Origin of the sequence: Chitinibacter sp. GC72, assembly GCF_009760905.1 — a bacterium.
GTDB lineage: Bacteria > Pseudomonadota > Gammaproteobacteria > Burkholderiales > Chitinibacteraceae > Chitinibacter.
Genome location: NZ_VIRW01000012.1, coordinates 1 through 57671 on the forward strand (window position 1 = coordinate 1; position 57671 = coordinate 57671).

Here is a 57671-nt window from a genome sequence, read left to right on the forward strand (position 1 = left end):
CTGATTTTCCATTTGCCGCCTTCTTGCACCAGCTCCAGCGTTTTCTGTACGGTGTCGCTGTAGTCTTTCGAGCTGTAGTGCTGCGTGAAGGTCACTTCGCCGCGATCCTTGCCGCTCATCTTGCAGCTTGGGTTGTCCAGTTTGAGCGTGATGCTGCCTTCCTTGCCGACGCGGGCGCGGCGTTTGGTTTCCCAGTCGGCGCGGGTGCGCCCGCCACTGGCTTCAAAGCTGGCGGCGTAGAGGGCCAGGTAGGTGTCAAGCTGCTTGCCTGACCAGGCGGCGGACCAGTTGCCGACCAGATCGCTGATGGCTTTGTCGCAGTTACTGCCCGGCGCTGCTGGTGCTGGCTGCGGTGTGGGTGTCACTTCGGCGACGACAGCGGTCCGTGGTGGGCGTGCGGCCATGGCGGCGTCGCGGTCGAGCTTGACGCTGTCGATCATGCCGCCTGCGCAGGCGACTTTTTCGTCGTCGCTGACATTGTCGCCCAGATTGTCGTCCGGGCCGCTGCTTTCCAGGGGTGCCAGTTGCAAGGTGGCGAGCAGCTGGTGTGTTTGCGCCAGCACGCGGGCGTGCGAGAGCTGGTAGTCGTAGTCGGCTTTGACCAGCGCGATTTTGGCTTCGAACAATTCGTTTTCAGTATCGAGCACGTCGAGCAATGAGCGCTGGCCGATGTCGAACTGGCGGCGGAAGGCGTCGCGCGATTTTTCGGTGGCGAGCACATGCTGGTCGAGGTAGCTGAGCTGCTCTTTCAGGCGGAAGGTGTCGTTCCAGGCGATCTGCGTGGTCTGGCGAATGTCGCGGCAGGTTTTGTCGCGCATTTCGTAAGCGATATTCAGTTGTTCGGCGTACTGGCTGGCGCGCGCTTTGCTGGCGCCGCCACGGAACAGGTTGTAGTTCATCACCAGCTGAACGACGCCGTCTTTGTAGCTGCCATCAACATTGTCGCGATTCCAGTCCAGGCCCTGGCTGGCGCGCAGCTCGAAGGTGGGGTAGTTATCGCTTTGCTTGTTTTCGGCCTCCGCACGGGCGGCGCGGATATTGTAAACGGCGGCTTTAAATTGCGGATTGTGCACCAGCTGCGCACGCAAGGCGGCGGCATCCGCAGGCAGCGCGGCGGCCAAGCTGCCGGGCTTGCTCATCTCGGCGGCGGGCAGCGAGCCGGTCAGGCGCTCGTAGCGGGCCGAAACATCGTGCAGGTTAGAGGCTTGGGTGAGCCAGTTCGATTCGGCCAGCGCCAAGCGGCCAGTGGCGGTTTCCAGATCGACACGACGACCAACCCCGGCGCTCACGCGCTCGGTAATCTGATCGTAGGTTTCTTTGTGGATGGCGTAATTGTCTTTGGCCAGCTCAACCAGCTCGCGGTAACGCAACACATCTAGGTAGGCATTAATGGTTTCCAGCGCGGCCATATCGCTGGCGGCGAGCAATTCGTAGTAGCGGGTCAGTTTGCCATAGCCCAGACGGCGCACTTCGCTTTGGGTGGCAAAGCCGTCAAACAGCATCTGGCGCAATTCAAGGTTCACACCGCTGTGGCCAAAAGCGCCGCCTTTATTGCCGGTCGGGCGCTGCTGTTTTTCCATGCCGGTGTAGGCATTCAGATCAACGCGTGGGTAGTAATTGGCCTTGGCAACGTCCTGCTCATCGCTGGAGGCTTTGTAGCCCAGCCATTTGGCGCGCACTTCGGGGTTTTTAAGGACGGTTTGTTCGACTGCTTCTTTGAGGTTGCTGGCGGCAAATCCGCTTTGAGCGCACAGCAGCATGCAAAGTAGTGCAAGTGGTTTCAGTGTCATTGCTTTATCCATGTCGAGTGATTTTGAGTTATCTGTCCATAAGGTCAAGTGTGAAATACATCACTTGCATTGTGGTTTTAGGTATTTGTCCCGATCTTAAACACTAAGTCAGCTTGCTTCAATCGAGTTAACAATCGTTAACAGATTGTCAGTGTGCGATATCGTCAGGCATCTACAGGGCTGGCAGGGTCAGGGCAAAGCAGGCACCAGCACCCGGCTGGGCATCGATGCTGAGCTGGCCGTGGTGGCGCTCGGCCACGGTGTGAACCAGCGCCAGGCCAAGACCAACGCCATTTTGTGCTTTGCCTAGCTGACCAAAGCGTGCCAGCAGCGTGTCGCGCCGGGCAGGATCAAGCCCGGCACCGTAGTCCTGCACGGCCAGCACGATTTCTCCGCTGTGCTGGCGGCTGATCGAGCAATCGATTCCCCGCTGGCTGTGGCCGTATTTGAGCGCGTTCTCGATCAGATTGCCCAGTGCGCGACCCAGCATCTGGCGATCCGCCGGGTAAATGGCCTGCCCGGCATTATCCAGCTGGCAGATGGCATTAATATTTAGCCCCGCCAGCTGGGCTTTTTCCCAGAATTGATCGACGGTTTCGCACAACAGGTCATACAGATCAATCTGCTCGATGTTCAGTGGTGCAGCACTAGCACGGGCCAGTTGCACAAAATCATCGGCCAGCTGCAAAGTGCGCTGCGCATGATTGCGGATACGCGCAAACAGCGTGGCTTGCGCCGCATCCGGCTCGGGGTGCGCGCTCTGGTGCAGAGTCAGTAGCGCCAGAATCGCCGATTGCGGCGAGCGCATATCGTGCGACAGAAAGTCCAGTGCTTCATCGCGCTGGCGTTGGGCGGCCTGAATCAGTGACAAATCAATCAGGCTGACAATCCAGCCTATCGGCTTGCCCGCCTGATCGTGCCGAGGCACCGATTTGAGCAGCAGCTCGCGTCCGCGCTGATCGTAAACTCTGGCCGAGGCTGCCTGCGCGGCAAAAAGATGCGCCAGCATATTCTGCTGGCCGTTCTGTGCACTGCTTTGGCTTGAGAATTGACTGGCGAGCAGCTCGCGTAGCGGCTGGCCGCTGCCGTCGCCAAAATCATCCTCCAGAGCGGCATTAAAACCAAGATTCAAATCATCTCCCAGCTCATGCCGTGCAGCCAGATTGGCCAGGATAATCCGGCCCTGTGCGTCGCAGACCAGGACGCAATCGGCCAACTGATCCAGGCTATCGCGGACAAAGCGGCGCAAATGCGCCAGTTGCTCAACCGCGTGGCTTAAGGCGGCCATTTTTTTGTCGAGCATATCGAGCCCGGCGCCTTCCTGTGGCAAGCTGGCCAGCAGAGGATCTTCGCGGCGGATGTGATCGAGTTGCTGGGCAAAATAGCGCAAGGCCGCTTCCATGCGCAGCCAGCTCCAGAGCGGATAGAGCAGCATCACCATCAGCAAGGCAGACATCGGAGCAAACTGGATATGCCAGCGGCTGAGCATCAGCTCGCACGCGGCCAGCACCAGCGCCAACAATAACACCATCGCCAGCAGCGCCTGCCTTGGGCGCAAATACTGCAAAGCCAGCAGCGCCAGTGCAGTGGCGACAACGCTGAGTGCAGCATTCTCCCAGGCATGTGCGCGGCGCAACGGGTGCCGATTACGCAGCGTATCGAGCGTATTGGCAATCAGCTCAACGCCAGGCATCAGCGATTGCGGGCCGGTCATGGCCGTCGGGTAAGCATCGCCCAGCCCGGCTGCTGTGGCGCCAATCAGTACGTATTTGTCTTGCCAGATCGTCGGGGCAATCTTGCCGGCCAATACATCGGCGTAACTGTAACGCGGGTAAGTGCCTGCAGGGCCAGCCAGTGGCAGCTGCAAGGCATGATTGCGCAGCCACTGCTTTGAGTTGCCGCGCTGAGCGCTGCTCAGGGCTTGACCCGGCAGGGGCGAGGGGGCTTCGCCCGCGACATCCAGCAAGGAGAGCGCCAGATGCGGCCACGGTGTGGCGGCGTGGCCTTCCTGCAAATACACGCGGCGCACCAGTCCATCCTGATCAAGCTCGGTATTGATGTGCGCCAGCTGGGCAGCGCTGCCAGCCAGGCTGGGCAGCGGCAGGGTAAGCTGGCCAAGGCCACCCTGATTGGCCAGAAAAACCGGCATCACCACGCGGCCATGCTGGCGCATGGCCTCTGCCAGCGCCTGATCATTGGCCGGGTGGTGCGTATCGGCTTCGGACAGAATCAGGTCAAGCCCGACTGCGCGTGCCTGCTGCAGCCGGGCAAGCAGATCGGCATGGTAGTGCCGTGGCCATGGCCAGCGCCCCAGCTTGGCAATGCTGGCGTCGTCAATCGCGATAATCACAATATCCGGGTCAATCGCGCGCTGCTGGCGACTGGCACTGGAATCCATTAGCGACTGATCCAGCCGCCCCAGCCCGTTGATCCAGCCCAGCGCCAGCGCCAGCAGCAGGCTGACTGCAATCAGCAGCCAGCGCGCCGCGTGTGGCGAGGCGGGGGCTGGTCGGTTTACTGTCCGGTTAAAGGCTGTTAAGCGACCTGGCATTTAATCGGCAAGGCGGATGATTTGCCCCTGACTGTCGCGCAAGCCCAGCCCGTTGCTGCTGCACAGAACGGCAGGGGTATTGAGCCGCCGTACTTTGGAAAATGCCGAACTCATGCCGTACTGATTGGTCGATTTGATACGGATAAAATAATCGTGGCAGCCCAGTGGAATGTCGAGTGCGGTGTGCGGCTCGCTGAGTTGCAGGTCAAGTATCGGCGCGGCAAAATCGCGTTCGTGGGCAATTTGCAGCTGATAGCTGCTGCCTGGCTCACCAGCCCATTGCACGCGTAATTGATCGGTATAGCTTTCGCTGGCTTCAGGCGCACTCGGTGCTTTGACCACGGTAAAAGCGGTGGGTGCGCTAAACGGGCCGCGCTGGGCGGTGGCGAGATCCTCCAGCGTGGCAACGCGCCAGAAATAGGGCTGCGGCTGATCGAGCTGGCTATCCCAGCGGCATAGCGATCCTTCCGTGATTTTCTCCTGGGTATTGCCCGCAAAGTCAATCTGCTCGCTGATCTGGAATAGATACCCCTTGGCATCGTCGTCACCTGCGCACAGTAGCGTCACTTTGCCACTCGGTACGTGCGCGCCTTGCGCTGGAATCTGGATCAGCGGTGCGGCTGGCGTGGTTTTGATGTGCACCGGGGTGAGTAATTCCTTGCCCGCCAGGCCATCGCTGCTGATGGCGCGAACACGTAGCAGATAGTTGCCGTCGGCAATGTCGGCGCTGAGCGTCGGCTTGGCCTCGTTGGCTAGCCAGATAATTTGCGCGGGCTGGCTGATGGTTTCCAGCTGCGCCAGAAATGTACCGGCTGTGTCTGCGCCCTTTGAGTCGCTGAGTTGTAAAGGGAGCAAAAATGGCAGCGATTCGATCCGGCTGAGCGCTTGCGTGAGCTGCGGCGCGTCGGGCAGGGCTTTTAGCGTCGGCGCGCGGCCCTGATCGAGCACAATGCCATGCCCGGCTGCAAGCTCGGTGTGCGCTCCGGTTTTCACGGCGCCGGCCTTAAAGACCACAGACCCGCTCAGCAGATCGGTGAGCGTGCGCGTGCCCTGTGCATTGAGTGCCACGCCAAAGCGCGTACCGCGCACGCCGGTGACGGCCAGCGGGGTTGTCACTTCAAATCGCGAACCGGCGGGCTGTTTTTCCACCGCAAAATCGGCACGGCCCTGCTTGAGCTTGACTTCGGTCTGGCGCGCGCCCAACTGCGGCACATCGCGCAAGCGTTGCAAGGTGAACTGGCTATTGGGCGACACATAAATCTGGCTGCCGTCCTGCAAACCCAGCCCCAGCCAGCCATTGGTGCTGGCGGCAATCACATTGCCTTCGCGCAGCGTTTGCCCGGCAGACAGCGCCTTGCCCTTGTCGGGACCGGCAATCACTTTAACCTCGCCTCGTAGATACAGCACTTGCGCGCTTTGCGCCACGCCGCGCATCAGCCGCAGCGGGATTTTTACCGTGCTGCCCGGCTGTAGAAAATCGGGGTTTTTAATGGCATTGAGTTTGGCGACGGCCTGCCAGTCGGTCGGGCGATTAAGCAGTTGCTCTGCAATGCGGTACAGATTGTCGCCCGGTTTGACCGGATAATGGTGTAGGTCGGAAGCCAAAAATTCTCCAGCATCGTTACCTCGCCGTGCCGTACTCCTTGTACTGCCTGCGGCTTCGCTGCCTTGCTGGGAAACTTTGGTACGGTTACTTAGCGCTTCACTGGCCAGCGCGGCGGGCGTTGCCGCTACCAGTAGCAGCGCACCCAGCAGGGCTGCGGCATCGTGCCAAATCGTTGCACTGGCTTGAGAAGGGGAAAGGTTGATCACGATGATGAATCCGAAAAAGAGTCGCCGACTTCGTCCAGCCGATAGCCGTGGCCGTAGACTGCACTGAGCCGAAAGCCGCGCTCGGGGCGCAAATGCAGCTTGCTGCGCAGGGTGGAAATATGCGTATCGAGTGTGCGGGTGGGAATATCACTATTCATTCCCCACAAGGTTTCCATCAGATACTGGCGAGTGAGTACGCGGCCAGTATTGCTCAGCAGGCACAGCGCCAGATCAAATTCGCGCTCTTTGAGGATGATCTCTTCATCCAAGTAGCGAATGGTTTTCAGCGCCGGATTGAGCGCAAAACCGCCAAACTGCGTTTGCCGCTGCGCCGGTTTGGGCTGGGTGCGGCGGCATATGGCCTTGATGCGGGCCTTGAGCTCCTCAACGCGCAGCGGCTTTTGCATATAGTCATCCGCCCCGGCCGACAGCCCGGTCACCACATCGCGCTCACTATTGCGATGCGTGAGCATAATGATCGGAATGGCGCTGTCCAGCTCTTCGCGCACCCATTTGATCACGTCAATGCCGCTGTGCTCGGGCAGCTCCCAGTCGATCAGCAGCAAATCGAATTGTTGCAGCCGCAGCTGGCGTTGCAGCTCGTGTGCCGTGCTATACAGGCTGACCGAATGCCCCATCGCCGCCACGGTGCTACTGAGCAAATCCAACTGATGGGGATCATCGTCCAGTGCTGCAATCTGCATCATGCTGCTCACAAGCCCGCCGCTTACATAGTGGTTAATGTGCGCATTGTACCGTCAAGGCGCGGCAATGTTATTTCAAATTGTGAGCAAGACAGGGATTCAGTTGGCTTAGCTCTTGATCCCGATTTGATTAAAACGGTCTGGGATAGAATATCTGTCGGGGTGAGTTGAACAGGTTTTGTTAGGGTATAGCCTTGTATATGATATGTGGATTGATTTATAAGGCTATACCCTACATTTGTTTGAACTGAGCCGCGTGGCTGCGGCTGAGCGGCAGGATTTCGGCGCTGCCTTTCAGGTGGATGCGCTGGCGGCCCAGCAGATCGCGGTCGATCCGGGCGATGGCGGAGAGGCACACGATGTAGCCACGGTGGATTTGGGCAAAGCGCTGCGGGTTAAGCTGCGGCAGCAGCTCCTTGAGCGAGGTGCGGATCAGATGGCGCTCGGTGGCGGTGACAATTTCGGTGTATTTCTCATTGGCCTGGAAATACAGCACTTCATCGCAGGCCACTAGCCGCGTGGTGTCGCCCAAGCCGGTGGTCAGCCAGCTCAGATAGCTGGGCGCGGCGGGCTGGCCTTGCGCTTGCCCCTGTTTTTCCAGCAATTGCTGCAGCAACTGCGGCAGATCCAGTGTTGCCGAATTGGCCGCAGCCTGGCTGCGTTGCAGCTTGGCAATGCATTGCGCCAGCCGCGCATCGCTCACCGGCTTGAGCAGATAATCAATCGCATTGTTTTCAAACGCTGCCACGGCATATTCATCAAACGCGGTGACAAACACCACGCGGGTGTGCCGCAGCGTGCCAGCCACCTGCAAGCCATTGAGCCCCGGCATGCGGATATCGAGAAAAGCCAGATCGGGCTGCAGGCGATTGAGTTCGGCGCTGGCTTCATGACCGTTTTTCACGACGGCCACAATCTGCAATTCGGGCCAGAGCGCAGCCAGGCGCTCGGCCAGATTTTGTGCTAGCAGGGGTTCGTCATCGGCAATCAGGGCGGTACTCATGCGGGGTTTCTCTGTTCAAATCGTGGATGATATTGATTGTATGTTCTGCTGATGGTATGTCCTTGCATCACATGCGGTGAGCGCAGTTTTACGATGAAGCCTTCCCCAGCAGATTAAGCGGCAAGCGCAATTCGGCGATTACGCCATGGCCAGACTGGCTCGCGGTTCTGGCGCTGGACATCGTCTGGCTGCTGAGCAGTAGCTGGCCGCGCTCGCCGTACAGTGATTGCAGCCGGGCACGCACATTGGCCAGACCCACGCCATGACCGCCACTGCCCGCGTTGTTGAGCCCCAGGCCGGTATCGCTGACGCGCAATAGCAGCGTGTCGGTGCCGCTCGCTTCGAGCTGCAGCGCCTCAATCAGAATGTGCCCGCCTTCAATTGCTGGCTCAATGCCGTGTTCCAGCGCGTTTTCTACCAGCGGCTGCAGTAGTAGCGGCGGCAGCTGGGCGTGCAGCAGCGCCGGTGGAATATTGATTTCATAGGTCAGCCGGGCACCCAGCCGGATCTGGCTGATGGCCAGTAGCGCGCGCACCAGCTCGATTTCATCGGCCAGGCTGGTTTGCGCCTGCCGGGTGCGCGACAGGCTGGCGCGCAGGTAATCATTCAGATGTTCGAGCATGGTTTGCGCCAGCGGCGCATCGCGCGTAATCAGGCTGTGCACATTGGCCAGTGTATTAAACAGAAAATGCGGCTCGATCTGCGCTTGCAGCATGGCCAGCTGCGCGCTGATTTCGGCTTGTCTGGCTTCGGCGTGCTGGCGCTTGGCTTTTTCCAGCTCGTGCTTGTAGGTGAGCGAACGGTAAAAAACGATAAAAAACGCGCAGGCGACAAACGAGACAATCATCGCAAAGGCAAACCCGCGCCATTGATGATCCGGGTTTTGCTGCATCATGGTAAAAACATTGGGCGCGCCCAGCCAGTGCGCCACCGTAAAGCCAAGCGGCACGCCCATAATCACCGACATGATCGAGCGCCAGTTCCAGCCTATGCTAGGCACGCCCAAGTGAAGCAGGCAGTTGGTGCTGCCAATGCTAAAACCGATGCAGTGCGAAATCAGCAGGTTCTGGCCAAAGCTGGTCGCGCCTTCAATTACGCTAAGTGCAACGGCAATAATCGTATTAACCAGCAACAAGAGGCCGATTTCGCGTTGCCAGTTGAAATTGGGAAACTGCTTGGTGGAGAAAAAAAGTGCCATGGTGCAGCCCTAAAAATAGTATTTGATCAGCGCCTGCAGGCTGTTGCGCTCGGCAGCCGCGCCGTACTGGCTGGTGGCGCTGCCCTGTTGCGATTGCCATTGCAGCGCCAGGTCGGCGCGTTTGAAATGGTAGCGCGCTTCCAGCCAGTGCAGTGTGCTGTGATCAACCAGATCCCGGCGCAGCATCAGGCTTAAATCCAGATTGCGCATCAGCGCATTATTCCAGCTCGCCAGCATAAACAGATTGTGCCGCGTGGGATTATCCTGCTCGCGCGTTGCTAGCGAGCGATAGCGCCCGTAAGCTGCGCCTTGCTGGCCCAGCGCCTGCCAGCCCGCTTTATCCAGCGCGGCCTGATTGTACTGGTATTCCAGCGTCAGGCTCAGATTGACCGGAAAAGTGTAGGTTGCGCCGCTGGAGAGGCGAGAGTAAAAGCGTTCCTCGCCATCAATCTGCCGGGCTCTTTGCGCGAGGCTGCGGCTGCGTGCGCCGCTGTATTCGGCATGCAGGCTCAGCGCATCGCTGGCCAGCCAGCTGGCATTGAGCCCCAGCCGGGGTGCGCTGCCCGCTTCTTTAAACAGAATCAATTGCGGTGAAAAACCGTCAAACCAGCGCTGGCTCCACGCCAGTTGCCAGCGGTCTGCCGGGTTACTGGAGGCAAAATCAAGGGCGAAGCTGCCGGTGTCTGCGCCTTGGGCATCATTGCTAGTGCCATTGCCGACACGCGGCGCGTACAGGGCGCTGAGCGAGCCGCCTTCCCACAGATACTGGGTACGCAGCATGGCGCTGCCCAGGCGATTTTCCCGCAGGCTGGCCGGGGCAATCGACACCACCGAGCGCAGCGCGCCAGCTTTGAAAAAATCGCTGGGGTTGTAGGCGTAAGCCATGCCATTGCGCTGATTAATGCGCCCGGCGTCCAGCAGCCAGTCGGGCTGGATTTGCCAGCTGAGATAGGCTTCTTTCAGTGTATTGATCTGCTCGTGCTGGCTGCCTTGCCCATCTTTCAGATCAACCCGGTTCAGATCAAACCGGTTGGCCAGCACGCCGCGCCATTGTGCATTGAAACGATAATCAACGCTTAGATCAAGCGAGATACGGCTTGGGTGTATATCGCTCTGGCCTTCTTTGCGATTGACGTAGCCGAGCATACCCTCGGTAAAAAACTGCCATGACTGCTGCTCGACTTCGGTCTGCGGCGTCTGATCGGCCAGCGACAAGGCGTCCAGATCATCGGCCTGCGCGGCGGCCGGGCTCAGCAGCGCGGCGAGCATGGCTAGACCCGTTCCCAGCCGAGTTCCCAGCTGGGTGACACCAGGCGAGCGGGGCATCATCTTCGGCGAGCGGCGCGCGGCGGCTGTCATTTGGCCTGTTCCGGGTTAAAGCGGGGCAGATAGTCGCGCTGCAGCCAGCTCTCGGGCACATCGCGATAAGCCAGATCGCTGGTGCGCATGACGGTAATCCATTTCGGATCCAGCCCGTCGATAATCACCGTTTCGGTCGGGCGCTCGACGCCCAGCTGCGATTTGAATTGCCGATAGTAGGCGGTTTTGAGCAGGCGATCGCTGCTGGAATAAAACTTGGCCTTGATCGGGCGGCTATTGCTACGGTCTATCCAGTATTCGATGCGCTCGTAAGTGACTTCACCATGTTTGGCTTTCAGATTGAGCAGATAGCTGGCGCGCTTCTGGCGCTCGCCGTCCTGAACCTCTTCTTCGGCCAGCAGGCTGGCGTGATAGTCCAGCGCCAGATTCACCGTCATCACGTCGCCGTTGGCGGCTTGCCCGAGCAGGCGCTGCTGCGGCGAGATGCGCACGCTGGCCTTGCTGCTGGGGTCAAAAAACCACAAATCATTGCCATTTTTCAGCAGCAATTTGCCTGCGTCGCGCTGCGGCGAGACAAAGCGGATCAGATTGCGAAACTGGCCGGTTTTGCTATCGGCGCGCGCATAGATGGCCAGCGTCGAGCTATCGATCTGCTTGCCGTCGCGGTATTCGATCAGCGTATTGTTCAGGCCAAAAGAGCGATCAGGATTGCGGATGGCATCGCTGGCGGCGAGCAAATCCTGCGCGGTAGTTGCGGGCGCAGCCAGACTGTTTTGCATGACAGCCGCCAGCAGCAAGGCCAGCGCCTGACGTTTCATGGTGAACGAGCGGGTAGTCATTGCTGCTCTCCTTGATGGTGAGGATGGCGGCAGGTGCGGTTTTCTTTATGGCGGATCAGGCCAGAGATGCCCACGGCAATCAGAATTAGCGGCCACCAGGTGGCCAGCAGATTCATCACACCGGGCCACCAGCCCAGATTCACGCCCAGAAAGAGCGCACCGATCAGCAAGAGGATGATGGAGTGACGCATGATAAATTCTCCTTGAGTGGCATATTGAAATGCCAGTAAGTCATTCTTGTGGGTATTGCCATCTAGTTGTTTTCTGTATTAGCTTGTAGAGCAATACCCTTAGCTTTAATCGTTAAACATGGCGCAAGGCATCGACGATATTGAGTTGTGCCGCGCGGCGGGCTGGCCACCAGGCCGAGATTGCGGCCACCAAGAGTAGGCCGATGGCCGTGCCCAGAATCATATTGGGCTCGCCCCAGACCCGGACGGTGAGTGCAACCGGATCGGTATTGCCCGGTGGCATCCAGCTTAGCCCGCTGTGATTGATGATGTAGGCAAACAGCAGCGCCATCAGCACGCCCAGACCCGCACCCACCAGTCCGAGCAGCACGCCTTCGCAGACAAACAGTCGGCGAATTCCGCCCCGGCGCAGGCCAATGGCCCGCAGGGTGCCGATTTCAACCGTGCGCTCGACCACCGCCATGCTCATCGTATTGCCGACGGTAAACAGCACAATTGCGCCGATCAGCAGCGTGATAAAGCTGAAAATGGCGGCAAACATGCCGGTAATCTGGCCGTAGCTCGGGTTGAGGGTGGCGTAGTCGTGAACTTCAAGCGAGAGCGATTTGAATTCGGTCTGCAATAGCTGACTCAGCCGTGCCTGCGCGGCGGCCATCTGCTCGGTGTGTTTGAGCTGCAGCACGATCGCCGTGACCTGCGGTGCGTCATTGCCGTAGATCAGCTGCTGCGCCTGTTTCAGATGCAGCGTGATCGACATATCGTCCAGCTCCTTGACACCCAGCATCTCGGCTTTGACCACTTGCAGCGCGGCCACATTGGGCGCGCCGTGGGTATTGGCGGCGAGCAATTCGATGCGGGCACCCGCTTCGGCAGGGCTCGATGACTTGGGCGCAGCTTCCAGCTCGGACAGGGCGCTGATGTCATCCGGCGCCGATGCGGCATCAGCGGCGGCATTGGTCGTGCTCAGCGGCGCTTTGGCCTGCGGGCAATCGTTGACCTGCAAGGCTGCGCACAGCTGCAAGACGCGAGCCACGCCAACGCCAATGCTGGCCGCGTTTTGCGCGGTATTGCTCAGCGGCGAAGGGCGCGCCTCATCGGGAAACTGGTAGTCATTCCATAAGCGCAGCTGGTTTTGCTCGTCGACCACAATGCCGTTGCCCACTACGGTGCGCGATACCCCGGCCGAGAAATTCCCGGCGATGCCGCCCAAGCTGAGCGTTGGTGTGACCACAGTGAGCATCGGTGCGAGCACAGGGTCGGCCTTGATCACCTCAATCACACGCTGGTAATCACGAATGCCATACGCCGCCGGGTTGCCAGTGCCGTAGAGGAAGTAATCCTGGCGCTGAATCTGCAAGTGGCCGCTGTCGCGAACAAAGCCGGTTTGCAGCCCCAGATTGATATTGCCGCTGTAGCCGCCAAACAGCAGGATGGCGACAACGCCGATCACCATGGCCAGCAGGGTGGTCATTGAGCGACGTCGATTGCGCAGCAGATTGCGCCAGGCCAGAGAGAGTGTGTTCATGCTGCCACCTGTTGCTGATTGTTATTTGAATCGACGCTGCCTAGCGCGGTTTTGGCCGGCATCGGCTGCAGTTGCCCGTCGCGGATAAACACCGCATCGTCGGCGGCGGCCAGCACTTGCGGGTCGTGCGATGAAAAGACAAAAGACACTTTCAGCTCGCGCTGCATCCGGCGCATCAGCTGGATAATCGCCGCGCCAGTCTGGCTGTCGAGATTGGCGGTTGGCTCGTCAGCCAGCACCCATTGCGGCTCGGTGGCCAGTGCGCGGGCAATGGCGACCCGCTGGCGTTGTCCACCAGAAAGCTGCCCCGGTAGGTTGCGCGCTTTATCGCTCAGGCCGACTGCGTCAAGCAATTGCGCAACGCGCGCTTTGCGCTTGGCAGCGGGCATTTTGGTCAGAATCAGTGGGTATTCGATATTTTCAAATGCAGTGAGCACCGGCAGCAGATTGAAATTCTGGAAAATAAAGCCGATATGGCGCGAGCGAAAATCAGCCAGCGCGTTGTCGCCCAGCTTGCCCACTTGCTGGCCGGCAATGATGATTTCGCCCGAGTCGGGTTTATCGATGCAGCCGATCAGATTCAGAAGCGTCGTTTTGCCGCTGCCCGACGGGCCTGACAGCACAGTAAAGCGCTGCGGCTGGATGTCCAGATTGATGTCGATCAGCGCCGGTACGCGCACCGCATCGAGCTGGTAATGCTTGTAAAGCTGTGAAATATGTAGCGCAGACATGATGCCTAGCCTCCTTGTTGGTCAGGCTTACTTTAAATCGCTCGCCGCAACAGTGCTGGGCACTGCGATGAAATGCATCTGGCATGGATAAGCTGCAATCAGCTGGATTTAGCGGGGACGGATTCGATGGCGAGGAGCTGCAGGGAAGGGCGGTACTCAGGATGGGCAGGATAAACTGTGCAGCAGGACAAGCGATGCAGAATCTGCGGTGGGAAGGGCGTCATGCTGGTGGCAGCATAACGCCGGTGAAGCTTAGAATTCGCCCGAGAATGAAACGGCAACAAATGGCATGGCGTCGTGTTTTTCCTTGCGTACTTCATGGCCGTGTTCATCACGAATCCGCATTTCGCCGCCGATGGCGCTACCAATATAGGAATCAAGGCGTAATGCCGGGCTAAAGCGGTATCCGGCTCGAACAAAGAGCGGCATTGACGTCTGCTCCAATACCCCCCCTGCTGCTACCTTGTTGTTCTTGGCCAGACGGCTGCTGTAGCTGCGGATCGTTGTGCCGGTGCCCAGCTCCAGCTGTGGGGTGGCCGCCCAGCTCAGCTCGACACCCGCTGGCCCCACTGCGCCCGCGCTAAACGGATTGCTCAGGCGCACTGTGGGCGTAATCTGCCAGTTGACCACGACAAATGGAAAGACGCTGGTTTCGTCAAAAGTGCGGTACGCGCCCAGCCCCAGCCCGATCAGCAAGTCCGGTGCAATCGACTTGGCGACAAAGCCGCTGGCACCATAGTGATAGCTGTCGCTGCGCTTGGCGTCTTTTTCGCCAGATAGACCCACACTGGGCGCAAATGAGTAAATCCAGCCGTCCTGTGTCGCATGCGTATAGCTCAGGCCAATCGACGCCTGCTCGATGGTTTGCCACGGTGTTTTGCCGCCCCAGGCGCGCGGGTTTTCAAAATCCCAGTGCTGGCGGGCGGCTGAAAAATCAATGCCGATGCTGTTCTGGCGATCCAGCTGCGTTTTAATGCCGACGCTGCCCATTAGCCAGCGGGTTTTGGCTTGCCCGCCTGAATCGAGATCAAATTCGCCGCTGCGAATGCTGCTCAGCGAGTAATTGAATTCCAGGCCGGCAGGTTGATCACCGGCCAGTGCGCTGCCAGCACTATGCGCCAGCAGCAAGCCGATTAAGCCGTATTTGAACATGGTATGACTCCGGGTTGGGGGTTGAAAAAAACGGGCAGCTCGTCCAACAACAGCACTGAAACCAGATTTGCGCAGCTGTGGCCTATCTACCGTGCTGGCACTTTAAATGGCCGTGATGACTGCGGTGTGCGCTGTGCGATGAGATGCAAATGGCATGGATAAGTTGCAGCCAAAGCCGATCAGCGTTTTTGTCAGGGTTGACGCTGGCAAGGCCAGGTTGCAGACTGACCAGCTTGCTTATTTACATGAGTGGAAAACAAAACCATGACCACGGTTGTTGTCGTGCAAAAAGACGGCCAGATTGCCATTGCGGCCGATAGCCAATCGACCTTTGGCGATATGCGCCTGGGGGCGATTGATGATGCGCGCTGGAACAAGATTTTCCAGCACGAGGGCAGCTATTTCGCCATTTGCGGCAGCGCCGCGCATGATCTGGTGCTGCAATCGGCGCTCAAAAAAATCAAAAACCTTGATTTTTCCAGCCGCGCCGCCATCTTTGAGTCGTTCCGCAAATTGCACGTCAAACTCAAAGAGGATTTCTACCTTAAGCCCGACGAGGAAGAAGACGATCCGTACGAATCGAGCCAGATGACGGTGCTGATTGCCAATGTCCACGGTATTTTTGGCGTTTACAGCCTGCGCGAAGTCTATGAATTCCAGCGCTTCTGGGCGATGGGCAGCGGGCGTGATTTTGCCATTGGTGCCATGAATGCGCTGTACGATCAGCTCGACGCAGCGGGTTTGGCCAAGGCCGGTATCGAGGCGGGGTGTGCATTTGACATCAGCTCCAGCATGCCGATGACCTCGTATCAACTGGCCAGACAGACGCAGGAGCAGTAGGGTGGGTTAGGCGGAGCCGTAACCCACCGTCACCATGCAGTATAATTTGCAGCAATTAGGAAGTTTTCCAAGGGTTAAATGAATGAAAGATGTTTTAGAGCGGTTTCTGTTTGAAAAAGCGCCGGTACGCGGCGAGCTGGTCAAGCTCGACGCTACATATAAAGAAGTGCTCGCGCGTCACAATTACCCGCAGGTACTGCAATCGCGCCTGGGCGAGCTGATGGCCGCAGGCGCACTGCTATCGGCCATGCTCAAATTTGACGGCACGCTGGTGATGCAGATGCACGGCACCGGCGCATTGCAATTACTGGTGGTTGAAGTCACCAGCCAGAACACGCTGCGCGCCACCGCCCGCTGGGACGCTGACAAAATCGGCAGCTTTGACGCACAGAGTTCGATCGCTGAATTGCTCGGCCGTGGCCGCTTTATGATTACGATTGATCCAACGGTAGGCGAGGCGTATCAGGGCGTGGTCGGCATGGAAGTCGGCCAATCGGTCGCGCAGATTATCGAGCACTATATGACGCATTCCGAGCAGCTGGACACGCGCCTGTGGCTGGCGTGCGAAGACGGCATCGCGGCGGGCATGATGCTGCAAAAAATGCCGGCGCAGGATGATCTGGAAAACACCTGGGATCATCTGGTGACGCTGGCTGACACGGTCAAAAACGAAGAATTGCTCGAACTTGAGCCACGCGAAACGCTATACCGCCTGTTCCACGAAGACAGCGCCCGCGTATTCGACCCCGCCACCCCGCGCTTTGCCTGCACCTGCTCGCGCGAACGCGTCGGCGGCATGATTAAGCTGATGGAGCGGCACGAAGTGGACGAAGTCATCGCCGAGCGCGGCCATGTGCATGTGGTGTGTGATTTCTGCGGCAAGGAATACACGTTTGACCCGGTGGATATTGGTGTGCTGTATAGCGGCACCGATAGTGCAGGTAGTGAAACTCTGCAGTAATTACCCATCTGTATTTAATCTGCTGGTGCTGTATTGGCGGTGCCACGGGCGTGTTTCTCTCGCCAGTTGTGCAGATCTTCCATCAGGCCAGACCAGCACGTTTAAAGTCTGGCCTTTTTTATGCGACCGGTTGCATTAGTACTAAACCCGAAAATTAAACGCTTCTCAGTCCCGATGAACTGGATTCATTGCCAATGGAATTATTAATTGAAACGCGCGGGCGTGGCCCGGATGTGGTGTTGCTGCACGGTTGGGCGATGAATGGCACTGTATGGAATGCCGTGGTGCGCGAGCTGGAGCAGGATTTCTGCGTGCACGTTGTTGATCTGCCTGGCCACGGTGGCAGCAAATTAGGCGACGAGCAAACGCTGACTTTGCAGGCGATGGTTGATGCGGTTGATGCGCAATTTCCATTTCCGGTGCAAGTCGTTGGCTGGTCGCTCGGTGGCGCGGTGGCGACTAGCTGGGCTTTGCAGCAACGCGATAAAGTGCGCTCACTGACCTTGGTTGCCTCCAGCCCGTGTTTTATGCAACGTAGCGATTGGCAAGCTGCGATGGCACAGAAGGTGCTGGAGCAATTTGCTGCAGCGCTGCAAACCGATTGGCAAGGTACACTCAAGCGCTTTATCAGCCTGCAAGCGATGGGCGACGCCAGCGCACGCGAAGTGACGCGCGAATTACTGGCCGATTTATTCAAACATGGTGAGCCCAAGCTGGCTCATCTGGCCGATGGCCTTAATATCCTGCGCGATACCGATTTGCGCGGCGAAATCGGCAAGGTTGATTGCCCGGTGCTGCTGCAGTATGGCGACCGCGACACGTTGACGCCGCTGGAAGCCGGAATGTGGCTGGCCAAAACGCTGCCGCAGGCGCAATTCAAACTGCATTACAAAGCCGCACACGCGCCGTTTTTGTCGCACCTGGCTGATTTTGTCGCGACCCAAAAACAATTCTTGCTCGATAATCAATAAGGGTATTGCTCTGAAGCTAATTTCTAATATGGCTTGCAGGGCTATACCCGTCTGGATAAAACATGCCCACATTGATGATTCAAGGCTGCACGTCCGATGCAGGTAAATCGACTTTAACTGCGGCGCTGTGCCGTTTGCTGCTGCGGCGTGGCATCAAGGTAGCGCCATTTAAGCCGCAAAATATGGCGCTGAACTCGGCGGTAACCGAGGACGGTGGCGAGATTGGCCGGGCGCAGGCGGTGCAGGCGGTGGCGTGTGGTTTGGCTGCGCACACCGATATGAATCCGGTGCTGCTCAAACCATCAAGCGATTGCCGCGCGCAGGTGATTATTCAAGGCAAATCAATCGGCAATCTGGATGCGGTTGATTATCACGACTACAAAACGACAGCCAAACGCGCGGTGTTTGAGTCATGGGGCCGCTTGGCGGCGCAGTATGATTGGGTGATTGTCGAAGGTGCGGGCAGCCCAGCAGAAGTCAATTTACGCCAAGGCGATATTGCCAATATGGGCTTTGCCGAAGAGGCTGATTGCCCGGTGTGGTTGGTGGCCGATATTGATCGCGGCGGTGTGTTTGCCCATTTTGTCGGTACATTGGCCTGCTTGAGCGAATCTGAACAGGCGCGGATTCAGGGTTTTATCATCAATCGCTTTCGCGGCGATATTAGCCTGCTGCAGCCGGGCTGCGATTGGCTGGAAGAAAAAACCGGCAAGCCGGTGCTGGCGGTGGTGCCGTATTTGCATGGTCTGGAAATCGCTGCTGAAGATGCGCTGCCTAAAACGGTGGCGAATGCCGATGGCGAATTTCGCATCGTGATTGCGACGCTGCCGCATATTTCCAACCACACCGATTTCGACCCGCTGCGCCGCCTACCTAATGTGCGTTGCGAATTTGCCAACCCAAATCAGCCGCTGCCCGAATGCGATTTGCTGATTATTCCTGGCAGCAAGAACACGCTCGGCGATTTGGCGCATTTGCGCGCGCTGGGCTGGGACGTGCAAATCGCGCGGCATTTGCGTTTTGGCGGCAAAGTGATTGGCGTGTGCGGTGGGCTGCAAATTTTGGGCGAGACGATTGCCGACCCGCTAGGTATTGAGTCAGGAGCAATATCCGCAAAGGGGCTGGGGCATATACCCATTGCTACGGTGTTGGAAGCCGAAAAGCAGCTAATTAATGTGGCGGGGCAGATTATCGCCGATCAGGCGGCAATCAAAGGTTACGAAATCCACGTTGGTCGCTCGACTTGGTGTGATGCAGCGCAGCCCGAATGGCCGCGTTTTGTTGTGCTGGACGATGGCCGTTGTGACGGCTGGGTGTCTCCCGACGGGCAAGTGATTGCAACGTATTTGCACGGTTTGTTGGATGAACCAGCCGCTTTGCGCAGCATCTTGGCTTGGGCTGGTTGCGATTTGGCGGCGAACGAGTTGCCCGATGCCAGCGCTTTGCTGGAGAGCGAGATTGATCGCTTAGCTGACGCACTGGATGCCGCGCTGGATTGGGGAAAAGTGGCTCAGGCGGGCTTGGTTCAGATGTGATTCTATGGGTATAAGGCTGGGGTCTTTGTTGAAATTGATCCAGATCGGTATACTCTGCATAAATTACATTTCAAATTTGCATCAAACGCTGCTGTCCCCCTGTGTGCTTAACAGCGCTACGCAACGCTGGCTAAGGTAAGCTTGCAGCGCTTGCACCAGCGGGCTGATCTGGCGGCGATCGGCGCACAGCAGATTAAGCGGGGCGGCTTCTCCCTCCAAGTCGGGGCATAGGCGAATCAGGCGACCAGCCTGTAGATCTTCTGCGATATCCAATTGCGATTTGTAGGCAATCCCAAAACCAGCTACTGCCCAACGCCGCACCGCATCGCCATCGAGCGCAACCCGATCGCCGCTGACTTGAATCGAGACTTCCTGCCCCTGCGCGCTAAAGCGCCAACGGTCATATACATAGTCGCCTAGCATAAAACACAAGCAATTGTGCTGGGCCAGATCGCTCAATTGCTGCGGTGTGCCATGCCGTGCTAGGTAGGCGGGTGCGGCGCACAGAACTCGTCGATTGTCGCTGCAGATGGGCAACGCAATCATCGCCGAATCCGGCAGGCTGCCGTAGCGCAAGGCCAAATCGACCGATTCACGGAAAATATCAACCAGCCGGTCCGAAATCGCCACACGCAATTTGATTTTCGGGTATTGGCGTTGAAACTCATCCAGCCACGGCAGGATGACATTGCGCCCCAGATCGGACGGCAGCGAAATCTGCAATAAACCACTGAGCTGATTGCCAGCCTGCACGGCGCGACAGCCGTCTTGCAACATTTGTACGGCGGGCAGGCAATGCTGCAAAAACACTTCGCCGGCCTGGGTGAGCCGCAGGCTGCGGGTCGAGCGAATAAATAGCGCGGTATTGAGCTGAGCTTCTAGGCGCTTGATGGCAATGCTGGTGGCGGCAGGGCTTAAGTCGAGCAAGCGGGCGGCATCCGACAGGCTGCCGGTTTGGGCAGTATGGATAAAGATCTCGAATTCGCGCAGTAATTTCACAGCAGAGCCCTTGGTATTTTCAATAAATTGTTGAATATCTTTATCTAAATGGCAAGTTTATTAAATTTTTGTCGGCTGTAATAATGGCTTCACTGCAAAATTGATCTATCTCCAAGGGGTTTGACCATGTTTAACCAGCTATTTAGTGCCGCCAAATTAGTAGATTTGCCGCTCAAAAACCGGATGGTGATGGCGCCGATGACGCGTTGCCGCACCACTCAGCCGGGCGATATTCCCAACGCCTTGATGGCGGAGTATTACGCACAGCGTGCCAGCGCCGGCTTGATCATTAGTGAAGCAACGCAAATTTCGCGCCAAGGGCAGGGTTACAGCTTTACGCCGGGTATTTACAGCACGGCGCAAATCAATGGCTGGCGCTTGGTCACCGACGCCGTGCATGCGGCAGGGGGCAAGATCTTTTTGCAGCTGTGGCATGTGGGCCGGATGTCGCACGCTTCGTTTCATGCTGGTGAAGCGCCAGTGGCGCCATCGGCCATTTTGCCGCAAGCACAGGTGTGGGTCGCTGATGAGAATGGACAAGGCTCGATGCTCGATTGCCCGCTGCCGCGTGCGCTGGAAACCGCTGAAATTGCCGAAATCGTCGATGATTTTCGCCGTGGTGCGGCCAATGCGCTGGCTGCAGGATTCGATGGGGTGGAGATTCATGGTGCCAATGGCTATCTGATTGATCAATTTTTACGTACGACTTCCAATCAGCGCCAAGATCAATACGGTGGCAGTCGCGAAAACCGCGTGCGCTTCCTGCAGGAAATCACCGCCGCCGTGGTGGCAGAAGTCGGTGCCGAGCGTGTTGGTGTACGACTAGCGCCGTTTATTTCCGCCCGTGGCATGGATTGCCCCGACATTATTCCAACCATATTGCTGGCGGCTGAGCAGTTCAATCGCCTAGGGGTTGCCTATCTGCATTTATCCGAAGCCGATTGGGATGATGCACCAGTGGTACCGCTGTCATTTCGCCAGCAATTGCGTAATACCTTCAGTGGCGCATTGATTGTGGCGGGTGGCTACACGCCGGAAAAAGCTGAGTTGATTTTGAGCCAAAGTCTGGCTGATTTGGTGGCCTTTGGCCGCCCCTTTATTGCCAACCCCGATTATCCGCGCCGCGTCGCCACTGGGCTGCCTTTGGCGCAACTGGATGGTGCAACGTTATTTGGCGGCAATGCCAAAGGCTACACCGATTACGCCGCCGCGCTTTAATTTCATTTAACCCATTCATCGCACTGACCCACGGCCGCATGGCCGTGCGGTATGCGTATTGCCCAAAATTGAGGAGATCACGATGAAAACCGTTGCTTATCAAACTGCCCACGCACTGACTGCCGAGGTGGGTTTGCAAGATATCGATTTACCAGTACCGCGCCCAGAAGGCCGAGAACTATTGATCGAGGTACAAGCCGTATCGGTTAATCCGGTTGACACCAAAATCCGCAAAGGGGTCAACGCGCCAGACGGCGCATGGAAAGTGCTGGGCTGGGATGCTACCGGCGTGGTGACTGCTGTCGGGCCGCAGGCAAGCTTGTTTAAAGTGGGCGATCGGGTCTGGTACGCCGGTGACATTTCGCGCCAAGGCAGTAATGCGCAATACCAAACGGTGGATGAGCGGATTGTGGGCCGGATGCCGAGTAGTCTGGATTTCGCTGCCGCCGCCGCTTTGCCATTGACCGCGATTACCGCGTGGGAAATGCTGTTTGATCGCCTGCAAATTGCCCGCTCGACAACACCGAGCCAGCAGCAATTGCTAATTATTGGTGCGGCAGGCGGCGTTGGGTCGGTGATGATTCAATTGGCCCGCCAATTAACGGGCCTGACAATTATCGCCACCGCTTCACGGCCAGAAACGCAGCAATGGGTGCGAGATTTGGGGGCGCATCATGTGATTGATCACCGCCTGCCGCTTAGCGAAGAACTGCAGCGCATTGGCATCCAGCAGGTCACGCACATTGTTAGCCTCAACCAGACCGAACAGCATTTGCCGCAAATTCTGGAGAGCATCGCGCCGCAAGGTCATTTTGGTCTGATCGACGACCCACGGGTACTCGATGTGATGCCGTTCAAGCGTAAAAGCGTGGCGATCCACTGGGAGCTGATGTTCACCCGTGCGCTGTATCAAACTGCCGATATGATTGAGCAGCATCATTTGCTCAATGCTGTGGCCGATTTAATTGATCAGGGCGTGCTGCGCACCACGGTGAATGAGCAATTTGGCGTGATTAATGCAGAAAATCTTCGCCGCGCCCACGCACTACTCGAAAGTGGTCGCGCGCAAGGCAAGATAGTGCTGGCTGGGTTTTGAGTGCGAGTCGTAAGGATATTGACTTAGCTCCGCTGCTGCAGCAGCGGAGAAAACAAAACCCCATGATTTGCATAGGGTTTTTGTTCGAATGGCGTGAATTTAAACCGCCTGATCGTTTGTCTCGCCTGTACGAATCCGCACCACATGCTCAACCGGGCTGACGAAAATTTTGCCATCGCCAATCTTGCCAGTGTGCGCAGCCTTGATAATGCCTTCGATGGCTGCATCCACCTGCTCATCTGAGAGAACAACTTCGATTTTTACTTTGGGCAGGAAATCGACCACATATTCAGCGCCACGGTACAGCTCGGTATGACCTTTCTGGCGACCAAAACCTTTTACTTCAGTAACGGTCAGGCCAGAGATCCCCAGTTCGGACAAAGCCTCGCGAACTTCATCGAGTTTGAACGGTTTGATAATGGCTTCGATTTTTTTCATTGCATCTTCCTTGGCGTCGATAGGGGAAACATTAGGCCGCAGTATAGCGACGTCACGCCAGCCATGCCACGCCCGGCGTAATAATCCCTGCACAATGAAGCCGCTACGCAAATCACGGGAGAAAATCAGCTGTCCGCTATTGTGTTTTCGTCCGCTCTTGCGCATAATGCGCACCTACAAGATTTTCACGGCGCAACACAGGCAGTGAAATGATTGGAGTGCGAGCGTGGCGGAATTGGTAGACGCACTGGATTTAGGTTCCAGCGCCGTAAGGTGTGAGAGTTCGAGTCTCTCCGCTCGCACCAGCTAGAAAATAGTTGAGCTTAGAGAAAAGCCCCGAAAGTCCCGGTAATGCTGGATTTTCGGGGCTTTTTTCATGTCTGGATGCAATTGCTTGCTTTGGCTTTGACGCAAAATAAACCCAGCCGCTCGGCGCGGACTGGGTTTTGTCTATCGTGCGCAGAGCGCAGTGGCAACTGACTTACTTGGCTGCCATGGCGTCTTTCTGGCATTTATTTACAAAGCTGTTTTTGGCCGCGCCTGCGAGCTTTTTCTCTTTGGCTTTGGCTTCGCACTGATTGCTCACGCTGCTGGCTGCGGCGTCTTTCTCGCATTTTTTGATAAAGCTGTTTTTGGCGGCACCAGCGAGTTTTTTCTCTTTGGCCTGTCCTTCACACTGACTAGGCATGCTGGTCATGTCTTTTTCACATTTGGTCAAAAAGCTGTTCTTGGCCGCGCCAGAGAGTTTTTTCTCGGCCGCTTGTGATGCGCATACTTCGGTGGGTGAAGGGGCGGCAAGGGCGGAACCAATAGACAGGACGGTGAAGACGAGCAGTGCGAGCGATTTTTTCATGAGCAATTTCCACCTGGCTGGGATGTAAAGCGCCACTATAGCACCCGCTGCGAGCAAGCTTGGCAGATTTGACCGTGATTGTAGGCTGGATGCGACTGCTGGTTTCGGCCTGACAAACTGTGATGTTTGAAGCGATTCAATTGATGTGCTTGGCCGCTGATTTTTGCCGCATCGTTTGGGCTTGAAAGTGGGCTTTTTGCTGCCGGATTATCTGACTTGTTGCCAACAAAAACCTTCCGGTTTGGTCTTGGTGTCGCGATTCTTTTGTGTTAAATTCGCCATCTTTGGTTTGTATGGCTGTTGAGGCTGGATTGATGCGCGCTGCCACTGGCGTTTGCGCATAGCGCTGCTTAAGTGCACCGATTTGTGTGCCTGATTTGCAGTCAATCTGCAGCCCTTGCTGTCGAACGTTTTCAAATATAAGAAATATCCAAGTCTATTGCCGGGTGATCCCATCCGGAACACCTGTGAGGAATATCTGGTCATGCAAGCACAATTGGAAACTTTGAGCGCCCTTGAACGTCGCCTGTCAATTGCCGTTCCACGTGAAGAAATCAGCAAGCAAGTTGATGCACGTCTGAAACGTGTGGCTAAAACAGCCAAAATCGACGGTTTCCGTCCAGGTAAAGCGCCTTTGAAAGTGGTTTTCCAGAGCTACGGCTTCCGCATCCAGGAAGAAGTATTGGGTGAAACGGTAGAGCGCAGTTTCGGTGAAGCTGTAGTAGCGCAAAACCTGCAAGTAGCGGGCTACCCACGTTTCGAGCCAAAAGAAACTGCCGAAGGCGGTGACTTTGAATTTGCGGCCACGTTTGAAGTGTATCCAGAAGTGGTATTGGGCGATTTGACCGGCGTTGAGCTGCAAAAACCAACGCTGACTGTAGGCGACGCTGAAGTTGATCAAACCGTCAACATCCTGCGCAGCCAGCGTACCCGTTACGAGCGCGTAGAGCGCGCAGCCGCTGATGGCGATCGCGTGATTATCGATTTCAAAGGCTCGATTGACGGCGAAGTATTCGCTGGTGGTTCTTCAGAAAACTACGCTTTCCTGATCGGTAAAGGCCAGATGCTGCCAGACTTCGAAGCGGGTGTGGTTGGTATGAAAGAAGGTGAAACCAAAGACGTTACCGTTAACTTCCCAGCTGAATATCACGGTAAAGACGTTGCTGGTAAAACGGCCGTTTTCTCCATTACGGTGAAAAACGTAGCAGCTGCAATCTTGCCAGAAGTGGACGCAGAATTTGCGAAGAGCCTGGGCATTGCTGATGGCGATGTAGCAAAAATGCGCGCTGAAGTAAAAGCCAACTTGGAGCGTGAAGTGCGCTTCCGTTTGAAATCTCGCGTTAAAGAATCTGCTTTGACTGCCGTGATCGATGCGACGCCAATCGAGCTGCCAAAATCACTGGTTTCTATGGAAATTGGTCGTCTGGTTGAAGGCGCGCAAGGCGACTTGAAAGCACGTGGTATCGATCCAGCGACTGTACCGTTTAATCCGGCGTTGTTTGAAGCGCAAGCCAAGCGCCGCGTTCACTTGGGCCTGACTTTGTCTGAGCTGGTTAAAGCTGAAAAACTAGAAGCAACACCAGAGCAAGTGAAAGCCATCGTTGAAGATCTGGCACAAAACTACGAAGATCCGGCTGAAGTTGTGGCTTGGTACTACGCTAGTCCAGAGCGTCTGGCTGCACCAACCAATATGGCTTTGGAAGACAACGTGGTCGAGTTTGTGCTGTCAAAAGCAAAAGTAACAGAACAAGCTGTTGCCTTTGACGAATTGATGGGCCAGCAATAAGCTTAAGCTTTTAGTAATTCATTAAGGGGTGGAAATGTCTCGTATGGAATTTGATCCGCAAAATATTGGTTTGGTGCCGATGGTCGTTGAGCAAAGCGGCCGTGGCGAGCGTGCGTATGATATTTATTCACGCTTGCTCAAAGAGCGGGTGATTTTCCTGGTCGGACCAGTGAATGACCAAATGGCTAATTTGATCGTGGCGCAGTTGCTGTTCCTCGAGTCAGAAAATCCAGACAAGGACATTTCCCTCTATATCAATTCGCCAGGTGGTTCGGTCACGGCGGGGATGGCCATTTACGACACGATGAAATTCATCAAGCCGGATGTCTCAACGCTGTGCGTGGGGATGGCGGCGTCGATGGGGGCCTTCCTGTTGTCGGGTGGTACCAAGGGCAAGCGTTTTTCTCTGCCTAATTCGCGCATCATGATCCATCAGCCGCTAATTGGCGGTCTGCAAGGTCAGGCGTCGGACATTGAAATCCACGCACGTGAATTGCTGAAAACCAAGCGTACCCTCAATGAGTTGCTGGCCAATCACACAGGCCAAAGCCTGGAAACGATTGAACGTGATACCGACCGCGATAACTTCATGAATGCCGACGAAGCTCAAGCTTACGGCCTCGTGGATCAGGTTCTGGTATCGCGAGCTGCACTGGCCGGTTAAGCCCTCAGCCAGAATTAATCAGGCCGCCAGCTCCACTGGCGGCTTTTCTTTCTCTGCTTGTTTTGAAATTCGGAATGGCTGTTTATGTCTGATAAACCTAGCGATAAACTCCTGTATTGTTCATTTTGCGGCAAGAGCCAGCACGAGGTGCAAAAACTCATTGCCGGTCCGCAAGTATTTATTTGCAATGAATGTATTGAGTTGTGCACCGATGTAATTCGTGAAGAATCCGAACAAGTCGGCGAAATTAGCCCGCAAACCCCGGATGGCAAGCGTTTGCCCTTGCCGACGGAGATCCGCGATGTCCTCAATCAATACGTAGTTGGTCAGGAAAGAGCCAAAAAGATTCTGGCGGTGGCGGTGTATAACCACTACAAACGGCTGTCGACCAAAGGCCGTGGTGCTGATGGTGAAGTTGAGCTGGCCAAATCCAATATTTTGCTGATCGGCCCCACTGGCTCGGGTAAAACCTTGCTGGCGCAAACCATGGCCAAAACCCTGGATGTGCCATTTGTGATTGCCGATGCCACCACGCTGACTGAAGCGGGTTACGTGGGTGAAGACGTTGAGCACATCATCGCCAAGCTGTTGGCGCAGTGTGATTACGACGTTGAGAAAGCCCAGCGCGGCATCGTGTATCTTGATGAAGTCGATAAAATTGCCCGTAAATCGGAAAACCCGTCGATTACCCGCGATGTATCAGGCGAAGGCGTGCAGCAAGCCTTGCTCAAATTGATCGAAGGCACAGTCGCTTCGGTACCCCCGCACGGTGGCCGCAAACACCCGAATCAGGATATGCCCAAGGTTGATACGACCAATATTCTGTTTATCTGCGGTGGCGCATTTGAAGGTCTGGACAAGATTATCCGCAATCGCTCTGTTAAGGGTGGGATTGGTTTTGGCGCTGAGGTGAGCAGCAAGGACGAAAGCAAAACCATCGGTGCTTTATTGCATCAAGTTGAGCCTGATGATTTGATCCGCTTTGGTTTGATTCCCGAGTTTGTCGGTCGTTTACCGGTGGTGGCCACTTTGGCAGAGCTGGATGAAGCGGCGCTGATCTCGATTCTAACCGAGCCGAAAAACGCCTTGATCAAGCAGTACCAGAAACTGTTCGAGATGGAAGACGTCGAGCTGGAAATTGGTGCTGAAGCCTTGCTGGCGATTGCCAAGAAAGCCATGGAGCGCAAAACCGGTGCCCGTGGCTTGCGCTCTATCGTTGAGCAAACGCTGCTCGACACGATGTTTGAATTGCCTGCGATGGAAGGCATTGCCAAAGTCGTAGTGACGCCTGAAGTGATTGCCGGCAAGTCTCAGCCAGAGTATGTGCCTGTAGCCATTGAAAAGACTGCCGAGTAAGGCTATATCCCACGCCCAGCCATAATCGTTGATCGATTGTGGCTGGGCGTATGTTTTTTTGTGCAGCGATTGAATTAATCGCTGCTTGACCGCATATTGTCTCTATATCCTCGATCAGGTCATAACACAATGTCCGAACACTCATTACTACCCGCAGAATCAACCTCATTCCCCGTCCTGCCATTGCGCGATGTGGTTGTATTCCCGCATATGGTGATTCCATTGTTCGTGGGACGCCCCAAATCAATTAAAGCGCTGGAAGCGGCGATGGAATCGGGCAAGCACATCCTGCTGGTGGCGCAGAAAAATGCGGCCAAGGATGAGCCCAGCTTTGCCGATATTTACCCGATTGGCACGGTCGCGACAGTGCTGCAATTGCTGAAACTGCCCGATGGCACCGTCAAAGTGCTGGTTGAAGGCTTGCAACGCGCGGTGGTTGAAGAGTTGCTGGACGACGACGGTTTTTACCGTGTCACGGCAACACCGCAAGCGCCAGCGCCGGAAGACAGCAATGAAACCGAAGCCATGCGCCGCACGTTGCTGGCACAGTTTGATCAGTATGTGAAACTGAATAAAAAAATCCCGCCAGAAATTTTGTCCTCACTGGCCGGAATTGAAACTGCAGGCCGCCTGGCTGATACCGTGGCAGCCCACTTGCCGCTCAAACTCGAGCAAAAGCAGTCCGTACTGGAAATGGAAGATGTTGCTGCGCGGATGGATCATCTGCTCAAGCAGCTCGAATCCGAGCTCGATATCTTGCAAGTGGAAAAACGCATCCGTGGCCGTGTGAAACGCCAGATGGAAAAAAGCCAGCGCGAGTATTATCTGAACGAGCAGGTGAAAGCCATCCAGAAAGAGCTGGGCGAACTCGATGAAAACGCCGATCTGGACGAGCTGGAAAAACGCATCAAAACTGCCGGCATGAGCAAAGAGGCGCGCGAAAAAACCGAAGGCGAATTGAAAAAGCTGCGCATGATGTCACCGATGTCGGCCGAAGCGACGGTGGTGCGTAACTATATCGACACCATTCTGGCGCTGCCATGGAAGAAGAAAACCAAGATCAGCAAAGATCTGGCCGAAGCCGATACGGTGCTCGATGCCGATCACTACGGCTTGGAAAAGGTCAAAGAGCGCATTGTTGAGTACCTTGCAGTACAAACTCGCGTTGAAAAACTCAAAGGCCCGATTTTGTGCCTGGTAGGCCCACCAGGGGTGGGCAAAACCTCATTGGGCGAGTCGATCGCTCGTGCGACAAACCGCAAATTCGTTCGTATGGCCTTGGGTGGCGTGCGTGATGAAGCGGAGATTCGTGGTCACCGCCGCACTTATATCGGCTCGATGCCGGGCAAAATTTTGCAAAGCATGACCAAGGTCGGTGTGAAAAATCCGCTGTTCCTGCTCGATGAAGTTGATAAATTGGGTAGCGATTTCCGTGGCGATCCGTCATCGGCTTTGCTCGAAGTGCTCGATCCAGAGCAAAATCATTCGTTTAGCGACCATTACCTCGAAGTTGATTACGATTTGTCAGATGTGATGTTTGTCGCGACGGCCAACTCACTGAATATCCCCGCACCATTATTGGACCGGATGGAGATCATTCGTCTGTCGGGTTACACCGAAGACGAAAAAGTCAATATTGCGCTCAAATACTTGGTTCCCAAGCAGATGAAGAACAATGGTGTGGCTGAGGGCGAATTGCAGATTGCCGATACCGCCGTACGAGACATTATCCGCTACTACACCCGAGAAGCGGGTGTGCGTAGCCTTGATCGCGAAATCGCCAAGCTGTGCCGCAAAGTGGTCAAAGCTTTGCTGCTGAAGCCATCGGATAAGAAAGTGGTGATCAATGCGAAGAATCTGGATAAATATCTGGGAGTTCATCGCTATGACTTTGGTGTTGCCGAGCAGAAAAACCAAATAGGTCAGGTGACTGGCTTGGCGTGGACCGAAGTGGGCGGCGAGTTGCTGACGATCGAGACGGTTAAATTGCCGGGCAAAGGCAAAATGATCCAAACCGGTAAGCTCGGAGATGTGATGCAAGAGTCGATCCAGGCTGCTCTGTCGGTGGTGCGCTCGCGTGCGGTGAGCCTAGGGATCGATCCCGAGTTCTACCAGAAAAACGATATGCATATCCACTTGCCTGAAGGTGCGACGCCAAAAGACGGTCCATCGGCGGGTATTGGCATAGCCACGGCGCTAACATCGGTGTTGACGGGTATACCCGTCCGCTGCGATGTGGCAATGACCGGTGAAATTACCCTGCGTGGAGAAGTCTTACCGATTGGTGGCTTGAAAGAAAAACTACTGGCTGCGCATCGTGGTGGTATCAAGCAAGTACTGATACCGGAAGGAAACGTCAAAGACTTGATCGAAATACCGGAAAATGTGAAGCGAGGCCTTGCTATTCATCCGGTCAAGTGGTTTGATGAGGTGTTGGCCTACGCGCTTGAACGCATGCCAGTTGCAACACCTGCCGACACCCCGGCAGATGAAGCCATTGCCGGGACAAACGTTGATACAAACCAACACAGTCTCAAGCATTAATTGACACTTATTTTGCGGTCTTGATATAAACATCAAGCAATGCACCAACCAGATTCATCTAATCAAAATAGAAAGGGGATGTAAGTGAATAAATCGGAACTCATCGATGCAATCGCTGAATCAGCAGGTCTGTCTAAAGCTGCTGCTGGCAAAGCGCTGGATGCAACCGTAGAAGCGATCTCCAACGCGCTTAAAAGCGGTCAGGAAGTGACGCTGGTTGGTTTTGGTTCTTTCTACGTTTCAGAACGTGAAGAGCGCACTGGCCGTAACCCACGCACTGGCGAGTCAATCAAGATCGCTGCTGCTAAACAGCCAAAATTCCGCGCTGGTAAATCGTTGAAAGACGCAGTTCAATAATTGAATTGTCGAGTTAGGTCAGCGCAGAATCGCTGCTGATCTGCTCTTTGGAGTGGTAGTTCAGTTGGTTAGAATACCGGCCTGTCACGCCGGGGGTCGCGGGTTCGAGTCCCGTCCACTCCGCCAAAACCTTAAGGGCAAACGTCATTGTTTGCCCTTTTGTTTTATGCGCAGAATATTGCTTCTCTTACAGACATAAGTCATGCAATCTGGCATGATAACGCGCACACAAAGCAGGAGTTCGTCGTTCATGTTTGATTTTGTACACAATAATAAAACCGCTGTTCAGGTAATTCTGGGTCTGATTTCTGTCGGTCTCGTTGTCGGTATTGGCTTTAGTGGCTATGAAGCGATGGGTCAGGGCGACGACTATCTGGCTAAAGTGGGCAAGTCGCGGATCACAGAGCGTGAGCTGGCGCAGGCAATTGGCAATCAGGCTGTGCCAGATGAAATGAAGCCGATGGTAATCGAACAACTGGTTCGTCAACAGCTGCTGCAGGAAAAAGCCCGCGAGCTGCGCCTTGCAGTACCTGATGCTGTATTGCGCGACGCTATTGCGGCCATCCCTGCATTTCAGGTTGATGGCAAATTTGATGCCAAGCGGTATCAGGAAATGCTGGCTTCACAGCAAATGTCTCCTACTCAGTTTGAAGAGAAAGTTAAGCAAGACCTGATTTTGCGCCAGCTGATGGATGGTGTGATGCAGACTGGTTTTGTGTCAAATTCACAGATGCAGCGTCTTAATACCCTGATGGGTGAGAAACGCGAAGTTTCTTCTGCGGTGCTGTCTCCAGAACTGTATCTCTCCCAAGTGACTGTGAGCGATGCTGAAATCAAGCAATACTACAATGCTAATCAGGCACAGTTTAAATCGCCTGACCGGGCAAAGCTTGAATATGTCACTTTCTCGCAGGCAGATCTGGCTGCCCAGCAAGTGGTGAGCGATGCGGAAATCCAGAAATACTTTGACGAGCATAAAGCTGATATTGCCAAAGAAGAGCGCAAAGTCAGCCACATCTTGCTCAATGCAGCCAAAGATCTGAAAGCCGAAGAAAAAGCCAAAGTGCGTGCGCAGGCTGAACAGATTCTGGCCGAAGTGAAGAAAAATCCGGCGCAATTTGCCGCGCTGGCCAAGGCTAAGTCACAAGACCCAGGCTCTGCAGCCAATGGTGGTGATCTGGGCTTTTTCGCCAAGGGCGCTATGGTCAAGCCTTTTGAAGATGCTGCTTTTAAAATGAGCAAAGGCCAGATTAGTGAGATTGTTGAAACCGATTTTGGTTTTCACATCCTGAAACTTGATGATATCAAGGGTGCCAATTTTGACGATCTGAAGCCTCAAATCGAACAGCAATTGAAACTCGAAAAAGCCCAGGCAGCATTTCAGTCGCAATCAGAAAAATTCAGCGAAATCGTCTACCAGCAGGCTGATAGTTTAAAGCCGGTGGCAGATGCGCTGAAATTGAAGATCGAACAAAGTGGCTGGGTGACCCGCACTGCTGCTCAGGAGCCTCAGCTTAATAATCCTAAATTGCTTGAAGCAGCGTTTACTGATGATGTGCTAAAGAAAAAACACAATTCAGAGGCCATTGAAGTAGGTCGTGGCCAACTGGTTTCTGTGCGTGTGCTGGCCTTCCAGCCTACCCAGACACAGCCATTGGCCGATGTCTCGGCAGGTATTGTGAGCAAACTCAAGCAGGAAAAAGCCCTCAAGCTGGCCGCTACTGATGGTGAGGCCAAGCTTAAAGCACTTAACTCGGGTGCTCAAGTGGCGCTAGCATGGGGTGAGACACAGGCCTTGAGCCGTATTGCTGCTCCTGAAGTGGCCGAGAGTGATCTGAAAGCCATTTTCAAGGCTGATACCAGCAAACAGCAGGCCTATGTGGGCGCTAATGTAGCTGGCAAGGGTTATGTGATTTACAAAGTAGGCAAAACCATTCCGGCGCCTACGCTGAGTGCCGAGAATAAATTCAAGATGGATGAAAATTTGTCCAGAATGTATGGTCAGGTTGAATTGTCGGCTTATCTGGATGCCATCAAGAAAGACATCAAAGTGCAGTACAGCAAGCAATTGGCCAAAAAGGCTGAGTGATCGCTTCCCAAATAATAAAACCGGCTTTGAGCCGGTTTTATTATTTGGGTGCCCAGTCCGGGCTGGCCTGCCTTAAATAGGCATCCAGACCTGCTTGGGCTTCTTCGTGTGATCGTATGTGGGCCATGCGGTGCGCGGTGTCCGATAGCATGGCGTCATCAATTGGGCGGTGCTCAACCGAGGTGATAAAGCGTTTGGCTGCGGTTAGCGCGTGCGGGCTATTGTGCAAAATCGTACGAACCCAGTGTGCAACCTGTTCGCTCACTGCCTCATCACTGGCGGGGCATTCATGAATCAGGCCCAGGCCTTGTGCGGCCGCGGGGCTAAAACGCTCCGTGCTTAGAAAATAGCGCCGCGCGGCACTGCTGCCCATTTTATTGATAACATAAGGGCCAAACACTGCAGGGATCAGCCCCAGCCGGGTGTCGGGGATGCAAAACCAGCTTTCTGGCGAGCAGACCGCCATATCGCAGCAGGAGATCAGCCCAATACCCATGCCAATCGCTGGCCCGTTAATATGGGCGATAGTTGGAATGGGCAGGCGATCCAGCGTGCGTAGCAGGCGGGCAATGTGCAGTGCATCTTCAAAATTATGGTCTGGCCCGGCCTGGCTGCCTTTGAGCATCCACTGATGATCGGTGCCAGCGCAGAAAAAACGGCCGGTGCCAGTTAAAACCAGTACCCGGGCATCCGGGTTCTGACTGATGGCGGCCAGTGTGGCCGTTAGCTCGGCCACCATGATTTCATTGATTGCATTACATACTTCGGGGCGAACAAGCCGGAGGGTAACGACGCCTGTGCTGCTCATTTGACAGTCGATCGTATCACTCATTGCCCGGCTCCTTGACGTGGTTTTCATGCGTTTTTGTTGCACTGCACCTATGGTTTAGTGCAAAAACAAACGCTTAGCCAGCGTAAAATGAATTCCTGAACTGATTGCCTGATCCAAGTTTAAGAAAGGTTGGAACTGGGTGGCGATAAGGCGTAAAATCCACCGCCTTATTGGCTGAACAATAAGACTCTCGGAGAGACTGGCATGCATGATCTCACACCCCTTCATCATCCGTCGCAGGACTCGCGCAATATTGCGGTGCTGGTCTATTTACTCACGATTTTCTTTAGTTTCATTCCCGGGCTTGTCATCTATGTATTGAAAAAAGATGACGAGTTTATGTTTGATGCGGGCAAGGAATCACTGAACTGGTCGATTACCCTGATGCTGGTCAGCTTGGTCTTGGGTTGGATACCTATCCTGGGTTGGTTGTTGGTGCTGGTGCTCTGGTTCTGCAATGTTATTTGCAGTGTGCTGGGGGCTTTGAACGCCAGTAAAGGCATGTATTACCGTTATCCATTTGCTTTGCGTCTGATTGCTTGATGAAGTATTTCTTTTTGCTGGTTTGCTGCTTTGCCACCAGCCATTTTGCTTTGGCCGCTTCGACCCCTTTGGGTAAGTCTGGTCTGAAGGGGCAATACTTTGCGCCTGATCGTTCGCAGGCGCCCGCTGTCATCCTGATGCATGGTTGTGGTGGTTTATATGCGCGTGATCAGCAATTGGCCATTCGCTACGCGCGTATGAGTAGCCAGCTGCAGGAGCTCGACTTTGGCGTGCTGCTGCTCGATGATGCTGTGCGGCGCAAGCAACCATGCGCACTGCAGAGCATCAAGCAGCAGAAAGCTGAAATGCGGCGCAAAGCAAACAATTTGCAGCGTGCCGTGAAATGGCTGAAGCAGCGGCGCGAAATTGACCCCAACCGGATCGCTGTGGTCGGTTGGGATAGCGGAGCGAGCGCTGCGCTGGCGTTGCTGGGCCGCAAAAATCCGGGCCTGCGCTCGGCGGCGGTGTTTTATCCCAATTGCCGACTTTTGCTGGGCGCTGATTTTCGTGTTGCTGCACCTACTTTGTTATTGACCGGGCAGCAGGATGGCTTGACGCCCATTGAGCAATGCACGGAGCTGAGTATGGTGTCAGGGCAGAGTCTGTTTCATCTGGTCAGCTACCCGCAGGCGCGGCATGATTTTGATCTGATGCTCGATAATCTGGAGCACGAGGCCTTGAATCTGCCTGCCAACCATCTGGCACTGGAAGACATTGCCGATCCCGAGGCCGCTCAGGATGCGTGGCGACGCACTTATAAATGGCTGTCACGCTGGTTTGACCCTGCGCGCAGTATCGAAGGCGTGCCACCGCGCACGTTTCAGGCTAATCAGTAATCAGCCGTAGATCGTCATTGGCTACTCACGGCTTACCCAAGCGCAGCCAATCTCTGCATTGTGATCTCTCTAGATTAATGCGGGCATTCGCGCGCTAGCCGCCCAGACCGTGGCAGCACGGCTGCGCAATTTATTGTGCTGATTCAATAGTGCTGCGGCAGAAATGCATTAAAATGGCGGCTTGAATTCAGGAGCGAATACACAATGAGCAATACCGACTATTCAGCGATTTTGTCTGGCACACAAGGTGTCAGCATCAAATCATCGGCTGATTGTTTTACCCATACTGGTGAAGGCCTGCCCGTGGTGGTGGTTGAGAATGCGCTCGGGTCGGCCATTTTTACGCTGCAGGGTGCTCATTTGCTGTCATTTGTCCCTGCTGCCGGGGAAGAGATTTTGTGGTTATCGCCACTGGCCCATTTTGAGCCGGGCAAGGCGGTGCGCGGTGGTATTCCACTGTGTCTGCCATGGTTTGGCGGCCATCCGGATGGCCTGCAGTCACATGGTTTTGCACGCACCAGCGACTGGGTTTTGGAGCAAGTGAGCAATCAAGCTGATGGCACAACCTTGCTGATCGCCAGCCTGAGCAGTAACGCCAGCACATTGGCAATGTGGCCTCATGAATTCCGTTTTGAGCTGCAGATTGAAGTTGGCCGTGAGCTGAAGCTCACCTTGAATGTCGACAATCTAAGCAATACCCCCGCCCCGTTTACCTACGCATTCCATACCTACTTTGCGGTTGTTGACTATACCCTGTGCCCGATTCAGGGGCTGGAAAACTTGACCTACGTGGATACGATCGGTGAAATCACCCGCCGTTATCAGGCTGAAACGCTGCAATTATCGGGCGCCACCGACCGTGTGTATCTTGATGTGCCTGAGCTGCAAACCATTATTGATGGCGTACGCCAAATTAAAATCAGTAGCTCGGCACATAGTGCGATTGTCTGGAACCCGGGCGATCATGCCGACAAAATGCAGGATGTTCTTGAACATCGTCAGCAATTTGTCTGTGTTGAGCGTGGGGATGTCTTTGATAATGCGCTCACGATTGCACCTCACTCGCGCTTTAGCGCGGTGATGACGCTGTCCGAAGTGCGTTAAGCGGCTTTTTTCGATCATTGATAGTTAAAAACGCCCGCATGTTCGGGCGTTTTTTTTGGATGCATAACGATGAAATACCGTGATTTGCGCGATTTTATGTCGCAACTTGAAGCTCAGGGCGAGCTGAAACGAATTCAAACTCCGGTGTCGGCCAAGCTGGAGATGACCGAATTATGTGACCGTATCTTGCGCAATGCAGGGCCTGCTGTGCTGTTCGAGAACGTACCCGGCTACAGTATGCCGGTGCTGGGCAATCTATTCGGCACACCGCGCCGCGTGGCACTTGGCATGGGCGCGCAGGACGTATCGGCACTGCGCGAAATCGGCCAGACGCTGGCTTATCTGAAAGAGCCTGAGCCACCGAAAGGCTTTCGCGATGCGTGGGAAAAGCTGCCACTCTTGAAGCAAGTGCTCAATATGGCGCCCAAAGAAGTGCGCAAAGGCATCTGTCAGGAAGTGGTGATTGAAGGCCCGGATGTGGATTTGGGCGCAATTCCGATCCAGCACTGCTGGCCCGGTGATATTGCGCCGCTGATTACCTGGGGTTTGGTCGTCACACGCGGGCCGAATAAAAAACGTCAGAATCTGGGGATTTATCGCCAGCAGGTCATTGGCAAAAATCAGGTGATTATGCGCTGGCTGGCGCACCGCGGCGGCGCGCTCGATTTTCGTGAGCACGCAAAGCAAAATCCGGGCAAACCGTATCCGGTCGCCGTGGTGCTCGGTTGCGATCCGGCGACCATCCTCGGCGCGGTTACACCGGTACCCGATACGTTGTCTGAGTATCAGTTTGCCGGCTTGCTGCGTGGTAGTAAGACCGAGCTGGTGCAATGTATCGGCTCTGATCTACAAGTGCCGGCCACAGCTGAAATCGTGCTCGAAGGGGTACTCAAACCGTGCGAAACCGGCTACGTTGGCGTTTCCGGGCAAGGCGTACCGATGAAAGAGGTCGGCGGCTTTTTGCACGCTTTAGAAGGCCCGTACGGCGACCACACTGGCTACTACAACGAGCAGGACTGGTTTCCTGTCTTTGAAGTCGAGCGCATCACCACGCGGCCCGACCCGATTTATCACAGCACTTACACGGGTAAACCACCAGATGAACCGGCGATTCTGGGCGTGGCGCTCAATGAAGTCTTCGTGCCGATTTTGCAAAAGCAGTTTCCGGAAATCGTCGACTTTTATCTGCCACCCGAAGGTTGCAGCTACCGGATGGCGATTGTGTCGATTAAAAAGCAATATCCGGGCCATGCCAAACGGGTGATGTTTGGTGTCTGGTCCTTCCTGCGCCAGTTCATGTACACCAAGTACATCGTGATCGTCGACGACGATGTGGATTGCCGCGACTGGAAAGAAGTGATCTGGGCGATAACCACGCGAATGGACCCGGTGCGCGATACCACTTTGGTCGAGCACACGCCGATTGATTATCTTGATTTTGCCAGCCCGATTTCGGGCCTGGGTGGCAAAATGGGCTTGGATGCGACCAATAAAATGCCGGGCGAAACCAGCCGCGAATGGGGCAGGGTGATCGCACGTGATCCGGCTGCCGTGGCGCGGATTGACGCAATCTGGCAGGAATTGAACTTGTAAAAGAGTTTAGTCTATCCTGAACTACTGTCGCTTAAAGAATTGGGAAAGCCCATGCTGCCATTGAATCGAGAATTTGAATTCACCCATGCCGACTTTGAAAAAGTCCGGACCATGATTTACAACTACGCGGGCATCGCTTTATCCGAATCCAAGCACGATATGGTCTACGGGCGTTTGGCCAAACGCCTGCGCGCGCTCAATCTGAAAACGTTTCAGCAGTATCTGCACGTGCTGGAGCGGGGCGACCCGAAAGAATTCGAGTTGTTTACCAACTCGATGACGACCAACCTCACCTCGTTTTTCCGTGAAGCACATCATTTCGACATTCTGGCGCGTTACCTTAAAGAGCAGCGCTGTGCCACATTCAGCATCTGGTGTTCGGCCGCCAGTACCGGTGAAGAGCCTTACTCGCTGGCCATCACGGCCTGCGAGGCCTTTGATTCACTGCGTCCACCGGTCAAGATTATTGCGACTGATCTGGATACCAATGTGCTGGAAAAGGGCCGTCTGGGTATTTATCCGGCCGAAGAAGTCAAAAAAATGTCGCCACAGCGCGTCTCGCGCTTTTTCAATGTCCAGCCCGATGGCCGTTACCAGCTCAAACAAGAGCTGCGCGATATGATTACTTTCCGGCGGCTAAACCTGATTGAGCCCAACTGGTCGGTGCGTGGGCCATTTGATGCCATATTCTGTCGCAATGTGATGATTTATTTCGACAAGGAAACGCAGTACAAAATCTTGCAGCGTTTTGCCCCGCTGATGAAGCCCGAGGGCCTGCTCTACGTCGGGCATTCGGAAAATCTTTATCATGCAGCCGAGTTTTTCAAATTGCAGGGCAAAACGGTCTACGAGCTGGCCAAGCCTGCAGGCTTGCGTTGATGGAGCCGCGCGTCAGCTTTATTACGCTGGGTGTGGCCGATCTGGCGGTTTCGCTGGCGTTTTACCGCGATACGCTGGGTCTGGTGCCTCATCAGGTGCTGGATGAAGTGGTGTTTTTCAATTTTGGCGCGATGCGTCTGGCGCTGTTTCCCCGCCAGCTATTAGCGGCCGATGCGGGTGTGCCAGAGGCGGGCAGCGGTTTTCGCGGGATAGCACTGGCGCATAATGTACGCAGCCCAGCTGAAGTGGATGAACTGCTCGCGATTGCTGCCCATGGTGGTGGCCAGCTGATCAAGCCGGGGCAAGCAGTGTATTGGGGCGGGTATGCGGGTTATTTTGCCGACCCGGATGGGCATTTATGGGAAGTGGCCTGGAATCCTCAGTTTCCACTGGATTAGCTTTTGTTAGGGTATGTGCCTGTAGGTTAATTGCTGTATCGGCTGCAGGCATATACCCTTTGTTTTGTGTCTGTTGCTAGTGTTGCTCACGTATTCCACCACGAAGCCTGTTTTAATCGAATATCTCAACCGCCATGCCAAGCCGGAGCTCGCCAGTGCTGCGAGCAAGCATGTTTTGTCCAAAGAGCACTCCAGCAGGGAATTTTCTGAATTTGGCCAGCGTGCGCAGTGGCTCTTGTTGTGGTGATTTTTCGGCGGTGTCCGGGTCAATGATGGTCAGGACACAGCGCTCGCAAGGTTTTACCAGCTCGAAAATGACCTCGCCAATCCGGATGCGCCGCCAATGGTCTTCGGCAAAGGCGTCTGCATTACGAATGACCAGATTGGGTCGAAAGCGCAGCATGGAAAAATCCTGCCGTGCTTGCCGGTTCAGCTCGGCTAACGAGCCTTCGCTGATAAGTAGCAGCGGATAGCCATCGACAAAACGGATGGGGACATCGGGGTGATTCTTGACGCGCCGATGCGGCTCCAGCCCAGTCCACATCACGATTGCTGTTTGCTCCAGATAGGCTGAAATCCAGTGATTGAGCTCCTGGGCACCGCTGCGGGCGGAAAACGTGTTTTCCCAGACATCGGCTTGCTGGGGCATAGCAAAAGCAGACAATGGCGTGAAAATATCATTCATTCCCGGAGCGCTGAAGGTAATCCCGCTATCGCAAGGTTCGGCTTTGACTAAAACCAGCTGTGGGTGGGTACGGGCGGTAATGTATTGCCCTTCCGGTGTGGCCACCATCCATTCCCGATCCAGCGCCAAGCCTTCCGGGCTCACCAGGCTGTGCCTGAGCACTTGTGCCTGACCTGATTTGAGCGGGTAGCGATAAAGCGCAGACAGAGTGATTTGCATATTATTTTTCCGGTTGACTGGCGCTAGTGTACCAATAGTGTGGGCGGATAGAGCGTTCTGCCTTCACTGTGATGGTGTTTGTGACCGCAAAATGCACAGCGCCCAGCTCTGCGGTATTGAGCAGGGTGGCATTTTCAGCTCGATAGCGTTCGATCACGGTATGGTGTGGATGCGAGAAGCGGTTCATAAAACCTGCCGAGGCCACCACATAGCTAGCCCGGCTGGCCTGGATAAACGGAATGGATGAAGAACTTTTGCTCCCATGATGAGGCATCAGCAAAATGTCGCTGGGCAGCAAATCATGATTAAGTAACTCAAGTTCTTCGGTTTTGCCAATATCAGCAGGTATCAGCATGGAAAAATGCCCATTGCTGATCCTCAAGACGCAGCTTTGGCCATTATCATTTCTGCTTGTGTAGCCATGTGCCGGCCACAGGATGTCAAACTGAATCCCATCCCATTGCCAGTGCTGGCCTGCCTGACAACGTTGGCTGGATGACGTGTTCCCGACTTTGAACACATCATGGGTTTCGGGCAAAGAATGCAGCAGATGTCGTACAGGCCAGCGCTGCAATAGCAGGCCTGCTCCGCCAATATGATCGTGGTCATTGTGCGACAGCAGCAAGGTATCTAGCTGCATGATATTGAACGAGCGAAAGGCCGGTAGCAGAACGCGCTCGGCATTACCGATGTGCCCGGTGTCAAACAACAGCGCATGGTTTTGTGTTTGCACCAGCACCGCCAGCCCTTGCCCTACATCGAGCACCACGGCGCGAAAGTGCCCGTGCTGTGGTTTCTCTGGCTGATAAGTCAGTAGCGGAAATAGCAGTGCCAGGCCTGTCAATCTGGCCGGAAAACCGGCTGGCAGTAGCAGGATTAAAATGCCGACCAGAGCGGCCGGCAGCATCAGCAGGGGCGGGGGTGGATGTTGCCAGCTGGCCAAGGGCAGGGTAAGCAAATATTGCAAGAAAACATCACAGTAGGCCATTAACTGTGCCGCACATTGCAGAATCAAGCCGCTGGGGTCAAACAAGCCGATTAGGGTGAGTGGGGTAATCAGCAAGCTCACCAGAGGGATGGCAATGGCGTTGGCAAGCGGAGAAATCAGCGGAAAATAGCCAAAAATAACCAGCAACAGCGGGAGCGAGCCCAGTGTGGCTGCCCATTGGCTGCGTAGCCAGTCTTGCCAGCGCGGATTGGGTGCGATCCGGTTGGCGCAAGCCCAGAACAGTATGCCGACGGTCAAAAAAGACAACCAGAAACCAATTGATAGCACAGCCAGCGGATCGAGTAAAACCACGGCACTGAGTGCTGTGAGCCAGACTACGGCCACCGGTATTTGCCGCTGATACCATAGCGCAATCGCAAATATAGCCAGCATGACGATTGTACGCTGGGTGGGTATACTGCATCCTGATATTATAAAATATAGTGTTGCGAGCAATACCCCTGCAATAATGCCCGCCCGATAAGCCGAGGTGTAGTTGAGTAGAGATGGGATTTGCCGCCAGATCAGTTGCGTGAGAAATCCGGCCAGCGCTGCGAGCATGGTGACATGCAATCCCGAAATCGAGATCAGGTGAACAACGCCAGTTTGTGAAAAGCGCCACCATTGCTCGCTGTCTATCTGGCTTTGTTCACCAATCGACAAGGCTTTAATCACGCCGATGTAGGTGTGATCGCCCAGATCGCGATCAATTTTGTCGAGCAAAATACTTCGAAGTCGCAATATGCCTGTACGCCAGCTGCTCCCCTCCAGCGCCTCGAAATTTTTGGCACTTGTTGCTGCCGCTGCAATGTTTTGCTGTAAAAACCACCGCTCCAGATCAAAACTGCCCGGATTGATTTGCCCGCGTACCGGTTTGAGGCGAGCCTGAAATTGCCAGCGCTGCCCCGCTTTGAACATAGGGGCTTTGCCGTAAACGCTGACCTGTATGTACTGAGGCTGCCAGTCCATCTCGCCAACCCCGGCTTCGGGTTGCAGCAGAAAACGGATGCCAAACTGGGTGCGCTGAGGAATGCTCGCAATTTCACCGCGCAGCAGTACTGTTTGCCCGATCAGTGCCGTAGGTACTCGTTGTGATAATCCTTGTTGGGCTTGCCACTGTGCCCAGCTAAAACCCGCGCTTGCCGCGAGCAAACCAAGCGCTAGGTGCGAAATGAAGGGATTGCGAAATTGCGACAAGGGGAGTGTGAATAAGACAATTGCAACAACCGGCCAGTATGAGATGAGCTGGTGCTGAAGCTGGCATAGCATCACGCCGACCACAAATGCAGTCAGAAGCAGACAATATGTCTGTGCAGTGATACACCGTGGAATAATTTGGCTAAGATACATGCTTATTGCTAGCAGATGATTTGTACCGATACCAGCCGGGTAGATTAGATGGTTCTATTCATCGAGATTGAGGCTACTAGGCTCACAATCGGACAAATAACCATGTTGCAATTAATTCGGGGTAGCTCTGCGTAGCTGCTGCAGTATTTTTAAATAATTCAAACGATAAAAAAGGGAGAAGTCATGCGCTTGATGCGGTGTTTGTTAGTGGCAAGTTTGCTTTTGGGTTTGTCTGCGTGTGGTGACAAGGCAGAAAATCAAGGTGGAGGTTCATCGGCAGTAGAGGCGCAGTCGTCGGATCCGCGCTATCAAAATGCGCTGCTTAATGCCAATCCCGAACAATTTAGCCAAATCCTTGCCGACTGCGGCAAATTGATGTTTGGTGAACACCAAGCACCAGAAGAAGTGCAAGTGAAGTGTCGACAAGACATGATTAGCCGCGCCAGTAGTATTGGGCTAACGATTTCCGAGCACGATATTGCTGAACAGCTGGTGAAAGATCGTTATCAGTTTATGCAGCGGGATGCAAAATAAGAAATAGCGGATTATTTTATCTGCCTATTCAGAGCAGGCCTTGATCGCTGTCGACTAGCAAATCAAGGCTGTTGCTTAGGCGCTGGCGCAAGGTTTTACGCGATAGTAGTTTTTCCTGGGCAGCAATTGGCAGGTCGGTAAGGCGAAGAAGGTTTTTCTCAATCATGACGTCGACAATATCTTCGATTACCCGAATTAATGCCGTGTCGGAATGATTAAAGTCGCTGCTGCTCGCGCCCAGAAATGCAACTATTTGTGGATCATGAAGCGCCAACTCTTCGTTAGCGTTATTCTGCTGTGAGCGATAGATGGCCACAATTTCACCGTTTGCATCACGCTCGACAAATACCATGCTAATTCCTTATAACAGCTTGGCAGTCAGTAAGTTGCACTAGACTGCCATGCTGTTTGTAATATGTTATACGCCCAGTTCTTCAACCCAGTTTAATGCTTGCACATGAGCGCGATTAAGCATTTCGGGTGTGATTTGCAGTTGTTCGCACAGCCGAGGAACTTCAGCCATTTCTGCGTCTTCACAGGCCTCAGCCAGCTCAAGGAAGGGACCATAAATACCTGTTCTGGAGAGCAACGCATCGCTCACTGTTTCCGGCAGTATCAAAGTCTCGAGGATGGTATCCATCTGCATATCAAGCAAAACGTCGAGCAAGGAGAACATGCCTACGATAAACAGGTTATCTTTATCTTGCCCATCCAATAAATGAGCGCCCAATAATTCTACCAATCGGCCTCGAGTTACCGCCGTTTTTAATAATGCAGGTGGAGAACCTGTTTCTGCTCCTGCAGTTACCAGTAATAGCGTTAACCAGCGATACAGTTTTTGATATCCCAATATGGTGACAGCGTGGCGGAATGATTGAATTTCACAGGAGAGGCCAAAACCTGCAGAGTTGATATAGCGTAGCAGTTTGAATGACAGTGCTACATCACGCTTTAGTGCATTTTCAATATCGCGAATTTCTGCATTATTGCGCAGCATATTAAGCAAATTAAGGATATTAGCATACCCAGGATTAATGACCTTTGCAGATAAAGTGACTGGATGGGCGAAATAATAACCTTGGAAACAATCCATACCAATGTCCAAACATTGTTTGAATTCTTCCTTGGTTTCCACCTTTTCGGCCACCTGTAGCAGTGGATGCTTGCGCAGTTCTTTGGAAATGGTCGGGATTTGTGCCATGCCAAGTTGCTGAATATCAAGCTTCACATAATTGGCAAACTCGATCATAGATGCGGTCTGGGGTGTGAGGATGAAGTCATCCAGAGCAACCCCAAAGCCCTGTGATCGTAAATCAGATAGCCGATTTAATAATTCAGGCGAGCTTTGGGTTGTCTCAACAATCTCCAGTACCACACGTTGTGGCTGCAGCAGTTCTAAGAAATTACTTTCCAACATTGATTCGGCTACGTTGATGAACGCAATTTTGTCGCCCACAAGCCAGTCTGTTCCCATATTTGAAATGGTATTGACCAAAACATTGGTGCCTGCTTGCATGTCGCTGGAAAAATCGGCGCTCACTGCATCTTTATTCAGCCTGAATAGCAATTCATAGCCAATGATCTGCTGTTGTCGGTTAAGAATGGGTTGCCGTCCAATAAATGCATGTTCTTGCGTCATATCATGATGCCTTAATGGCGTGATCCTTGTTAGTTTTACAGGTAGCTTTTGCTCGAAAACTCAAACTCAATAGTCTTGATCAAAGCAACTCTTGTGCAAATCTAGAAGTTTTAATTGCAGAGTGATCTGCATTAGCAGATGCCAGTAAATCTTCCATATCCAGTACCAGAACGATAGAGCCATCTCCCGATAGAGTGGCTCCCGCAATTCCTTTTGGACGAATATGCTGCAGCGGTTTGATTACCACATCATCCCGGCCAATAAAGCTGTCAACGGCCAGAATGAATGAATGCTCGGCCGATTGCATCAAGACACCAAACTGGGGTACCTGGACTTCTTGCCAGCCAATCAGATTGGCCAAAGAGCGTACGGAGAGAATCTCATCTCGCACAACAATCGTTGCCCGGCCTGAGACTTCCTGCACTTGCTCTTGGCGTATGGTAATGATTTCGCGCACCATCGCTAGAGGCACTGCAAATGGCTGGTCGCATACTTTAACAACCAGAACTGGAAGAATGGCAAGAGTTAGCGGCAGTGAAATAGTGAATCTTGATCCATCACCCACAACCGATTGAATATCGACACGGCCATTCAGTTTCTGGATATTGGTCTTCACCACATCCATGCCAACACCGCGTCCAGAAACGCTTGAAATTTGATCCTTGGTTGAAAAACCGGGTAAGAAAATTAACTGCAATGATTGCTTATCGTCGAGACTATTTGCAGTTTCAATATCAATCAGGCCCTTTTCCAGGGCTTTTCTGCGGATAACGTCAGGGCGCATGCCGCGGCCGTCATCTGTAATTTCAATCCGGATATGATCACCAACTTGGGTTGCGCTGAGTTCTACAACGGCTTTAGCGGGTTTTCCAGATGCAATACGTTCTTCAGTTGTCTCTACCCCGTGATCTACGGCATTTCTAACCAAGTGAACCAGAGGGTCGTTCAAGTCCTCAAGCATTGTTTTGTCGAGCTCGGTTTCTTCACCGGAAATAATCAACTCAACGTCTTTACCCATTTGTCGTGCAAGATCACGAGCAAGACGAGGATATTTTTGAAACAGGCGGCCAATAGGCTGCATCCGGGTTTTCATCACCGCGTTTTGCAAGTCACCTACCAACAAATCCAGTTGACCAATGGCTTCATCAAGTGCTTTCAGTGTGACGCTGTCCATTTTTCCCGACATAATGTCGGTTCTTAATGTCGTCAGGCGGTTTTTTGTTAAGCCAATCTCTCCCGACAAATTTAACACCTGATCAAGCCGAACCGTATCAATACGAATAGTCGTTTCTTGTGTCGCTAATTGTTGGCTGCTAGCTTGTTGTGCTCTTTGTGGCAATGATGCCCCAGATGGTGCGGCTGGTTTGAGTGCCAGCATTGGATCTGATATTGATTGATTCTGTAGGGGTGTTTGCACCGGCTCTATGTAGTTGCTTATTGCTTCAGTCGGTGTTGATTCTTCGGCTGTATTTACTTCATTAAGTAAAGAGTTGTATAAGAGTGGCCAATCATGCCCTGATGCTTCCTGTGTTTGAACTACTGCTGTAGTAGGTTCAATCGCCGGTTTGGGTGTTTCGTGTTGCGTAACAGCACTTGCTACGGTTCTACCTTCCAGTACTGCATCTAACGCCGCTAGTAGTGCCGGATCAACTGGCGAAGGTAAGCGCGATTGAGCCATCGAGCCAAACATTTCTCGAACAACCCCAGTGGCAGCAAGAATCTCATCCATGATTTCTGGATTTAGCACCAATTCGCCATTACGAAGTTTGTCGAACAGATTCTCCGTTCTATGGCACAGGCTCACCATCGCATCTACATTTAAAAATCCCGCACCACCTTTGATTGTGTGAAAACCGCGGAAAATATCATTAAGTAATGCTTTGTCATCTGGCCGTTTTTCCAGTTCGACCAACTTGTTATCTACTTCCGAGAGTAACTCGGATGACTCGGTTAAAAAGTCTTGCAGTAGATCTTCCATGCCTGCGAAATCACTCATGATTTTCTCCTGGCCGAGCACTTAGAAGCCGAGGCTTTCTAATAAGTCATCAACTTGTTCTTGGTTGGTTACTACGTCGGTGCGCCCTTCAGCTTTTACCACAGGGCCATTGAGTAGTCCTGTATCTTCCGCCTTTCCGGCATTTGGACTAAACATGAGCAAGAAGTCCAGTAGATGGGCTTCCATTTCTTTGGCCATTGCCAACACTTTCTTGATAACTTGGCCAGTTAAATCTTGAAAATCTTGAGCCATCATGATCTCAAGCATCTGATTACTCACTTGCTCTGACTGGGAAACCGTGTCTGTCAAATGTTTGCGCGTTTTTTCTACAAGTTGCTTAAATTCATCAACTGATAATTGTTTTGCATAGAAGCGATCCCATTCTTTTGCCAATATCTGTGATTGGGCTGTGATGCTGTCTTGCAAGGGTTTTGCTACATCCAGAGCATTTAGCGTGCGTTCTGCTGCTTGCTCAGTCATTGTTGCAACGTAAGAAAGCCGATCTCTGGCGTCCGGAATTGAACTGGCGGCAGATTCGAGTGATTTATCCAAGCCAAGTTCGCGCAGGGTATCGTGCAATTTGCGGGTTAAATGTCCGATATGTGAGAACATCGACTTGGCTGGTTCAACCATTTCGGTAGAGGCTGTTTGTGGCTCTTGTTGCACAGTTTGTGCAGGGGGCACAGGCGGAGCATCAGCGCTATCGGTTTGATTTGCCTGAACAATGCTGTCAAATAGTGCCTCGAGATCTACGGAATCACCGCCTTGCATTGCTGGATCACTCACAGTCTTCTCCTGCGATTAAATATGTCTAAATTTTATTTTTGATTAAATTTATTTGCCAATATTAGCGAATATTTTTTTCAGTTTTTCATCCAGCGTGGCAGCTGTGAACGGTTTGACGACATAACCACTTGCCCCTGCTGTTGCAGCTTCAATGATGTTTTCCTTTTTCGCTTCAGCAGTCACCATCAACACTGGAAGGTGTTTGAGTTGTGCATCGGCACGTATTGCCTTGAGTAACTCAATACCTGTCATATTGGGCATATTCCAGTCGGTAACGACGAATTCAAATTGCCCATTTTTTAGTTTGTGTAATGCCACTTGGCCATCTTCAGCCTCATCGACATTAGTAAATCCGAGTTCCTTTAGAAGATTTCGGACAATGCGACGCATGGTAGAAAAATCATCCACCACGAGAAAACGCATGTTCTGATCTGCCATAACTTACTCCATTTGCGCGCAAAATAGCTGCGCATTAAATATGTGAATCTATCGCAAAGTTTAGCTAGCCAGTAATGGCGCTAAAGTATCTGCTAGGATGAAAGGATCAAATTTTGCCACGTATGCATCTACACCGACACTGGCACCCATCGCCCTGTTTGCATTGGATGATAGTGATGAGTGCATTACAACGGGAATGCCTTGAAAGCGGTGGTCTGACTTGATATGTTTGGTCAATACGTACCCATCCATTTCGGGCATCTCGGCATCGACTAAAATCAGTTTCAGTTTGTCTTTTAAATATTCGCCATCATGTACTGCACGATTGGCCAAGTTTTGTAACTTGTCCCATGCTTCCTTGCCGTTATTTGCCTGATGATATTTGACGCCAATTTTATCCAGAACACTGACAATTTCTTTTCTGGCAACTAATGAGTCATCGACGAAAAACATGAATGTATCAGAGCTAATGTGCGGTTTTGGCAAATCTGGCACTACTGGCTCGCCAATAACGGTGGACAGAATCTGCTCTACGTCCAAAATTGATACCAATTTTCCATCAGGCAATTCTGTAATTGCTGTAATCAAGGCCTGATTGCCTGCAAGCATGGTTTCTGGTGCGCGTACCTTATCCCAGTCCACACGGATAATTCGGTCCACGTCATGCACAAGAAAAGCTTGGGTATGTTTGGAGAACTCCGTGACGATCATGGTGCCCGTAGTATCACCCTTTGGTACTTCTTGTGTAGATACAAAACGCGATAATGCAATTACAGGAATAATATTGCCACGCAATGAAAGAACACCCTCTACTCCATGAGGCATATTTGGTGTTTTTGTTATTTTTGGTGTTTGAGATACTTCGCGTACTTTAAATACATTAATCCCAAATATTTCTCTCGTTCCAAGTGTAAATAACAATATCTCCATTTTATTGGAGCCTGCCAACTTGGTACGTGCATCAACAGTATCTAGTAAATTGGTTTGTTCTGGCTTGCTCATAGCAAATGCTCCAAATCGGATGACGACTAGTTTGTTGATTCGTTGCGTAACAAGAAGTTGGCAATGCTTTGTGACAGTTTATGAGGCTCAAATTTCGCTACATATCCATCAACACCAACAGACTGTCCCAGTTTTTGGTTGGACAAACCAGAAAGTGAAGAGTGCATCAATACTGGGATGCCAACAAAACGCGGATCACTTTTGATTTGTTTTGTGAGCATGTAACCATCCATTTCCGGCATTTCTACGTCAGTTAGAACAAGCTGGATCATGTCTTTGACCATAAGACCTTGTATTTCTGCTGACTGTGCAATTAGTAGCAGTTCTTCCCATGCCCGTTTTCCATTGATGGCATGTAAATGACGAATATTCATTGCGTCCAGCGTTTGCTCAATTTGGCTTCGCGCAACGAGTGAGTCATCCGCAAAAAATACCGTCTTGTTAATTACTTTTTGATTTTGTACTACGGTTGATGTATCAACCCGATTGCTGTGCTGCGTGGTTTCAGCCAATACTTTTTCAACATCCAGCATCATAACCAGTTTGCCATTATCAAGCTCGGTAACTGCAGTGACCAAGCCTCCCATCTGCATGGTCAACATGTCTGGGGGGACGCGCATCACTGACCAGTCTAATCGCAAAATGGTATCAACAGCTTCAACAAGGAATCCTTGTGTATGGCCGTTGTACTCTGAAACGATCATGATTTCTGGACGGCTCTCTGTCTGAATGCCTGCGTAGCGCGCGAGATCAATGACCGGGACCAGTGATCCACGCAGACTAACCATGCCTTCGACCGAAGAGGGCATATCGGGAGCCTGGGTAATTTCAGGGGTTCGCATGACCTCACGTACTTTGAATACATTGATTCCAAACGTTTCACGTCGACCTGAACGCTGATCCAAGCCTAATGTAAACAGCAGAATCTCTAGCTTATTTGTGCCTGCTAGCTTGGTGCGGGCATCAATGTTTTTGAGAAGGTCTGACACGAGGTTGCTCCATTTGGCTGCAGTTGAGGGACGTTGTGATATATCGACAAAATTTCATACTTATTTAGCATCATCAGCTTGATAGCGACGCTGGTTGATCCGCTTTCGGGCGCGATATGATGCTCATTAAAATGAATTGCAGCTACGTCGATTAAGGCATTTATAATGCAAAAACGGCAAAGCAACAAGGACGCTTTTTTCGTGTCAATCAAAGAATCGCAACTTAACTCCAAAGAGCTGGAAGAGGCATTTACGCTTTTTACAGAAGCTTCTCATCAATTATCAAATGCTTATGCAGATCTGCAACAGGACGTTGCAACCCTCACGGGGCAGCTAGCTGTAGCCAATGGCAATCTGAAAAAACAGTATGAAGAGAAGGCAGTGTTGTCACGACGTCTCACTTTGTTACTTGATCGATTGCCTGCAGGGGTTGTTGAAGTGGCTGAGTCGGGAGTCGCTGTACGCTGTAATCAGCGTGCTCATGACTTGCTCAATCAGTCAATTATTGGCTTGAGCTGGGTGGAGTTCTTTACACAGTTTTTTTCAGAGGTGTCAGAGTCTGGGATTTGGCGATTTCAGAACCAAGATGTTCAGGCTTATTTTTCAATCGAGCAGGTGCGTATCGAAGAGGAGTCGGTTTCCGTTGTGCTTTTGCATGATGTAACCGCTTCAGTAGAAATGCGTGAAACCTTGCAGCGAAACAGTCGTCTGGTCGCCATGGGTGAAATGGCCGCAGGCTTGGCACATCAATTGCGAACTCCCTTGGCTGCGGCATTATTATATGTTGGTCATTTGCAGCGTGAGCAATTGCAAGATAGCGATAGAATACGTTTCTCGGCAAAAGCAATTGATCGTTTGCAACGATTGGAAGCTTTGGTTCAGAATATGCTTCTATTTGTCCGTGGCAAGCCGCATGAAGTGGCGGCTATTGATATCTCCGATGTCGCTCTGGATGCGATTTCAGAAGTGAAGTCGGTCTTTGAGCCTGCGGGTTTAAGTATTGTTCTAAATAATCAGGGCTCAGGATGTTTTGTGTTGGCTAATTTTAAAGAGCTAAGCGGTGCGATTGGCAATTTGCTGGAAAATGCGTGCCAAGCTTCCGTGCCCGGGCAGCAAGTTATCTGCTCGATAGTACAATGTGAGAGTGCTGTTGAAATCGTGGTACAGGATTATGGAGCCGGCATCCCTGACGCTGTTTTGAGCCGCTTGTTTGAGCCATTCTTTACAACGCGGAAAGGTGGAACTGGCTTGGGCTTGGCTATTGTAAGGAATTTGATTTCGAGTTATGGCGGTGAAATATCTGTTACATCAACTCCAAATTTAGGTAGTGTTTTCAAGATTTGCTTGCCTCGGGTGCCCGACACAACTAAGGTGTTAGCACAAAGTTAGGTTTGTTTTTTCCAGACTCGGTGGTGCTTTTTGACCCCTGTCAAATTTTAAATATAGCTCAGTAAAAGGTTGGTGTGAGAATGACTCCTACGGTACAAATTGAAGGCAGTGTCGGCCGAGTAATCTTGTCGGGGCAATTTGATTTCAGTGCTCATCGTGAGTTTCGTCAAGTATGTGAATCCATTATTGCCAACGCTGATATTAAAGAAGTTCTGGTTGATTTCCAGAATGTTAACTACCTAGATAGCTCCGCTTTGGGGATGCTACTGCTACTGAAAGAAAAAATTGCGGCAGCCAGCAAGACCCTAGCTTTGGTCAATTGCCGTGACACCGTCAAGCAAGTTTTGGAGATTGCTTGCTTTGGTAAAATCTTCACGATTCGTTAAGACAGGGCTGTTATGAAGATCTTGGTGGTCGACGATACCGAAGCAATCTTGTTATTGATTTCGCGATTCGTTGAAGCGCTGGGTCATCAGGCTCTTATCGCCCGAAACGGTCAGGAAGCAATCAATGTCTGGCGCCAAGAGCAGCCAGACTTGGTTCTGATGGATGTCATGATGCCCGTCATGTCAGGGCCTGAGGCATCTGTCCAGATTAAAGCTGAGGCTGGTGCGACCTGGGTACCGATTGTCTTTGTCACGGGGGTTGGCGAAGAAAATGCGCTGGCCGATGCTATTGAGCGCGGCGCAGATGATTACATCAACAAACCAGTCAATTTCCGGGTACTTGAGGCAAAGTTAAAGGCCTTCGGCCGGACTTTGGACTTGAACCGTAAGGTTCGTGAGCAATCGCAAACCCTTGCCGATTATTACGAGCGCGCCGAGGAAGAGAAGCGGGTTGTTCGTCACTTGATGGATCAAATGGTCAATTCGGAACGCCTGGCTGATCCGCAGTTTGACTATTGGCTCTCTCCAGCAGAAAGTTTGTCGGGCGATTTGATTGCTGCTGCCCGAACTCCCGGCCAGGCATTGCATATTCTACTCGCCGATGGGATCGGTCATGGCCTGACGGCGGCCTTGAATGTCCTGCCGCTGACTCAGCCGTTTTACAGTATGACCGAGAAGGGGTATTCCATTACGGATATCCTGTTTGAAATGAATGCAAAAATTCGGCAGGTACTGCCGATTGGCCGTTTTGTCTGCGTATCGCTTATTTCAATTGATGAAGTAGGCGGTACAGTGGAAATCTGGAATGCGGGAATGCCGCCAATCCAGATCTTGGATCAGCAGCGCCAAGTTGTGCGTGTATGCAGCTCGAGCAATTTGCCACTTGGAATCGTGCCTTCCCATTCTCTGGATCTGGTCCCCGAACGTATTTATTACAAACAACCCGGTTATATTGTTGCTTATTCCGATGGGTTGGTTGAAGCGCGTAATGCAGGCAAAGCAGAGTTTGGTTTGCCGACCTTGCTAGATTCCTTGTCACAATCTGATGATCGTCAGATGTTGGCTCGGGTGCAAGCCGAGTTTTTGCAATTTCTGGATGGCGAGCAGCATCACGACGACGTTTCTTTGGTGGTCGCGCGATTTGGTATGGATGTGCAGGCCGCCAAAACCGAACTTGAAGTGCAGGCTGTCGAAGCCCGATTTGATGAAATCTCGGCAGATTTTAATCTGCTGGCCGAATGCAGCTGGCGCTATAGCCTGATTCTAAGCGCGCAAGAGCTGCGGTACGTCAATACCATTCCGTTCATGATGTCTTTTGTGAAAGAAATCAAATCACTGGCTCATGTGCAATCTGATGTTTTTCTGATTTTGACCGAGCTGTTTGTGAATGCGCTCGATCATGGCTTGCTGCTGCTTGATTCGGCCATCAAGACGCAGCCCGACGGCATGGAAGAATATCTGGCGCAACGGGCTGAGCGTCTGGCCAACTTGCAGGAAGGTCGTATTGAGATTGACCTGATGGGGCTGAAATACAAAGACGCTGAAGTTTTGAAAATCCGGGTCAAAGACAGTGGCGAGGGCTTTGACTGGTCGAATGCCTTTCAAACTCCGGTAAGTCATACATCCCATCCATCAACGGCCTTTGGACGAGGTATTTCCCTTGTTCGTGCACTGTCGCTGAAGGTTCAGTTTAATGGTCTGGGTAATGAGGTTGAAGTTTATTACTTACCCGCCCCCAGTCCAAAGCACTGAGGCAGCTTGAGTTGCGTGATCGCCGGTTCTGCGCAAAATCATCACAAATAATGAGCCAGGCTAGCTAGGGCAAAGCAGCCTGTCCACGCCGTTATCAGCAATATCCAGGCTGCCTGTCGTTTTCTATGCAAGCCAATTGCTAGCAGTGCCAGCCACACAAAGGTCGCTGCAGTTCCCCAGTAATTATTCCCTATGCCCAGCAAATAGCTATTGCTCACGCCCAGTAGCAGCCAAGGTGCACTGGCCAGCATGCATTTATGCGGCAGACTGGCTTCTTGATCGGGGGCCAGGCTGGGCAGGGCTTGCAGTAAGGGGCCGATAAATGCCTCTGGCTCGTGTTTGATTCCTTTCACCAAAGCCAGACTTGGGCCGCTGGCTATTCCGGCGGCCAGCAGAATACTAGGTAATCCCAGGCTCGATTCTGCGCCGGGTAGCGGGTCGATCTGCTCATCGACTGGTCTGGGTTTGGCTTGTCGGTACACGCGGATAATTTGCCAGCTTGCGCCGCCTAGGCCCAGGCACCAGGTGGCAAATTGCAAGCTGGCCGGCAGACGTTGAAATCCAAGCAAAAGCGCCAGCATACAGCCGGTAAACAGTAGGGCATCGTTGCTTTTTTGCTGGAAAAAATCGGTGATGTATCTGGCGCTGCCCTGATAAAGCAAGATGCCGCGGATATTAAGCCTCAGGAGTATTGGGCTGAGTAGCTTGATTCCAAAGAGTTTTAGGCATATACCCATGGTTTTTGTGCGGTAGTTTTTTTCGGTGGCTGGTAAGGCCTGAGCGATTTCCAGCCAGTACCACTGGCGCGCATGGCCGGATTCCAGATCGGAGATCTGCTGAATAATCTGCTTCTGTTCGCCAGGGCTGAATGCTTTGGGGCGCATCTTAACGTAGCCAGAAATCGCACAAAATGGCTAGAAATAGCAGCGCACCTATCCGGTTATTGCTGAGAAATGCTGCAAAGCAGGCGGCTCTGTCGCGGTGACGAATTTGCGGATATTGTGACGCCACCAGCAGGGCGCAAGCACCCAGCCCAAGATAGTAAGCGTAACCCATTCCCGACTCGATCCCGATCCAGCCCATCAGTAGCAGAAATCCGGTGTGGCAGAGCATCACCGCCAGTACATCGTGCCTGCCAAAAGTAATGGCCGATGTTTTGATCCCGATTTTCAAATCATCAGGCTTATCAACAATGGCGTATTCGGTGTCGTAAGCAATGGTCCAGAGCAGATTGGCCAGCATGAGTACCCACGCGATCAGTGGCACCGCCCCGGTCTGCGCTGCAAAAGCCATCGGAATCCCAAAACTGAAGGCAATGCCAAGATAGGCCTGGGGAATGGCCAGAAAGCGCTTGGTGAAGGGGTAGGAGGCAGCCAGAAAGGTCGCTGGCAGTGTCAGAAGCAGCGTCAGAGTGTTGAGTGGCAGTGCAATCAATAACGCTGTAACGGTCAGCGCAGCAGCCAGATAAAGTGCTTCGCGTGATTTGATCTCACCAGAGGCCAGTGGGCGCAGTTTGGTGCGCTCAACGTGGCCATCGAAATTCCGATCCGCCCAGTCGTTGATTACGCAGCCTGCCGAGCGCATCAGAAATGTGCCCAGGCAAAAAATGAGTAGCAGTTGCCAATCTGGCGCGCCCCGCGCCGCCAGCCATAATCCCCACAGCGTCGGCCAGAGCAGCAATAAAGTGCCGATCGGTTTATCCATCCGGGCCAGGCGGTAATAGGCAGAGAGTCGTTGTTTGTAGGTCATGGCGTTGGCTGGCGATTAAATGGCGCTAAAAATACTTCGGTGACCAACAGCTGATCCCGGCCAGAATAAAAAAACGAGCGGCGCGCCCACAGTGTGGCTGCTTGCGGCCCAGCAGCAGCCACGGCTTTTTGCCATAGCGGATGACGGCGATCGATTTGGCAAAAAGCTAGGCGCGAGCGTTGTATGGTCGGATCGGCAAACAGCAGGGCTCCCAGAGGCTTGCTGCCGGTGCGGCCCAGCAAATGAAAGCCACGGCGCAGGCTGTCTGGGCTGGTGATGCTATGGGCGAAAACCAGCGCCTGATCTGCTGAGCACAAGAGTACCTCGCGCGTGGCGAGCGATTGTGCGGGTGATGAGAAAAACAGGCTTTCGTCCTGATGCGCCGGATATAAACCCTGGCACAGCACGCGCAGTGAAAAATCCGGAAAGTGGCCGATCAGGCGGCGTGTGAGTGAGCCGCGTTCGCTCAGCCAGGGGCGTAAATGGCGGGGGGCGCGTGCTAGCGTGCTGCGCCAAAATACAAAGTCATGCATACGAGGTAAATCAATGGGCAAGGCTTTGATTATGCCACAAGAGGCTGGGCGCTTCTGCCTAGGAATGACCGCAATAAAGTGCCTGTAGGTATGATATTAGGTGTTGCTGGGTATATCGATCAAGCCTTTATAGAAAAAGGCTTGCATGGATATACCCTGTGATTACCGCAGCAGACTCAAGACCTGTTTGCCAGATGCATTGGCTTGCGCCTGCATCGCCAGCTCGGCTTGACCGCGGATTGAGTTTTGGACCTGCTGCGTGCTTTGCGCGGCAAAATCAGTGTCGGCAATCCGGCTGCGCGATGCAGACTGGTTTTCTACGGTTGTGCGCAAACTGCTGATGCTGTTCTCCAGCCCGGATTGAAAAGCGCCCAGATTGCTGCGCTCTGCACTGATACGCTGTAGATCCTGATCGAGCGAATCAAGGCTGGCACTGGCGGCGCTGATGCTGGACAGGTTGATCTGCCCTGTGCTGCTTAAGCCATTGCTGCCGCCCAAATTGCTCGTATTCAGGTTGAGCTGTTGATTGCTGTTTGCGCCGGCCTGGAATGAAAAACCGCCACCTTGCAAAATCGCCTGACCGTTAAATTCGGTATTCCGGATGATGTCGGTATTGCTCTGGCTGAGTTGATCAGCCTCTGCTTGTAGTGCTTGTCGATCGCTGGCTGACAGGGTGCTATTGCCAGCTGCAACAGCCAGTTCGCGAATCCGCTGGGTATTATCGGAAATCGATGAAATGGCACCTTCGGCGGTTTGCGCAAGCGAAACGGCATCGTTCAGATTGCGGATGCCTTGGCTATTGCCGATGATTTGCGCGGCAAAGCGTTCGATAATGGCCGAGCCAGCCGCATCGTCAGCCGCGCGATTGATGCGCTGGCCGGATGACAGGCTGGCAATGGTTTGTGACGCTTGGGTTTGTGAATTTTGCGTCGCGTTGTTGCGCGGCGCTGACAGCGCGTTGAGATTGCTGCTTGAATTGATGACCATCATGCACCTCCGCTTACGGAATATCCAATGCGTTCAGCTATCAAATTACAATGATTTCAGATGTTTAGCGAATCATGGTGACTGACGGTTTGATGCACGATGTAGATCTTAGTTCCAGTAAATGGGCTCGGATTCGATAGCGACGCCAAATTGCGCGAGCACAGCCTGTTGGACTTTCTGCTCCAGCAGTTTCACATCGCGCTGCTTGGCTCCGCCATGATTAACCATCACTAGCGCCTGCTTGGCAAACATGCCTACGGGACCCAGTTGGCGACCTTTCCAGCCTGCCTGCTCAATTAGCCAGCCGGCCGCGAGCTTACTGCGCTGGGGGTCGACGGCGTACATCACCAGCTCTGGATATTGCGCTTTGAGTGCTTGTGCCTGCCCGAGTGCAATAATCGGGTTTTTGAAATAACTGCCTGCATTACCGATTTGGGCCGGGTCAGGCAATTTGCGCTGGCGCACATTGATTACGGCTTGCGCGACATTTGTTGGGGTGGCGGCAAGGCCAAGCGTGGCCAGCTCGTTTTCAATATCGCCGTAGCTGGTTTTGGTTTGATGCGCTTTAGGTAGGCGGAAAACCACTTCCAGAATGCACCAATCCACGCCGCCAGCCTGCTTGAAGACACTATCGCGATACGCAAAACAGCAAGCTTCGCGGTCAAACAGGCGGATTTCGCCGCTATGCAAATGAATCGCGGTCAGCTGGTGAAAATAATCCTTGATCTCAACGCCGTAAGCGCCGATGTTCTGCACTGGCGATGCGCCCACCGTGCCAGGGATGAGCGACAGATTTTCCAGCCCACCCCAGCCTTGCGTCAGTGTCCACTGGACGAATTCATGCCAGTTTTCACCCGCTTGCGCGGCGACGTACCAGGCCGCTTCGTCCTCAGCTTGCAGGATTTTGCCGCGCAAATCCATTTTTAGCACCAGCCCGTGAACCAGCTCGGGTAGGACCAGATTTGATCCACCACCCAGAATAAACCACGGCAAAGCCCGCAATTGTGTATCGGCAATACAGCGCTGCAGCTGGTCAATGCTGCTAATGGCCACAAAGTGCTCGGCGTGTGCTTGCAAACCAAAGGTGTTGAGCTGGGTGAGTGGGTAATGAGTCTGAATCTGTGGCATTGGCGACGGGTGAGTGGGTGATGAAGGCAGTTGCATATTATCCTCTAGCTGGCGATGACTTTGGAGGAAAAATATAGATTGGGGGTATTGCTTTCCGAGTATTGTATGGATTGATTCTAATGGCTATACCCTTGCTCTCAAGGGCGATTGCCCAAGTGCCAGCGGGCGCAATACCATTTGGTTTCTTCCGGGCCTACTTCAACGAGGACACTGCCAAATTTGGATAGCCAGCGCGGATAGGGACCTGCCAATTGCACAAAGGCAAATCCCATCCGTGATTCGATGTTCTTCTTGACGTCTGAGAGCGGTTTTTTAATCAGCGCGCCGACCATGAGGGCGCCAGACTCGGGGACGTTCACAAACACTTCTTCGGTTTGATTACCCGCCAAGTCCGCTTTTTGGGCGTCGAACCA

At 53.3% G+C, this 57671-nt stretch carries 53 protein-coding genes and 2 tRNA genes (1 of these 55 running past the window's edge); 24 read left to right on the forward strand and 31 right to left on the reverse strand.

The window, feature by feature from the left end; genetic code table 11:
* The 12 genes from FLS37_RS10870 to FLS37_RS10925 all read right to left on the reverse strand — a co-directional run.
* The coding region (locus tag FLS37_RS10870) for a TolC family outer membrane protein (protein WP_198314587.1) at positions 1–1790 on the reverse strand (1790 nt) is incomplete at its 3' end.
* Positions 1791–1962: 172 nt separating this feature from the next.
* Positions 1963–4341, reverse strand: coding sequence for a CHASE2 domain-containing protein (locus FLS37_RS10875; RefSeq protein WP_157669957.1), 2379 nt, complete (start codon positions 4339–4341; stop codon positions 1963–1965).
* Entirely contained in the window at positions 4342–6153 is a 1812-nt protein-coding gene (locus FLS37_RS10880) for a FecR domain-containing protein (RefSeq protein WP_157669958.1), read from the reverse strand.
* Entirely contained in the window at positions 6150–6860 is a 711-nt protein-coding gene (locus FLS37_RS10885) for a response regulator transcription factor (protein ID WP_232522569.1), read from the reverse strand. The genes FLS37_RS10880 and FLS37_RS10885 overlap by 4 nt, the downstream gene beginning before the upstream one ends.
* A gap of 229 nt (positions 6861–7089) precedes the next feature.
* Positions 7090–7860, reverse strand: coding sequence for a LytTR family DNA-binding domain-containing protein (locus FLS37_RS10890; protein ID WP_157669959.1), 771 nt, complete (start codon positions 7858–7860; stop codon positions 7090–7092).
* 88 nt (positions 7861–7948) lie between these two features.
* The gene (locus tag FLS37_RS10895; RefSeq protein WP_157669960.1) at positions 7949–9058 is read right to left on the reverse strand and encodes a sensor histidine kinase; all 1110 of its coding nucleotides are present in this window, start codon (positions 9056–9058) and stop codon (positions 7949–7951) included.
* A gap of 9 nt (positions 9059–9067) precedes the next feature.
* Positions 9068–10417: a hypothetical protein gene (locus FLS37_RS10900; protein WP_157669961.1), complete on the reverse strand. Its 1350-nt coding sequence runs from the start codon at positions 10415–10417 to the stop codon at positions 9068–9070.
* On the reverse strand, positions 10414–11217 hold the full coding sequence (locus tag FLS37_RS10905) for an outer membrane lipoprotein-sorting protein (RefSeq protein WP_232522570.1): 804 nt from the start codon (positions 11215–11217) through the stop codon (positions 10414–10416). The genes FLS37_RS10900 and FLS37_RS10905 overlap by 4 nt, the downstream gene beginning before the upstream one ends.
* The gene (locus tag FLS37_RS10910) at positions 11214–11408 is read right to left on the reverse strand and encodes a LiaI-LiaF-like domain-containing protein (protein ID WP_157669962.1); all 195 of its coding nucleotides are present in this window, start codon (positions 11406–11408) and stop codon (positions 11214–11216) included. Before FLS37_RS10910 ends, FLS37_RS10905 begins: the two co-directional genes overlap by 4 nt.
* Positions 11409–11520: 112 nt before the next feature.
* Positions 11521–12933, reverse strand: a complete 1413-nt coding sequence (locus FLS37_RS10915) for an ABC transporter permease (RefSeq protein ID WP_157669963.1) — start codon at positions 12931–12933, stop codon at positions 11521–11523.
* The gene (locus tag FLS37_RS10920; protein WP_157669964.1) at positions 12930–13664 is read right to left on the reverse strand and encodes an ABC transporter ATP-binding protein; all 735 of its coding nucleotides are present in this window, start codon (positions 13662–13664) and stop codon (positions 12930–12932) included. Before FLS37_RS10920 ends, FLS37_RS10915 begins: the two co-directional genes overlap by 4 nt.
* 252 nt (positions 13665–13916) lie before the next feature.
* A complete protein-coding gene (locus FLS37_RS10925) occupies positions 13917–14816 on the reverse strand; it encodes a DUF6268 family outer membrane beta-barrel protein (RefSeq protein WP_157669965.1) in 900 nt (299 codons plus the stop codon).
* Between the two features lie 264 nt (positions 14817–15080).
* On the opposite strand from FLS37_RS10925, the gene FLS37_RS10930 reads away from it, so the two are divergent.
* The 4 genes from FLS37_RS10930 to FLS37_RS10945 all read left to right on the forward strand — a co-directional run bounded on the left by FLS37_RS10930 (position 15081) and on the right by FLS37_RS10945 (position 19123).
* Complete coding sequence (locus tag FLS37_RS10930; RefSeq protein ID WP_157669966.1) at positions 15081–15656, forward strand: MFS transporter; 576 nt, start codon at positions 15081–15083, stop codon at positions 15654–15656.
* A gap of 82 nt (positions 15657–15738) precedes the next feature.
* Positions 15739–16617 carry an Hsp33 family molecular chaperone HslO gene (gene hslO, locus FLS37_RS10935; protein WP_157669967.1) on the forward strand — a complete coding sequence of 293 codons (879 nt, stop codon included), beginning with the start codon at positions 15739–15741 and terminating at the stop codon, positions 16615–16617.
* Positions 16618–16811: 194 nt separating this feature from the next.
* Positions 16812–17588: a pimeloyl-ACP methyl ester esterase BioH gene (bioH, locus tag FLS37_RS10940; protein ID WP_157669968.1), complete on the forward strand. Its 777-nt coding sequence runs from the start codon at positions 16812–16814 to the stop codon at positions 17586–17588.
* A 62-nt stretch (positions 17589–17650) separates the two neighbouring features.
* A complete protein-coding gene (locus FLS37_RS10945) occupies positions 17651–19123 on the forward strand; it encodes a cobyric acid synthase (protein ID WP_157669969.1) in 1473 nt (490 codons plus the stop codon).
* An 81-nt stretch (positions 19124–19204) separates the two neighbouring features.
* Here the strand turns inward: FLS37_RS10945 and FLS37_RS10950 are convergent, their stop codons facing one another.
* A complete protein-coding gene (locus FLS37_RS10950) occupies positions 19205–20122 on the reverse strand; it encodes a LysR family transcriptional regulator (protein WP_157669970.1) in 918 nt (305 codons plus the stop codon).
* Between the two features lie 126 nt (positions 20123–20248).
* On the opposite strand from FLS37_RS10950, the gene FLS37_RS10955 reads away from it, so the two are divergent.
* Positions 20249–21340 (forward strand): alkene reductase, encoded by a 1092-nt coding sequence (locus FLS37_RS10955; RefSeq protein WP_157669971.1) that lies wholly within the window; start codon positions 20249–20251, stop codon positions 21338–21340.
* Between the two features lie 82 nt (positions 21341–21422).
* Positions 21423–22436, forward strand: a complete 1014-nt coding sequence (locus FLS37_RS10960; protein WP_157669972.1) for a zinc-binding alcohol dehydrogenase family protein — start codon at positions 21423–21425, stop codon at positions 22434–22436.
* Between the two features lie 99 nt (positions 22437–22535).
* On the opposite strand, the gene FLS37_RS10965 is transcribed toward FLS37_RS10960, so the two are convergent.
* Positions 22536–22874 carry a P-II family nitrogen regulator gene (locus FLS37_RS10965; protein WP_157670031.1) on the reverse strand — a complete coding sequence of 113 codons (339 nt, stop codon included), beginning with the start codon at positions 22872–22874 and terminating at the stop codon, positions 22536–22538.
* A gap of 220 nt (positions 22875–23094) precedes the next feature.
* Here FLS37_RS10965 and FLS37_RS10970 point away from each other — a divergent pair.
* Positions 23095–23179, forward strand: a tRNA-Leu gene (locus FLS37_RS10970).
* A gap of 176 nt (positions 23180–23355) precedes the next feature.
* Here FLS37_RS10970 and FLS37_RS10975 read toward each other — a convergent pair.
* Positions 23356–23727 (reverse strand): hypothetical protein, encoded by a 372-nt coding sequence (locus FLS37_RS10975; protein WP_157669973.1) that lies wholly within the window; start codon positions 23725–23727, stop codon positions 23356–23358.
* Between the two features lie 484 nt (positions 23728–24211).
* Between FLS37_RS10975 and tig the strand changes: the two genes are divergently transcribed.
* The 7 genes from tig (at position 24212) to FLS37_RS11010 (ending at position 32523) form a co-directional block, all read left to right on the forward strand.
* Positions 24212–25513, forward strand: a complete 1302-nt coding sequence (gene tig, locus FLS37_RS10980) for a trigger factor (protein ID WP_157669974.1) — start codon at positions 24212–24214, stop codon at positions 25511–25513.
* A gap of 34 nt (positions 25514–25547) precedes the next feature.
* Complete coding sequence (gene clpP / locus FLS37_RS10985; protein ID WP_157669975.1) at positions 25548–26177, forward strand: ATP-dependent Clp endopeptidase proteolytic subunit ClpP; 630 nt, start codon at positions 25548–25550, stop codon at positions 26175–26177.
* 84 nt (positions 26178–26261) lie between these two features.
* On the forward strand, positions 26262–27533 hold the full coding sequence (gene clpX, locus FLS37_RS10990; protein WP_157669976.1) for an ATP-dependent Clp protease ATP-binding subunit ClpX: 1272 nt from the start codon (positions 26262–26264) through the stop codon (positions 27531–27533).
* Positions 27534–27662: 129 nt separating this feature from the next.
* Positions 27663–30077 (forward strand): endopeptidase La, encoded by a 2415-nt coding sequence (lon, locus tag FLS37_RS10995; RefSeq protein WP_157669977.1) that lies wholly within the window; start codon positions 27663–27665, stop codon positions 30075–30077.
* 84 nt (positions 30078–30161) lie between these two features.
* On the forward strand, positions 30162–30434 hold the full coding sequence (locus FLS37_RS11000; protein WP_028448819.1) for an HU family DNA-binding protein: 273 nt from the start codon (positions 30162–30164) through the stop codon (positions 30432–30434).
* A 49-nt stretch (positions 30435–30483) separates the two neighbouring features.
* A tRNA-Asp gene (locus FLS37_RS11005) sits at positions 30484–30560 on the forward strand.
* A 124-nt stretch (positions 30561–30684) separates the two neighbouring features.
* Positions 30685–32523: a SurA N-terminal domain-containing protein gene (locus FLS37_RS11010; RefSeq protein WP_198314588.1), complete on the forward strand. Its 1839-nt coding sequence runs from the start codon at positions 30685–30687 to the stop codon at positions 32521–32523.
* 40 nt (positions 32524–32563) lie between these two features.
* Here FLS37_RS11010 and FLS37_RS11015 read toward each other — a convergent pair whose 3' ends face one another.
* Positions 32564–33355 carry an enoyl-CoA hydratase-related protein gene (locus tag FLS37_RS11015; protein WP_157669979.1) on the reverse strand — a complete coding sequence of 264 codons (792 nt, stop codon included), beginning with the start codon at positions 33353–33355 and terminating at the stop codon, positions 32564–32566.
* Positions 33356–33559: 204 nt separating this feature from the next.
* On the opposite strand from FLS37_RS11015, the gene FLS37_RS11020 reads away from it, so the two are divergent.
* From FLS37_RS11020 to FLS37_RS11045, 6 genes are all read left to right on the forward strand, one after another.
* Entirely contained in the window at positions 33560–33898 is a 339-nt protein-coding gene (locus FLS37_RS11020) for a DUF4870 domain-containing protein (protein WP_157669980.1), read from the forward strand.
* On the forward strand, positions 33898–34734 hold the full coding sequence (locus FLS37_RS11025; protein WP_157669981.1) for a dienelactone hydrolase family protein: 837 nt from the start codon (positions 33898–33900) through the stop codon (positions 34732–34734). Before FLS37_RS11020 ends, FLS37_RS11025 begins: the two co-directional genes overlap by 1 nt.
* Positions 34735–34938: 204 nt before the next feature.
* Complete coding sequence (locus FLS37_RS11030) at positions 34939–35838, forward strand: D-hexose-6-phosphate mutarotase (RefSeq protein ID WP_157669982.1); 900 nt, start codon at positions 34939–34941, stop codon at positions 35836–35838.
* Between the two features lie 69 nt (positions 35839–35907).
* Positions 35908–37431, forward strand: a complete 1524-nt coding sequence (ubiD, locus tag FLS37_RS11035) for a 4-hydroxy-3-polyprenylbenzoate decarboxylase (protein WP_157669983.1) — start codon at positions 35908–35910, stop codon at positions 37429–37431.
* Positions 37432–37482: 51 nt separating this feature from the next.
* Complete coding sequence (locus FLS37_RS11040; RefSeq protein WP_157669984.1) at positions 37483–38310, forward strand: CheR family methyltransferase; 828 nt, start codon at positions 37483–37485, stop codon at positions 38308–38310.
* On the forward strand, positions 38310–38708 hold the full coding sequence (locus FLS37_RS11045) for a VOC family protein (protein ID WP_157669985.1): 399 nt from the start codon (positions 38310–38312) through the stop codon (positions 38706–38708). The genes FLS37_RS11040 and FLS37_RS11045 overlap by 1 nt, the downstream gene beginning before the upstream one ends.
* 112 nt (positions 38709–38820) lie before the next feature.
* On the opposite strand, the gene FLS37_RS11050 is transcribed toward FLS37_RS11045, so the two are convergent.
* Positions 38821–39612 (reverse strand): MOSC domain-containing protein, encoded by a 792-nt coding sequence (locus FLS37_RS11050; protein ID WP_157669986.1) that lies wholly within the window; start codon positions 39610–39612, stop codon positions 38821–38823.
* Between the two features lies 1 nt (position 39613).
* Entirely contained in the window at positions 39614–41950 is a 2337-nt protein-coding gene (locus FLS37_RS11055; RefSeq protein WP_308418761.1) for a DNA internalization-related competence protein ComEC/Rec2, read from the reverse strand.
* A 207-nt stretch (positions 41951–42157) separates the two neighbouring features.
* Between FLS37_RS11055 and FLS37_RS11060 the strand changes: the two genes are divergently transcribed.
* Positions 42158–42484 (forward strand): hypothetical protein, encoded by a 327-nt coding sequence (locus FLS37_RS11060; protein WP_157669988.1) that lies wholly within the window; start codon positions 42158–42160, stop codon positions 42482–42484.
* Positions 42485–42512: 28 nt separating this feature from the next.
* Here FLS37_RS11060 and FLS37_RS11065 read toward each other — a convergent pair whose 3' ends face one another.
* The 7 genes from FLS37_RS11065 to FLS37_RS11095 form a co-directional block, all read right to left on the reverse strand.
* Positions 42513–42836 (reverse strand): hypothetical protein, encoded by a 324-nt coding sequence (locus FLS37_RS11065; protein WP_157669989.1) that lies wholly within the window; start codon positions 42834–42836, stop codon positions 42513–42515.
* 66 nt (positions 42837–42902) lie between these two features.
* Positions 42903–44123 (reverse strand): EAL and HDOD domain-containing protein, encoded by a 1221-nt coding sequence (locus FLS37_RS11070; RefSeq protein WP_157669990.1) that lies wholly within the window; start codon positions 44121–44123, stop codon positions 42903–42905.
* A 79-nt stretch (positions 44124–44202) separates the two neighbouring features.
* Positions 44203–46119, reverse strand: coding sequence for a chemotaxis protein CheA (locus FLS37_RS11075; RefSeq protein WP_157669991.1), 1917 nt, complete (start codon positions 46117–46119; stop codon positions 44203–44205).
* 21 nt (positions 46120–46140) lie between these two features.
* Positions 46141–46905, reverse strand: coding sequence for a protein phosphatase CheZ (cheZ, locus tag FLS37_RS11080; RefSeq protein WP_157669992.1), 765 nt, complete (start codon positions 46903–46905; stop codon positions 46141–46143).
* Between the two features lie 48 nt (positions 46906–46953).
* Positions 46954–47343, reverse strand: coding sequence for a chemotaxis response regulator CheY (gene cheY, locus FLS37_RS11085; RefSeq protein ID WP_157669993.1), 390 nt, complete (start codon positions 47341–47343; stop codon positions 46954–46956).
* A 60-nt stretch (positions 47344–47403) separates the two neighbouring features.
* Positions 47404–48345, reverse strand: coding sequence for a chemotaxis protein (locus FLS37_RS11090; protein ID WP_157669994.1), 942 nt, complete (start codon positions 48343–48345; stop codon positions 47404–47406).
* 26 nt (positions 48346–48371) lie between these two features.
* On the reverse strand, positions 48372–49334 hold the full coding sequence (locus FLS37_RS11095; protein ID WP_157669995.1) for a chemotaxis protein: 963 nt from the start codon (positions 49332–49334) through the stop codon (positions 48372–48374).
* A gap of 165 nt (positions 49335–49499) precedes the next feature.
* On the opposite strand from FLS37_RS11095, the gene FLS37_RS11100 reads away from it, so the two are divergent.
* The 3 genes from FLS37_RS11100 to FLS37_RS11110 all read left to right on the forward strand — a co-directional run bounded on the left by FLS37_RS11100 (position 49500) and on the right by FLS37_RS11110 (position 52861).
* Positions 49500–50723, forward strand: coding sequence for a PAS domain-containing sensor histidine kinase (locus tag FLS37_RS11100; RefSeq protein ID WP_157669996.1), 1224 nt, complete (start codon positions 49500–49502; stop codon positions 50721–50723).
* Between the two features lie 80 nt (positions 50724–50803).
* Positions 50804–51109 (forward strand): STAS domain-containing protein, encoded by a 306-nt coding sequence (locus tag FLS37_RS11105; protein WP_157669997.1) that lies wholly within the window; start codon positions 50804–50806, stop codon positions 51107–51109.
* A 12-nt stretch (positions 51110–51121) separates the two neighbouring features.
* Positions 51122–52861, forward strand: coding sequence for a fused response regulator/phosphatase (locus FLS37_RS11110; RefSeq protein WP_157669998.1), 1740 nt, complete (start codon positions 51122–51124; stop codon positions 52859–52861).
* A gap of 41 nt (positions 52862–52902) precedes the next feature.
* Here the strand turns inward: FLS37_RS11110 and FLS37_RS11115 are convergent, their stop codons facing one another.
* The 6 genes from FLS37_RS11115 to FLS37_RS11140 all read right to left on the reverse strand — a co-directional run.
* The gene (locus tag FLS37_RS11115; RefSeq protein WP_157669999.1) at positions 52903–53745 is read right to left on the reverse strand and encodes a hypothetical protein; all 843 of its coding nucleotides are present in this window, start codon (positions 53743–53745) and stop codon (positions 52903–52905) included.
* 1 nt (position 53746) lies between these two features.
* Complete coding sequence (ubiA, locus tag FLS37_RS11120; RefSeq protein ID WP_157670000.1) at positions 53747–54610, reverse strand: 4-hydroxybenzoate octaprenyltransferase; 864 nt, start codon at positions 54608–54610, stop codon at positions 53747–53749.
* On the reverse strand, positions 54607–55143 hold the full coding sequence (locus FLS37_RS11125; protein WP_157670001.1) for a chorismate lyase: 537 nt from the start codon (positions 55141–55143) through the stop codon (positions 54607–54609). Before FLS37_RS11125 ends, ubiA begins: the two co-directional genes overlap by 4 nt.
* A 162-nt stretch (positions 55144–55305) precedes the next feature.
* Positions 55306–56133, reverse strand: coding sequence for a flagellin (locus FLS37_RS11130; protein WP_157670002.1), 828 nt, complete (start codon positions 56131–56133; stop codon positions 55306–55308).
* A 105-nt stretch (positions 56134–56238) separates the two neighbouring features.
* Complete coding sequence (gene murB / locus FLS37_RS11135; protein ID WP_232522571.1) at positions 56239–57294, reverse strand: UDP-N-acetylmuramate dehydrogenase; 1056 nt, start codon at positions 57292–57294, stop codon at positions 56239–56241.
* A 101-nt stretch (positions 57295–57395) separates the two neighbouring features.
* Positions 57396–57671, reverse strand: the 3' portion of a protein-coding gene (locus FLS37_RS11140) for a hypothetical protein (protein WP_157670003.1). It continues 201 nt past the right edge of the window; 276 of the gene's 477 nt are visible here — the last part of the coding sequence; the start codon falls outside the window, past its right edge; it ends in the stop codon at positions 57396–57398.

Coding starts and splice junctions, on each gene's coding strand:
- FLS37_RS11110 (WP_157669998.1), top strand. CDS start 51,122: ATGAAGATCTTGGTGGTCGACGATACCGAAGCAATCTTGTTATTGATT.
- FLS37_RS11030 (WP_157669982.1), top strand. CDS start 34,939: ATGAGCAATACCGACTATTCAGCGATTTTGTCTGGCACACAAGGTGTC.
- FLS37_RS11090 (WP_157669994.1), bottom strand. CDS start 48,345: ATGAGCAAGCCAGAACAAACCAATTTACTAGATACTGTTGATGCACGT.
- FLS37_RS10975 (WP_157669973.1), bottom strand. CDS start 23,727: ATGAAAAAATCGCTCGCACTGCTCGTCTTCACCGTCCTGTCTATTGGT.
- FLS37_RS11020 (WP_157669980.1), top strand. CDS start 33,560: ATGCATGATCTCACACCCCTTCATCATCCGTCGCAGGACTCGCGCAAT.
- clpP (WP_157669975.1), top strand. CDS start 25,548: ATGTCTCGTATGGAATTTGATCCGCAAAATATTGGTTTGGTGCCGATG.
- FLS37_RS10925 (WP_157669965.1), bottom strand. CDS start 14,816: ATGTTCAAATACGGCTTAATCGGCTTGCTGCTGGCGCATAGTGCTGGC.
- FLS37_RS10960 (WP_157669972.1), top strand. CDS start 21,423: ATGAAAACCGTTGCTTATCAAACTGCCCACGCACTGACTGCCGAGGTG.
- FLS37_RS10930 (WP_157669966.1), top strand. CDS start 15,081: ATGACCACGGTTGTTGTCGTGCAAAAAGACGGCCAGATTGCCATTGCG.
- FLS37_RS11130 (WP_157670002.1), bottom strand. CDS start 56,133: ATGATGGTCATCAATTCAAGCAGCAATCTCAACGCGCTGTCAGCGCCG.
- FLS37_RS10890 (WP_157669959.1), bottom strand. CDS start 7,860: ATGAGTACCGCCCTGATTGCCGATGACGAACCCCTGCTAGCACAAAAT.
- FLS37_RS11070 (WP_157669990.1), bottom strand. CDS start 44,123: ATGACGCAAGAACATGCATTTATTGGACGGCAACCCATTCTTAACCGA.
- ubiA (WP_157670000.1), bottom strand. CDS start 54,610: ATGACCTACAAACAACGACTCTCTGCCTATTACCGCCTGGCCCGGATG.
- FLS37_RS10945 (WP_157669969.1), top strand. CDS start 17,651: ATGCCCACATTGATGATTCAAGGCTGCACGTCCGATGCAGGTAAATCG.
- FLS37_RS11015 (WP_157669979.1), bottom strand. CDS start 33,355: ATGAGTGATACGATCGACTGTCAAATGAGCAGCACAGGCGTCGTTACC.
- FLS37_RS11055 (WP_308418761.1), bottom strand. CDS start 41,950: ATGTATCTTAGCCAAATTATTCCACGGTGTATCACTGCACAGACATAT.
- ubiD (WP_157669983.1), top strand. CDS start 35,908: ATGAAATACCGTGATTTGCGCGATTTTATGTCGCAACTTGAAGCTCAG.
- FLS37_RS10900 (WP_157669961.1), bottom strand. CDS start 10,417: ATGACAGCCGCCGCGCGCCGCTCGCCGAAGATGATGCCCCGCTCGCCT.
- FLS37_RS10915 (WP_157669963.1), bottom strand. CDS start 12,933: ATGAACACACTCTCTCTGGCCTGGCGCAATCTGCTGCGCAATCGACGT.
- FLS37_RS11100 (WP_157669996.1), top strand. CDS start 49,500: ATGCAAAAACGGCAAAGCAACAAGGACGCTTTTTTCGTGTCAATCAAA.
- FLS37_RS11105 (WP_157669997.1), top strand. CDS start 50,804: ATGACTCCTACGGTACAAATTGAAGGCAGTGTCGGCCGAGTAATCTTG.
- FLS37_RS10910 (WP_157669962.1), bottom strand. CDS start 11,408: ATGCGTCACTCCATCATCCTCTTGCTGATCGGTGCGCTCTTTCTGGGC.
- murB (WP_232522571.1), bottom strand. CDS start 57,294: ATGCAACTGCCTTCATCACCCACTCACCCGTCGCCAATGCCACAGATT.
- FLS37_RS10905 (WP_232522570.1), bottom strand. CDS start 11,217: ATGACTACCCGCTCGTTCACCATGAAACGTCAGGCGCTGGCCTTGCTG.
- FLS37_RS11125 (WP_157670001.1), bottom strand. CDS start 55,143: ATGCATGACTTTGTATTTTGGCGCAGCACGCTAGCACGCGCCCCCCGC.
- cheY (WP_157669993.1), bottom strand. CDS start 47,343: ATGGCAGATCAGAACATGCGTTTTCTCGTGGTGGATGATTTTTCTACC.
- tig (WP_157669974.1), top strand. CDS start 24,212: ATGCAAGCACAATTGGAAACTTTGAGCGCCCTTGAACGTCGCCTGTCA.
- FLS37_RS11065 (WP_157669989.1), bottom strand. CDS start 42,836: ATGGTATTTGTCGAGCGTGATGCAAACGGTGAAATTGTGGCCATCTAT.
- FLS37_RS11025 (WP_157669981.1), top strand. CDS start 33,898: ATGAAGTATTTCTTTTTGCTGGTTTGCTGCTTTGCCACCAGCCATTTT.
- FLS37_RS11075 (WP_157669991.1), bottom strand. CDS start 46,119: ATGAGTGATTTCGCAGGCATGGAAGATCTACTGCAAGACTTTTTAACC.
- FLS37_RS11010 (WP_198314588.1), top strand. CDS start 30,685: ATGTTTGATTTTGTACACAATAATAAAACCGCTGTTCAGGTAATTCTG.
- FLS37_RS10920 (WP_157669964.1), bottom strand. CDS start 13,664: ATGTCTGCGCTACATATTTCACAGCTTTACAAGCATTACCAGCTCGAT.
- clpX (WP_157669976.1), top strand. CDS start 26,262: ATGTCTGATAAACCTAGCGATAAACTCCTGTATTGTTCATTTTGCGGC.
- FLS37_RS10955 (WP_157669971.1), top strand. CDS start 20,249: ATGTTTAACCAGCTATTTAGTGCCGCCAAATTAGTAGATTTGCCGCTC.
- FLS37_RS11040 (WP_157669984.1), top strand. CDS start 37,483: ATGCTGCCATTGAATCGAGAATTTGAATTCACCCATGCCGACTTTGAA.
- FLS37_RS10885 (WP_232522569.1), bottom strand. CDS start 6,860: ATGATGCAGATTGCAGCACTGGACGATGATCCCCATCAGTTGGATTTG.
- hslO (WP_157669967.1), top strand. CDS start 15,739: ATGAAAGATGTTTTAGAGCGGTTTCTGTTTGAAAAAGCGCCGGTACGC.
- FLS37_RS11115 (WP_157669999.1), bottom strand. CDS start 53,745: ATGCGCCCCAAAGCATTCAGCCCTGGCGAACAGAAGCAGATTATTCAG.
- FLS37_RS10875 (WP_157669957.1), bottom strand. CDS start 4,341: ATGCCAGGTCGCTTAACAGCCTTTAACCGGACAGTAAACCGACCAGCC.
- lon (WP_157669977.1), top strand. CDS start 27,663: ATGTCCGAACACTCATTACTACCCGCAGAATCAACCTCATTCCCCGTC.
- FLS37_RS11050 (WP_157669986.1), bottom strand. CDS start 39,612: ATGCAAATCACTCTGTCTGCGCTTTATCGCTACCCGCTCAAATCAGGT.
- FLS37_RS11045 (WP_157669985.1), top strand. CDS start 38,310: ATGGAGCCGCGCGTCAGCTTTATTACGCTGGGTGTGGCCGATCTGGCG.
- FLS37_RS10965 (WP_157670031.1), bottom strand. CDS start 22,874: ATGAAAAAAATCGAAGCCATTATCAAACCGTTCAAACTCGATGAAGTT.
- FLS37_RS10895 (WP_157669960.1), bottom strand. CDS start 9,058: ATGGCACTTTTTTTCTCCACCAAGCAGTTTCCCAATTTCAACTGGCAA.
- bioH (WP_157669968.1), top strand. CDS start 16,812: ATGGAATTATTAATTGAAACGCGCGGGCGTGGCCCGGATGTGGTGTTG.